At 64.1% G+C, this 57,671-nt stretch carries 47 protein-coding genes and 1 tRNA gene (2 of these 48 running past the window's edge); 24 read left to right on the top strand and 24 right to left on the bottom strand.

What is annotated here, in order from left to right; genetic code table 11:
- The 3 genes in view from OO12_RS26705 to OO12_RS04700 are tightly spaced (at most 25 nt apart) and all read right to left on the bottom strand, a layout consistent with a single transcriptional unit that may run on beyond the window.
- Window positions 1-680 carry the 5' portion of an alpha/beta fold hydrolase gene (locus OO12_RS26705; protein ID WP_052215542.1) on the bottom strand. It extends 154 nt beyond the left edge of the window, so the window shows 680 of its 834 coding nt (coding positions 1-680); the start codon lies at window positions 678-680; the stop codon falls past the left edge of the window.
- A 25-nt stretch (window positions 681-705) separates the two neighbouring features.
- Window positions 706-2,046 carry an MFS transporter gene (locus tag OO12_RS04705; protein ID WP_034157469.1) on the bottom strand — a complete coding sequence of 447 codons (1,341 nt, stop codon included), beginning with the start codon at window positions 2,044-2,046 and terminating at the stop codon, window positions 706-708.
- A gap of 20 nt (window positions 2,047-2,066) precedes the next feature.
- On the bottom strand, window positions 2,067-3,272 hold the full coding sequence (locus OO12_RS04700) for a class I SAM-dependent methyltransferase (RefSeq protein WP_052215541.1): 1,206 nt from the start codon (window positions 3,270-3,272) through the stop codon (window positions 2,067-2,069).
- Window positions 3,273-3,404: 132 nt separating this feature from the next.
- On the opposite strand from OO12_RS04700, the gene OO12_RS04695 reads away from it, so the two are divergent.
- From OO12_RS04695 to OO12_RS04660, 8 genes are all read left to right on the top strand, one after another.
- On the top strand, window positions 3,405-4,607 hold the full coding sequence (locus OO12_RS04695) for an FAD-dependent oxidoreductase (RefSeq protein ID WP_034157595.1): 1,203 nt from the start codon (window positions 3,405-3,407) through the stop codon (window positions 4,605-4,607).
- The gene (locus OO12_RS04690) at window positions 4,604-5,350 is read left to right on the top strand and encodes a maleate cis-trans isomerase family protein (protein ID WP_034157468.1); all 747 of its coding nucleotides are present in this window, start codon (window positions 4,604-4,606) and stop codon (window positions 5,348-5,350) included. Before OO12_RS04695 ends, OO12_RS04690 begins: the two co-directional genes overlap by 4 nt.
- Window positions 5,347-6,831 (top strand): aldehyde dehydrogenase, encoded by a 1,485-nt coding sequence (locus tag OO12_RS04685; RefSeq protein WP_034157467.1) that lies wholly within the window; start codon window positions 5,347-5,349, stop codon window positions 6,829-6,831. Before OO12_RS04690 ends, OO12_RS04685 begins: the two co-directional genes overlap by 4 nt.
- A 2-nt stretch (window positions 6,832-6,833) precedes the next feature.
- Complete coding sequence (locus OO12_RS04680; RefSeq protein WP_034157466.1) at window positions 6,834-7,319, top strand: nuclear transport factor 2 family protein; 486 nt, start codon at window positions 6,834-6,836, stop codon at window positions 7,317-7,319.
- Window positions 7,320-7,386: 67 nt separating this feature from the next.
- Window positions 7,387-8,796 carry a 3-isopropylmalate dehydratase large subunit gene (locus tag OO12_RS04675; RefSeq protein ID WP_034157465.1) on the top strand — a complete coding sequence of 470 codons (1,410 nt, stop codon included), beginning with the start codon at window positions 7,387-7,389 and terminating at the stop codon, window positions 8,794-8,796.
- On the top strand, window positions 8,796-9,416 hold the full coding sequence (gene leuD, locus OO12_RS04670; RefSeq protein ID WP_034157464.1) for a 3-isopropylmalate dehydratase small subunit: 621 nt from the start codon (window positions 8,796-8,798) through the stop codon (window positions 9,414-9,416). The genes OO12_RS04675 and leuD overlap by 1 nt, the downstream gene beginning before the upstream one ends.
- A complete protein-coding gene (locus tag OO12_RS04665; protein WP_034157463.1) occupies window positions 9,413-10,336 on the top strand; it encodes a hydroxymethylglutaryl-CoA lyase in 924 nt (307 codons plus the stop codon). Before leuD ends, OO12_RS04665 begins: the two co-directional genes overlap by 4 nt.
- The gene (locus OO12_RS04660; RefSeq protein ID WP_082006341.1) at window positions 10,333-11,445 is read left to right on the top strand and encodes a CaiB/BaiF CoA transferase family protein; all 1,113 of its coding nucleotides are present in this window, start codon (window positions 10,333-10,335) and stop codon (window positions 11,443-11,445) included. Before OO12_RS04665 ends, OO12_RS04660 begins: the two co-directional genes overlap by 4 nt.
- A 66-nt stretch (window positions 11,446-11,511) precedes the next feature.
- Here the strand turns inward: OO12_RS04660 and OO12_RS04655 are convergent, their stop codons facing one another.
- From OO12_RS04655 to OO12_RS04630, 6 genes are all read right to left on the bottom strand, one after another.
- Window positions 11,512-12,531, bottom strand: coding sequence for an amidohydrolase family protein (locus OO12_RS04655; RefSeq protein ID WP_160296742.1), 1,020 nt, complete (start codon window positions 12,529-12,531; stop codon window positions 11,512-11,514).
- A gap of 191 nt (window positions 12,532-12,722) precedes the next feature.
- A complete protein-coding gene (locus OO12_RS04650) occupies window positions 12,723-15,203 on the bottom strand; it encodes a TonB-dependent receptor domain-containing protein (protein ID WP_152616269.1) in 2,481 nt (826 codons plus the stop codon).
- Between the two features lie 97 nt (window positions 15,204-15,300).
- The gene (locus OO12_RS04645; RefSeq protein ID WP_160296741.1) at window positions 15,301-16,350 is read right to left on the bottom strand and encodes a FecR family protein; all 1,050 of its coding nucleotides are present in this window, start codon (window positions 16,348-16,350) and stop codon (window positions 15,301-15,303) included.
- Complete coding sequence (locus tag OO12_RS04640) at window positions 16,337-16,930, bottom strand: RNA polymerase sigma factor (RefSeq protein WP_082006340.1); 594 nt, start codon at window positions 16,928-16,930, stop codon at window positions 16,337-16,339. Before OO12_RS04640 ends, OO12_RS04645 begins: the two co-directional genes overlap by 14 nt.
- Window positions 16,931-17,004: 74 nt before the next feature.
- Complete coding sequence (locus OO12_RS04635; RefSeq protein ID WP_034157460.1) at window positions 17,005-18,615, bottom strand: serine hydrolase; 1,611 nt, start codon at window positions 18,613-18,615, stop codon at window positions 17,005-17,007.
- A 360-nt stretch (window positions 18,616-18,975) separates the two neighbouring features.
- A tRNA-Tyr gene (locus OO12_RS04630) sits at window positions 18,976-19,062 on the bottom strand.
- Window positions 19,063-19,197: 135 nt separating this feature from the next.
- Between OO12_RS04630 and OO12_RS04625 the strand changes: the two genes are divergently transcribed.
- The 3 genes from OO12_RS04625 to OO12_RS04615 are packed head-to-tail and all read left to right on the top strand — an operon-like array spanning window position 19,198 to window position 22,406.
- Window positions 19,198-20,823 (top strand): M20/M25/M40 family metallo-hydrolase, encoded by a 1,626-nt coding sequence (locus OO12_RS04625; RefSeq protein ID WP_034157459.1) that lies wholly within the window; start codon window positions 19,198-19,200, stop codon window positions 20,821-20,823.
- Between the two features lie 2 nt (window positions 20,824-20,825).
- Window positions 20,826-21,572: a 23S rRNA (guanosine(2251)-2'-O)-methyltransferase RlmB gene (gene rlmB, locus OO12_RS04620; RefSeq protein ID WP_034157458.1), complete on the top strand. Its 747-nt coding sequence runs from the start codon at window positions 20,826-20,828 to the stop codon at window positions 21,570-21,572.
- A gap of 21 nt (window positions 21,573-21,593) precedes the next feature.
- The gene (locus tag OO12_RS04615; RefSeq protein WP_034157457.1) at window positions 21,594-22,406 is read left to right on the top strand and encodes a hypothetical protein; all 813 of its coding nucleotides are present in this window, start codon (window positions 21,594-21,596) and stop codon (window positions 22,404-22,406) included.
- A 36-nt stretch (window positions 22,407-22,442) separates the two neighbouring features.
- On the opposite strand, the gene OO12_RS04610 is transcribed toward OO12_RS04615, so the two are convergent.
- A complete protein-coding gene (locus tag OO12_RS04610; RefSeq protein WP_034157456.1) occupies window positions 22,443-22,760 on the bottom strand; it encodes a 2Fe-2S iron-sulfur cluster-binding protein in 318 nt (105 codons plus the stop codon).
- A gap of 72 nt (window positions 22,761-22,832) precedes the next feature.
- Between OO12_RS04610 and OO12_RS04605 the strand changes: the two genes are divergently transcribed.
- On the top strand, window positions 22,833-23,456 hold the full coding sequence (locus OO12_RS04605) for a DNA-3-methyladenine glycosylase family protein (protein WP_034157455.1): 624 nt from the start codon (window positions 22,833-22,835) through the stop codon (window positions 23,454-23,456).
- Window positions 23,457-23,496: 40 nt separating this feature from the next.
- Here the strand turns inward: OO12_RS04605 and OO12_RS04600 are convergent, their stop codons facing one another.
- Entirely contained in the window at window positions 23,497-23,877 is a 381-nt protein-coding gene (locus tag OO12_RS04600; protein WP_152616280.1) for a DUF2147 domain-containing protein, read from the bottom strand.
- Window positions 23,878-23,992: 115 nt separating this feature from the next.
- Here OO12_RS04600 and OO12_RS04595 point away from each other — a divergent pair, with 115 nt between their 5' ends.
- Together OO12_RS04595 and OO12_RS04590 are read left to right on the top strand one after the other, a co-directional pair.
- Window positions 23,993-24,862, top strand: a complete 870-nt coding sequence (locus tag OO12_RS04595; protein WP_034157453.1) for an S-methyl-5'-thioadenosine phosphorylase — start codon at window positions 23,993-23,995, stop codon at window positions 24,860-24,862.
- Window positions 24,863-24,978: 116 nt separating this feature from the next.
- Window positions 24,979-26,286 (top strand): Nramp family divalent metal transporter, encoded by a 1,308-nt coding sequence (locus OO12_RS04590; RefSeq protein WP_034157452.1) that lies wholly within the window; start codon window positions 24,979-24,981, stop codon window positions 26,284-26,286.
- 29 nt (window positions 26,287-26,315) lie between these two features.
- Here OO12_RS04590 and OO12_RS04585 read toward each other — a convergent pair whose 3' ends face one another.
- The 3 genes from OO12_RS04585 to OO12_RS04575 are packed head-to-tail and all read right to left on the bottom strand — an operon-like array spanning window position 26,316 to window position 32,959.
- Window positions 26,316-27,785 (bottom strand): amidohydrolase, encoded by a 1,470-nt coding sequence (locus OO12_RS04585; protein ID WP_034157591.1) that lies wholly within the window; start codon window positions 27,783-27,785, stop codon window positions 26,316-26,318.
- Between the two features lie 24 nt (window positions 27,786-27,809).
- The gene (ggt, locus tag OO12_RS04580) at window positions 27,810-29,561 is read right to left on the bottom strand and encodes a gamma-glutamyltransferase (RefSeq protein ID WP_082006338.1); all 1,752 of its coding nucleotides are present in this window, start codon (window positions 29,559-29,561) and stop codon (window positions 27,810-27,812) included.
- The gene (locus tag OO12_RS04575; protein WP_034157451.1) at window positions 29,561-32,959 is read right to left on the bottom strand and encodes a TonB-dependent receptor; all 3,399 of its coding nucleotides are present in this window, start codon (window positions 32,957-32,959) and stop codon (window positions 29,561-29,563) included. The genes ggt and OO12_RS04575 overlap by 1 nt, the downstream gene beginning before the upstream one ends.
- Window positions 32,960-33,170: 211 nt before the next feature.
- Between OO12_RS04575 and OO12_RS04570 the strand changes: the two genes are divergently transcribed.
- Together OO12_RS04570 and OO12_RS04565 are read left to right on the top strand one after the other, a co-directional pair.
- Entirely contained in the window at window positions 33,171-33,662 is a 492-nt protein-coding gene (locus tag OO12_RS04570; RefSeq protein ID WP_052215539.1) for an RNA polymerase sigma factor, read from the top strand.
- Window positions 33,659-34,615 (top strand): FecR family protein, encoded by a 957-nt coding sequence (locus OO12_RS04565; RefSeq protein WP_052215538.1) that lies wholly within the window; start codon window positions 33,659-33,661, stop codon window positions 34,613-34,615. The genes OO12_RS04570 and OO12_RS04565 overlap by 4 nt, the downstream gene beginning before the upstream one ends.
- Window positions 34,616-34,934: 319 nt before the next feature.
- Here OO12_RS04565 and OO12_RS04560 read toward each other — a convergent pair whose 3' ends face one another.
- Genes OO12_RS04560 through OO12_RS04550 form a run of 3 tightly spaced genes read right to left on the bottom strand, consistent with a single transcriptional unit; the run spans window position 34,935 to window position 40,754 of the window.
- A complete protein-coding gene (locus tag OO12_RS04560; protein WP_034157450.1) occupies window positions 34,935-36,359 on the bottom strand; it encodes an efflux transporter outer membrane subunit in 1,425 nt (474 codons plus the stop codon).
- The gene (locus OO12_RS04555) at window positions 36,356-39,544 is read right to left on the bottom strand and encodes an efflux RND transporter permease subunit (RefSeq protein ID WP_034157449.1); all 3,189 of its coding nucleotides are present in this window, start codon (window positions 39,542-39,544) and stop codon (window positions 36,356-36,358) included. Before OO12_RS04555 ends, OO12_RS04560 begins: the two co-directional genes overlap by 4 nt.
- A 4-nt stretch (window positions 39,545-39,548) precedes the next feature.
- The gene (locus tag OO12_RS04550; RefSeq protein ID WP_082006337.1) at window positions 39,549-40,754 is read right to left on the bottom strand and encodes an efflux RND transporter periplasmic adaptor subunit; all 1,206 of its coding nucleotides are present in this window, start codon (window positions 40,752-40,754) and stop codon (window positions 39,549-39,551) included.
- Window positions 40,755-41,112: 358 nt separating this feature from the next.
- On the opposite strand from OO12_RS04550, the gene OO12_RS04545 reads away from it, so the two are divergent.
- Window positions 41,113-42,819 carry an ATP-binding cassette domain-containing protein gene (locus tag OO12_RS04545; protein ID WP_034157448.1) on the top strand — a complete coding sequence of 569 codons (1,707 nt, stop codon included), beginning with the start codon at window positions 41,113-41,115 and terminating at the stop codon, window positions 42,817-42,819.
- A gap of 8 nt (window positions 42,820-42,827) precedes the next feature.
- On the opposite strand, the gene OO12_RS04540 is transcribed toward OO12_RS04545, so the two are convergent.
- A complete protein-coding gene (locus tag OO12_RS04540; RefSeq protein WP_160296740.1) occupies window positions 42,828-44,558 on the bottom strand; it encodes an asparagine synthetase B family protein in 1,731 nt (576 codons plus the stop codon).
- A gap of 208 nt (window positions 44,559-44,766) precedes the next feature.
- Window positions 44,767-44,937 carry a hypothetical protein gene (locus OO12_RS28440; protein WP_160296739.1) on the bottom strand — a complete coding sequence of 57 codons (171 nt, stop codon included), beginning with the start codon at window positions 44,935-44,937 and terminating at the stop codon, window positions 44,767-44,769.
- Window positions 44,938-45,362: 425 nt separating this feature from the next.
- Between OO12_RS28440 and OO12_RS04535 the strand changes: the two genes are divergently transcribed.
- Genes OO12_RS04535 through OO12_RS04520 form a run of 4 tightly spaced genes read left to right on the top strand, consistent with a single transcriptional unit; the run spans window position 45,363 to window position 47,573 of the window.
- Window positions 45,363-45,905, top strand: coding sequence for a phage tail protein (locus tag OO12_RS04535; RefSeq protein ID WP_034157446.1), 543 nt, complete (start codon window positions 45,363-45,365; stop codon window positions 45,903-45,905).
- Between the two features lie 38 nt (window positions 45,906-45,943).
- Window positions 45,944-46,474 (top strand): phage tail protein, encoded by a 531-nt coding sequence (locus tag OO12_RS04530; RefSeq protein WP_034157445.1) that lies wholly within the window; start codon window positions 45,944-45,946, stop codon window positions 46,472-46,474.
- Between the two features lie 21 nt (window positions 46,475-46,495).
- Window positions 46,496-47,047 (top strand): phage tail protein, encoded by a 552-nt coding sequence (locus OO12_RS04525; protein ID WP_034157444.1) that lies wholly within the window; start codon window positions 46,496-46,498, stop codon window positions 47,045-47,047.
- 4 nt (window positions 47,048-47,051) lie between these two features.
- Window positions 47,052-47,573 carry a GNAT family N-acetyltransferase gene (locus OO12_RS04520; RefSeq protein WP_052215537.1) on the top strand — a complete coding sequence of 174 codons (522 nt, stop codon included), beginning with the start codon at window positions 47,052-47,054 and terminating at the stop codon, window positions 47,571-47,573.
- Here the strand turns inward: OO12_RS04520 and OO12_RS04515 are convergent.
- Both OO12_RS04515 and OO12_RS04510 read right to left on the bottom strand, forming a co-directional pair.
- Entirely contained in the window at window positions 47,552-47,854 is a 303-nt protein-coding gene (locus OO12_RS04515; RefSeq protein ID WP_034157443.1) for a DUF6916 family protein, read from the bottom strand. The two genes, OO12_RS04520 and OO12_RS04515, sit on opposite strands and share 22 nt — an antisense overlap.
- Window positions 47,851-49,083 (bottom strand): nucleotidyltransferase domain-containing protein, encoded by a 1,233-nt coding sequence (locus OO12_RS04510; protein ID WP_034157442.1) that lies wholly within the window; start codon window positions 49,081-49,083, stop codon window positions 47,851-47,853. The genes OO12_RS04515 and OO12_RS04510 overlap by 4 nt, the downstream gene beginning before the upstream one ends.
- A gap of 254 nt (window positions 49,084-49,337) precedes the next feature.
- Here OO12_RS04510 and OO12_RS04505 point away from each other — a divergent pair, with 254 nt between their 5' ends.
- Window positions 49,338-52,730, top strand: a complete 3,393-nt coding sequence (locus OO12_RS04505; RefSeq protein ID WP_034157441.1) for an acyl-[ACP]--phospholipid O-acyltransferase — start codon at window positions 49,338-49,340, stop codon at window positions 52,728-52,730.
- 360 nt (window positions 52,731-53,090) lie between these two features.
- On the top strand, window positions 53,091-54,200 hold the full coding sequence (locus tag OO12_RS04500; protein ID WP_034157440.1) for an alpha/beta fold hydrolase: 1,110 nt from the start codon (window positions 53,091-53,093) through the stop codon (window positions 54,198-54,200).
- Here OO12_RS04500 and OO12_RS04495 read toward each other — a convergent pair.
- Genes OO12_RS04495 through OO12_RS04485 form a run of 3 tightly spaced genes read right to left on the bottom strand, consistent with a single transcriptional unit; the run spans window position 54,142 to window position 56,840 of the window.
- Window positions 54,142-54,669, bottom strand: a complete 528-nt coding sequence (locus OO12_RS04495) for a YybH family protein (protein WP_235364683.1) — start codon at window positions 54,667-54,669, stop codon at window positions 54,142-54,144. The genes OO12_RS04500 and OO12_RS04495 overlap by 59 nt on opposite strands.
- Before the next feature lie 32 nt (window positions 54,670-54,701).
- On the bottom strand, window positions 54,702-55,358 hold the full coding sequence (locus OO12_RS04490) for a hypothetical protein (RefSeq protein ID WP_034157438.1): 657 nt from the start codon (window positions 55,356-55,358) through the stop codon (window positions 54,702-54,704).
- 36 nt (window positions 55,359-55,394) lie between these two features.
- Window positions 55,395-56,840 carry a M20/M25/M40 family metallo-hydrolase gene (locus OO12_RS04485; protein ID WP_034157437.1) on the bottom strand — a complete coding sequence of 482 codons (1,446 nt, stop codon included), beginning with the start codon at window positions 56,838-56,840 and terminating at the stop codon, window positions 55,395-55,397.
- Between the two features lie 157 nt (window positions 56,841-56,997).
- On the opposite strand from OO12_RS04485, the gene OO12_RS04480 reads away from it, so the two are divergent.
- A protein-coding gene (locus tag OO12_RS04480) for a class I SAM-dependent methyltransferase (protein ID WP_034157436.1) crosses the window boundary here: on the top strand, window positions 56,998-57,671 show its 5' portion. Its footprint extends 136 nt past the window's final position; only the first 674 of its 810 coding nucleotides appear in the window; it begins with the start codon at window positions 56,998-57,000; its stop codon lies beyond the right edge, outside the window.

The raw sequence follows: 57,671 nt of genomic DNA, 5'->3' as shown, positions 1-57,671 counted from the left end.
TAGACCGGATCGGTGCGTCCGGCGATGACTAAAGTCGGGCAAGCGATCCGACCGAGATCGGCCGTGAAATCATACCGTGCCGCGGCGTGATGGCCGTGCTCGCGCGTCGGGCCATTCGCGAAATAGGTCAGGACCGAGACATGGAGCGTCTCGTCACTCCAGTCGGGATCGGCGACACGCCGGACCAGTGACCAGCGATCGGTCAGATGGCTTCCGTCAGGTGCGACGCGTTGCGAGTCGTCGATCGCGGCCAGCCGCTGTGCGCGGCGCTCCGCTGTGTAAAGTGGGGCATTGTCCATCGCCAGCGCCAGCGCGCGATCGGGATATTCGGCGGCCATGCGCCCGGCGACCAGCGCACCGCCATGCTGGCCGATCAATATCGCGTGGTCGATGCCCAGCCCGTCGAGCAGCGGCGGCAATATCGCCGCGAAACCCTCGATAGTCGGATCCGCGAGCGGGTCGGACATGCCGTGTCCGGGTAAATCGGGTGCGATCGCCCGATAGCCCGCTGCCGCGAGCAGCGGCATGACGCGACGATATTGGATCGATGCCCAGGGCGCCTGGTGCACCAAGATGATTGCCGGCCCTTCGCCCTGCTCACGATAATGCAGCTGGCCCGCGCCGAACGCGACATAGCCGCGCCGTTCGCCAGGCAGAGCACCAGTCGAAGGAAGAGTCATTGGCCGAACCCGGCTCGGTCCCTGGTCATGCCGTCGCCGGAGCGGACAGCGCGTCGGGCACGGCCAGGCTTTCCTCCATCTCGACCAGTGCTTGCCGGTAATGTTTCATGCCGAGGACCACGAACAGGATCGAGGGAATGCCGATGCAGATCACGAACAGGCTCAGCACCATGCCGATCGACCGGGGATCGCCACTATAATCGGTCGCCCAACCGATGATCGGCGGGCCGAGCAACGGCCCGACCAGCGTGATCACGGTATTGAAGATCGCCACCGACTGACTGCGAATATCGCCGGGCGTGACCAGCGCCAGCGCCGAAGGACCACCGGCGGTCGCGATCGATTTACCGACAAAGGCGATGAACATCGCCGTCACCGCCAGGCTGGCGGTCGGCATCACCGGATAGAGCGCACTCATCGGTATGCCAATCGCCAGACCGAGCAACAGCACGCGCATCGCGGCGTCGGCATGCGTACGGAGGAGATGGCGCGTCATCCAGACCGCGATCGCCGTCCCGATCGGTCCGGCAGTGAAGTAGAACAGCCCGGTGACGGTGCCGATGGTCGGGATGTCCCAGCCCCAGACGCGCTGGAACAACGGGATATTCCAGAAGGTCAGCGTGCTCATCGCGAAATTGCAGGTCGCGCCGACGAACAATGCGCCAAAGCCGCGCCAACGCTGCAGGATATAGCGAAAGGCGCTGATCTGCGGCGCGGCGCCCTCCTTGGCAACGCGCTCGGTGCGGGCCGGTTCGCGTATCGTCAGCATCAAAGCCGCGAAGATGAATCCGGGAATACCGACCAGGAAGAACGCCATCTGCCACACCTCGAACGGTCCGACGCCGAGGAAATGGGTATGTCCCATCGATGTCAGCCAGCCGACCAGATTGCCGCCGACCAGAAAGGCCAGGCCAGCGCCGAGATAGGGACCGGCCATATAGATGCTGATGGCACGGCCACGGCGGCGGCGGTCGAAATAATCGCTGATCATCGAGATCGAGGCGGGGCTGACCACGGCTTCACCCAACCCCAGGCCGAGGCGAAGCAATAGCAGCACGGCAAAGCTCATCGCGAAACCGCTCGCGGTGGTCATCGCGCACCAGAAAACGATGCCGCCGATCAGAATCCATTTCCGGCTCGCCCGATCGGCATACCAGCCGAGCGGGATGCCCATCAGCACGTTGAACAGCGAAAAGGCCGGGCCGAGCAACAGCCCGACCTGGAAATCATTCAACTGCAGCGAATGCTTGATCGGTTCGATGACGAGCGTGAGAATATATCGGTCGAAATAGGACAGGATATAGACCAGCAGCAATAATATGACGACATACCATTGATACCCAATCGAGTGCTTCTGCTGCTCCACCGCAATTCCTCTGCTGATCGCTAAGCCTTGCGGCTGCCAAATACATACCAACCGCCACGGCCATGCATCGGCCGCCCCGGTTCATCCCAGGTGAATGCCGTGCCCCGATCGGGAAAGGCGCCGATGTCCGGCAGGATTTGCGCGAACGACATGGTGGGATCGAAGCCGGCCGCGACGCACAATGCGACGTGATCCTCCGCCCGCCAGGCGGTATAGGACGGCTCGTTATTGTTGAGCGTGTCCCAGTTCCAGAAATAATCTTCATACGCATCGACAAGATGCGATGCGGGCAGCTCCTGATGGACCATGATGCCGCCCGGCGCGAGCAGCCGGTGGCATTCCGCCAGCACGCGGCGCGCCACCTTGACCGGAATTTCGTGGAAGAAGAAGCTCGAGACGATCAGGTCGAAATGACCATCGGGGAAATCCAGCGCCTCGGCATTCTGCTGGCTGAAATGCAGCGGCACGCGCTCATGCTCGGCAAAGGCATGACCATAGCGCAGTAACGGCGCCGAGACGTCGACGCCATGCGCCTCCAGCCCGGGAAAGGCCTGGACATAAGGCAGCAGATTCTTGCCCGAGCTGGTGCCGATATCGAGCATCCGCTTCGGCACCGCCGTGGGATGTTCGGCCTTCAGCCAGCGTGAGATCACCCGGGCGACACCACCCCAGCTGCGATGACTCTGATTGGCGGTGAAGACTCGCGAACCCAGGCTGGCGACCGCGCCCTGCGCGACGTCGTCCGCCACGAATTCGGAATGGAAACAGCCCGGCATCAGATGGACATCGAGCGCATCGACATAACGCGGTGCGGGCAGCGCGGGGTCAAGCCGTAGAGAGCCGCCCGCCGGGCTGAATTCGGCCGCGTCGCGCGCAACCTCGATCATCGCCGGCAGCGCTCGCTCGACTTGCGGCTGCACCGACAGGAAGCACATTTCCTGCGCATTGTACCGCACGCTGCTGTAAAAGCGGTAAGACGTTTCCCCGGCCATCGCGCGATCGATCGCGCGCCAGTCCGCAAAATCGCTTCCCCTGGCCTCCGCGGCGGGACGGATACGGTCCTGGAAATCGCGTTCCAGCGCGCCCGCCAGGTCCTGGATAGCGTGGCGACGCAGCGCGCTGCAGAAGCGCTGGCGCCCGATTTCGTCATGCGTCGGCGCGGCAAGCGCCTCGATATCCGGAATCGTTTCCGGCACATTGCCGGGCACCCTGGTCTGGATCGTCACCGTCGATCTCCTCAAACGATCCGCCACGGTATCCCCGTCCGGATGGGCTCACAACGCAAAGAGCGAAAAAAGACGTTGCGTCGATCTCATTTGCCATACATCTAGGACAAATCATCGACGGGGAGCGGCTTGGTGTCAAGCACGGATCGAAACAGGGTCATTATTGCCGGGGCGGGGCCGGTCGGGCTGGTCGCGGCGTTGCTGCTCGGCCGCCGTAACATCCCGTTCCTGCTGCTGGAAGCCGAGGAGCAACTGGCCGAGGATCTGCGCGCCTCGACCTTCCACCCGCCGACGCTCGACCTGCTTGACGATCAGGGCATTGCCGCGCCGTTGATCGCGATGGGCCTGATCAGCCCGACCTGGCAAATCCGCATGCACGAAACCGGCGAGCGCGCGGTGTTCGATCTCGCCGCGATCGCCGCCGACACGCGCCATCCCTATCGCCTGCAATGCGAGCAATCGAAGCTGTGCCGCCTGTTGCTCGACCAGGTCCTGGCCGAAGCCAGGGGCGAAGTCCGGATGGGCGCGCGAGTCGAGGCGATCGCGCAGCATGCCGACAGCGTCACGGTGACCTTCCGCGAGAAAGGCGAATCGATAAGTGTCGCGGGCCGCTACCTGATCGGCGCGGACGGGTCGCGCAGCGTGGCCCGGCGCGGCCTGGGCTTTGTCTTCGAAGGCAAGACCTATCCGGAAACGACGATTCTCGGCACGACGCGCTTCCCGTTCGAGGAGCATCTGCCTGGCCTGTCAAACGTCAATTATGTGTGGAAGGCGAAAGGCACGTTCAGCCTGTTGCGGTTGCCCGACCTGTGGCGCTGCAGCCTTTACCCGGATGAGGGCGAGTCGATCGAGGACGGGCTCAGGCCGGAGAGCATCCAGCGCAAGCTGCAGGCGATCGTACCGCGCGACACCGATTACGAGGTGCTGGAGACCCGCGCCTATCGGATTCACATGCGCATCGTCGACAGCTATCGCGCCGGTCGCGTACTGCTCGCCGGCGATGCCGCGCATGTCAATTCACCCTCGGGCGGAATGGGCATGAACGGCGGCATCCATGACGCGTTCGAACTGGTCGATACGCTCGCCCAGGTCTGGCACGGCACTGACGACGCGATCCTGGATCGTTACACGCGCCGCCGCCGTCCGGTGGCCGAAGCGGAGATACTGGGGCAGTCCGACCGCAACCGTGCGCGCATGCAGGAGCGCGACATCGCCAGGCGGCGCGAGATGCTCGCCGATCTGCGCCGTATCGCAGACGACCCCGTCGCATGCCGTGAGCATTTGCTGAAAAGCTCGATGATCGCGGGCTTGCGCCAAGCGGCCACCATCGCATGACCAGCGCGCACGGCTATGGCCGCCATGGCATGATCGGAATCGGTACGCCGCAAGCCAATCCGACGGTCGAGGCGGAAATGGCCATTCTGTTGCCGCCCACCGTGACGCGCGTCACCACGCGCCTGACCAGCGACGCCGCCGCATCCGAGGACCGATTGCGCGCCTATATCGAGCGACTCGACGATGCGCTGACCCTGTTCGATACGCTTCGGCCGCATGTTTTCGGCTTTGCCTGCACGGCCGCCTCCTATCTGATCGAACCGGCGCGGGAGGCGGAAATCATTGCCGCCGCACAGGCGCGTTTCGGTTATCCCGTCATCACCGCCGCCGCCGCCATCGCCTGGAAATTGCGCGCGCTCGGCGCACGCCGCATCGCGCTGGTCTCGCCTTACCCGCCGGCGCTGGGCACGGCCGCCAGCGCGTACTGGACCCGGCAAGGGTTTGCGCCGGCCGGCATCGGATCGGTCGCCATCGCCGGTCATGACACGCGCGGCATCTATGCGCTCGACAGTGAAGACGCGCGCGCCGCGCTGCTCAGCCTGGGCGATCTTGCGGTCGATGCGATTCTCATCACCGGCTCGGGCATGCCGTCCCTGCCGCTACTCGCCGACCCGCCGCCGAATCTGCCCCCGATCATCTCGTCCAATCTCGCTTTGGCCGAGGCCCTGCTCGACCAGCTTGGCCTACCCCTCCCCGACTGGCGCGCACGCTGTCGTGCCGCAACCGAAGGATCTTCGTCATGACCTCAGCCATCAGCGCCATCATCGACGGCAAGATCATCCCGACCGCAGCAGGCGCGCCGATTCCGGTGATCGATCCCGCCAGCGAAGAGACGATCGTCGAAATCGCCGAGGCGGAACCGGCGCTGGTCGATCGCGCCGTCGCCTCGGCACGGCGCGCGTTCGAAACCGGACCATGGCGCCGCATGGATGTGGAAAGCCGCCAGGCCGTGCTGCGCGCATGCGCCGACGCGATCGATGGCGCGACCGATGAGCTGGCCGCGCTGGAATGCGCCAATACCGGCATCCCGATCGGGCAGGTGCGCGATCGCCAGGTGGCGCGATCGGCGTATAATTTCCGTTTCTTCGCTGATTATATCGGCCAGGCGACCGCTGAACTCTATGAGCAGGATCCAAATTATCTGACCTTCGTCCGCCGCGAGCCGGTCGGCGTCGCGGCCTTGATCTCGCCCTGGAACGCGCCGATCGCACTCGGTTCGATGAAGATCGCCTCGGCGATCGCTTTCGGCAATTCCTGCGTGATCAAGCCCGCCGAACAGGCGCCGCTGGGCGTCAATCTGCTCGTCGAGTTGCTGCAAAAGGCCGGCGTGCCGGCGGGCGTCGTCAATCTGCTCAACGGGCGCGGCGCGACCACCGGCGACCAGCTCGTCCGGCATGACGATGTCGATCTCGTCTCGTTCACCGGCGGCACCGCGACCGGGCGCGCGATCATGGCGGCGGCGGGCGCTGGCCTGAAGCCGGCAACGATGGAACTGGGTGGCAAGTCGGCCAACATCATCTTCGACACGGCGGACTTCGATCAGGCGCTCGACGCCGCCTTGCTCAGCATCTTCACCACTAATGGCCAGCAATGCCTGGCCGGATCGCGCATCCTGGTCCAGCGCGGCATAGCCGGACGCTTCGTCGAAGCGTTCATCGCGCGTACCAAGGCGCTGCGCATCGGCCACCCGCTCGAGGCCGGTACGGAGATCGGCCCCCTCGCCTCGCGCCGTCATCTCGATCATGTGCTCGGCTTCGTGCCGGTCACCGAACGCCCGGGCGTGCACATCCTGACGGGTGGCCGCCGCGCGCCCGGTTTCGAGCGCGGCAATTATATCGAACCAACCGTGGTCGCGGTCGACAGCATCGACGACCGCATCTGCCAGGAAGAGATTTTCGGCCCCTTCGCCGCGGTGACCGTCTTCGACACCGCCGAGGAAGCCTATGCGCTCGCCAACGGCACGCGCTTCGGCCTGGTCAGCTATGTCTGGTCGCAGGATATCGCGACGGTCATGGAAGCGCAGGACCGGCTGTCGAGCGGCATCGTCTGGTGCAACACGCCGATGATGCGGGAATTGCGCGCGCCCTTTGGCGGCTATCGCGATTCAGGCGTCGGGGCCGAAGGCGGCCGCGCCGGAGAGGCATTCTACACCCGCCAAAAGGCCGTCAGCATCCCGCGTCGCCCCCTGACGCTGCGCAAGCTCGGCATGCAGCAGGGAGCGTGACCATGTCGATCGATCAGGCCATCACCGACTATCTCGACGCCTATTTCGAGGCATGGAATCGCTATGACGTGCCCGCGATGACGGCCCTATGGGACGAAGACGAGGCAGTGCCGATCTATCTCGCCGAAGAATGCGATCCGCATATCGGCTGGGATGCGGTGCTCGGGTATTGGAATGTCGACCGCTCGAAATCCGAACGGCTGGTGACCTGGCGGAACCTGACGGTAAAAGAAGCCGCGCCAGGGCTTGCCATCGCGTTGTTCGACGCGAACTGGAGCACCTATATTCCCGGCTCGCGCCTTTACCCGAAGCCGTTCGGCGGCCCGGTCAGGATCACTACCGCGATGCGTCGCAAGCCGGAGGGCTGGCGCATGTTCCATTATGTCGAAGCGCCGCTTGCTTCGATCGTCCAATTGCGCCGCGCGCACGAGGATGCGGTCGACGCCGCGCTGCACGCTCGCCTTGCGGCGAAAAACATCGTCTATTGATCGACCCGCCGGGGCCGAAGAGATTGAATTTCCCGTATATGACGCGTAGGACATTAGACATAGAGTTATGACAAATCCGCGCACTCTCTTGACCAAATTGTGGGACGCGCATGTCGTGGCGTCATTGAGTGCGGGTGAAGATCTGATCGCGATCGACCGGATCTTCCTGCATGAGCGGACCGGATCGATCGCGCTGCGGTCGCTGGCGGCCTCGGGCCGCCATGTACTCGATCCCGGCCGGGTCTTCGCGGTCACCGACCATATCGTCGATACGTTGCCGGGGCGCACGGGATCGCGCGTGCCGGGCGGCGATGTCTTTCTCGACGCAACCCGCGAGGAAACGCGCAAGGCTGGCATCCGGCTGTTCGATGTTCAGGACCCCGATCAGGGGATCGTCCATGTCATCTCGCCCGAGCTCGCCATCGTCCTGCCCGGCGTCACTTTGGTCTGTCCGGACAGCCATAGTTGCAGCCAGGGCGCGCTGGGCGCGCTCGCCTGGGGCATCGGTTCGACCGAGGCGGAGCATGCCATGGCGACGGGCACGCTACGCATGTCGAAGCCCAAGGCGATGCGCGTGACGTTCGACGGCCGGCTCGCACCGGGCGTGACGGCGAAGGACATGGCCCTTGCCCTGATCGCCACCCATGGCGCGGGCGGCGGCAAGGGCCATGCGATCGAATTCGCGGGAGAAGCGGTACGCGCGCTCGATATCGAGGGCCGTCTGACCCTGTGCAACATGGCCACCGAATTCTCCGCGGTGACCGGGTTCGTCGCGCCCGACGAAGCGGTGTTCGCCTATCTCGACGGCCGCCGTTTCGCGCCCCGCGGTGCCGCGTGGGAAGCAGCGCTGGCGACCTGGCGCACGCTCGCGACCGAGCCGGGCGCGCGCTTCGATCGTGAGATCGCGATCGACGCAAGCTCGATCGAACCAATGGTCAGCTGGGGCACCAGTCCGCAAAGCTCGGTCCCGATCTCCGCCGTCGTTCCACCGGCACGTATCGGCGACGCTGAAAGCCATGCGCGCGCACTCGATTATATGGCGCTCGACGCCGGTCAGCCGTTACGCGGCATTCCGATCGACGCGGCCTTTATCGGCAGCTGCACCAATAGTCGCTTGTCCGACTTGCGGCGCGCGGCCGCGATTCTCGACGGCCGCCGGGTGGCGCCGGGCGTGACGGCGATCGTCGTGCCGGGATCATCGGCAGTTCGGCGCGCGGCAGAGGCCGAGGGGCTCGATCGTATCTTCACCGCCGCCGGGTTCGAATGGCGCATGAGCGGCTGTTCGCTGTGTTTCTATGCCGGCGGCGACGGTTTTGCGCCGGGATCGCGGGTGATCTCATCGACCAATCGCAATTTCGAGGGGCGACAAGGTCCAGGTATTCGGACGCATATCGCCAGTCCGGAGATGGTCGCGGCAAGCGCAATCGCTGGCGCCATTGCCGATCCCCGCGTGATCGCCAGGGTGGAGGCGCTCTGATGGCAGGTTTCGCGCCCGTTCGGCACATCGTCGGTGTCGCCGCGCCGCTGTTGCGCGCCAATGTCGATACCGACGCCATCATCCCGTCGCGGGAGATCAAGGGCGTCGCCAAGACCGGCCTTGCCGAGGGCCTGTTTGCCGACTGGCGCTATCTGGCGGCGGGCAGCCGCATGCCCGATCCTTCGTTCATCCTCAACGACCCCCGCTTCGCTCACGCCCCGATCCTGCTGGCGGGAGCGAATTTCGGCTGCGGGTCGAGCCGCGAACACGCCGTATGGGCGCTGGGCGAATATGGTGTCCGCGCCATCGTCGCACCAAGCTTTGCCCCGATCTTCCGGGGAAATTGCGTGTCCAATGGCATCATCCCCGTGGTGCTCGATGCCGCGACCATCCTGGCCATCGCCGATGCGGGTGCGCCGGCCGCAATCGACTTGCCGACGCAGACTCTGGTTTCAGGCACGATTACCGTCTCGTTCGACATCGATCCCGAAACCAAGGTTATTCTGACTGAAGGGCTCGACGCGATCGATCGCACCTTGCGGCAGGGCGATGCGATCGCCGCCTTCCACGCCGCCGATCGCATCGCGCGACCCTGGGTCTATCTGGAAAGCATATCATGAACCCTATCCTGATCAGTGAGGTCGGCCCGCGCGACGGCTTGCAATCGATCGACCGGGTCATGCCGCTCGACGCGAAGAAAGCCTGGATCGCGGCCGAAGCCGCCGCCGGGGTGCGCGAAATCGAAGTGGGCAGTTTCGTGCCCGCGTCGCTGTTGCCGCAAATGGCCGACACCGCCGAACTGGTCGCGTTCGCCCGCACGATTCCCGGCCTGGCCGTGGCGGTGCTGGTGCCCAATCTGAAGGGCGCCGAACGCGCCATTGCGGCCGGCGCGCACAAGCTTTCCCTCCCCTTTTCGATGTCCGAGACGCACAGCCTGAAGAATGTCCGCAAGGATCATGCGGCAATGGTCGCGGAAATCGCCGCGATCGCCGCGCGCGTGGCGCAGGAAGAAGTGCCGCCGCATTTCGAGGTCGGCCTGTCCACCGCGTTCGGCTGCACGATCGAGGGCTTCGTACCGGAGGATACGGTGGTGCGCCTTGCCGTCGCCGCGATCGAGGCGGGGGCGGTCGAAGTGGGGCTATCGGACACGACCGGCTATGCCGACCCCGCACAGGTGCGGCGGCTGGTGCGCAAGGTGAAGGCTGCGGTCGGCGCGGATCGGCTCAACAGCCTCCATTTGCACAATACCCGCGGCCTCGGCCTCGCCAACGCGCTCGCCGGGCTGGATGAAGGCATCACCACGCTCGACGCGTCGCTCGGCGGCCTGGGCGGCTGTCCGTTCGCGCCGGGGGCATCGGGCAATATCGTAACGGAGGATCTGGCGTTCATGCTTGAAGCAATGGGGTACAGGACGGGGATCGACCTCGTTGCGCTGATGCAAGTGCGTGGCATCGTCGAAGCGGCCTTGCCCGGCGAACCGCTGTACGGCTTCACACCCGATGCCGGCCTGCCGCTCGGCCTGGGAATGCGCACGGCATGACCGCGCCGACACCGCTGGCCGGCCTGACGGTCGTCGAATTCACGCATATGGTGATGGGCCCCGCAGCCGGCGCGATCCTCGCCGCGCTCGGCGCCGAAGTGATCCGGGTGGAACCGCCGGGCGGGGACCCCACGCGGCGGCTGATCGGGTCGGGTGCGGGCTATTTCCCGATGTACAATCGCCACAAATCCAGCCTGTGCCTCGATTTGAAATCGTCCGAGGGATTGGCGAAAGCGAAGCAACTCGTCGCCAATGCCGATATCGTGGTGGAAAATTTCCGCCCCGGCGCGCTTGACCGGCTTGGCCTGGATTATGACACGCTGGCCGCCGACAACCCGCGTCTGGTCTATTGCTCGCTCAAGGGTTTCCTGCCCGGCCCCTATGAGAACCGCACGGCCCTTGACGAGGTCGCGCAGATGATGGGCGGCCTCGCTTACATGACCGGCCCGCCCGGCCAGCCGCTGCGCGCGGGATCGAGTGTGATCGACGTGACCGGCGGCATGTTCGGCGTGATCGCGATCCTGGCGGCGATCGAGGAACGGCATCGCACTGGCCGTGGTCAGAAAGTGCTGGCGTCGCTGTTCGAAACCACCGTTTACCTGGTCGGCCAGCATATGGCGCAAAAGGCCGTGACCGGCACCGCCGCCGCGCCGATGCCGTCGCGCGTTTCGGCCTGGGCGATCTATGATGTATTCGAGACCAAGGATCACCCCGTCTTTATCGGCGTAGTCAGTGACACGCAGTGGGAGAAATTCTGCGCCCTGTTCGACCTTGCCGATTTGTGGGTCGACCCGGCCTTGCGCGCGAACAATGACCGCGTACGGGCCCGCTACCGCATCCTGCCGCGCATCCGCGCCCTCACCACGACGTTCACGCGCGACGAGATACTGACGCGGCTGGAAGGATCGGGCCTGCCCTTCGCGGCGATCGCGCGGCCGGAGGATATGTTCGACGACCCCCATCTGCGCGCCTCGAACGGCCTGGAAGCGGTGACATTGCCCGACGGGACCACAACCCTGCTGCCGACCCTGCCGATCGAGATGTCGGGCCAGCGACCGGGCGGCGAGCATATCTTTGCATCAGGTGCGCCCGAACCGACCGGCACGTGAGCGGACCTTTTGGGCGCGGGGCTTGCGCCCGCAAAGATTAAGCTCTCGGACGGATCGCCCCGAGGATCAATCGGCGTTCTTTTTCCGCGCCCAGGCGGGCAGCAGATAGGGCGCGCGGTTTCGGCAAAGCTGCTGCCATTCGCGGGCATTCACGGGCAGTTGTACCCTTTCTATGGCGAAATATTCGGCGGGCGGGTGCAGCCCCGGCCAGTCGCTTCCCAACACAAACCGATTGAATCCGATCTTGCGCATCAACGCGACATAGCGGCGCGTATATTTTGCCCGCTCTTCGGCGTTCTCGACAAGCTGATACTGGACGACGGCCGAGAGATCGAAGACGAGATTTCGGGTTCCCGGCGCCTTGCGCGCGATGGCATCCCCATAAGCCGCCAGCGATTCCAGCGTTGCAGCGTCGACCCCGCCATAGCCGCCGCCGTGTGCGAGCTGGATCGGCAGGTCGCCGGCCTGGGAAAGCACTGTATCGATAAAGCGGTGTATATTCTGCGGCGTAAACCCGTCGTCGGTCCGGCTGTGCACGATCAGCGGCATCTTCGCGGCTCTGGCCGCGCGGAAGAAGGCTGCGAGCTTCTCCATCTGTTCGGTCGAAGCAAAGTTGAACCGGCTGTTGCCGAAATGAAGCTTGACGCCCGCCGCGCCGGGTTGGCGAGACCAATAGGCAAGCTCTTCTGCGGCGTTGGCAGCGAATGGATTGATCCCGACGAAAGCGATCAGCCGTCCGTGCGACGCCAGCGCTGCATCGACATTATATTGATTTTCCTCATGCATGCGCCGCGCGGATTCTGCAGGATCGATCGGGAGTATCGGCGAAGCGAACATGTAACCGGTCGACAGCAGAACACCCTGTTTGATGCCCGCGCGGTCGAGTTCGTGCACGGCATCTTCGCCCGTGCGCACCTTAAACAGGTCCTCCGACATGCCCTGGAAGCTTTCGGGCGTTTTTTTCATCGCCTTGCGCATCAGGTCGGAAACGGCGGCGCTCTGGATGTGGATATGGTGGTCGACGAGCGGCGCCACCGGCTCTGATCCGGACTTGCGGGCATCGGCGGGGCTGCCGACCGCGAACAACGCGGCCCCCGCAACTACAAGCGCGAGCCGTCGTCCTTGCGTCACCGAGCGGAGGGCCCGCGCGCCAAATCGATCGATCTTTCTGAATAGCATCATGATTAGATATCCTTTGAGGGAGCGCCGCCGCCGCCGTCCGGCGGATCCGCAAGCAGATGTCCAAAGCGATGACGGCGATCGGCGCCCGGCTCCAATCAAATCCGGTAATTGACGGTCACACCAAATGTGCGCGGGCGGACAATGAACTGCTCGAGCGGATCGGCGGAACCGCTCGTCACGCCCCTTGAGTCTCCGATATTATCGACGAACAGCGTGATGCCATATCGGTCGTCGCTTACGCCGGCGCGCAGGTTGAACAGGTGATAGCCTCCTAGCTCGGCACCGGAGAGGACTCCTCCCGCGACCAATGCTCCCGGCGCGCGCGAAACATAGCGATGGGAGAGCAGGAACGACCATGTCGAAGCAGCGTCCCGATGCTCGTAACCAAGTACGTTGGACAACTGCCATTTTGATGCGCCGGGCAGCGTGCTGCCGCGCGGCACGACGGGCCCAGGCGCTGAGGGATCGGGATCGAAGGAATCGGAAAGTTTGGCATTCAAATAGGTGAGGCTGGACGTTAGCGAGACCCCATCGATCGGGCGCAGGGTCGCACTGGCCTCGACACCATAGCTTCGTGCGCTTCCTGCATTGTCCGCATAGTTGAGCTGGCCCGAGGTGAGCCGGAGCTGGATGTCACTCCAGTCGATATAAAATGCCGTCACGTCGAGGAGAAGCTTGCGGTCGAACAGATCCATCCTCGCACCGAGCTCGTAATTCCAGAGCGAGTCGCTCCTATATTGGGCGGGCACGTTAGTGCCGGGGAGTCCGGGGATGATGTTCGGCCCGCCGAAACGAAAGCCCTTCGACGCGAGGGCATAGATCATCAGATCGCTGCCCGGCGTCCAGGTGATCGACCCCTTCGGATTGAACCCCGAAGATTTCTGGCCTCCGCCCAGACCCGATGCCGGGTTCCCGCCCAGAGTGGCGGCGAGGCCCGTCAGGGTCGAGTGCAATTTGAGTTGCTGGTCGAACAGGCGACCACCCAGCGTAACCTTCAGGCGATCGTCCAGATGATAGGTCGCCTCGCCGAATAAGGCCTTCTCATCCGCCTTGCCTATTACCTCGCCGCCGATGAACAGATCGCCCGGGGCGATCACCGCGCCCGAACCCGGGCCAAATAGATCGTCGACGACCGCCTGCAGGCCGGTGGCAGTGACCCGCTGGTTCAGTGCCGTTTTCGTGCTGTCATACATTGCGCCTACGACATAGTCGAAGGCGCCCCCCGGGGCCGAAGCAATCCGGATTTCATAGGTCTGCCCCCGGTTCCGCCCGCGCGCTTCCGACGTGACCGGCGCGAGTCCGAACAAATCTGCCGAGAATGTCGACGTATAATCATCCTGCTGGAACGACTTTTTCCGATGATAGGTTGCCGTCGCGGTGAGGGTCGCGAAATCGAGATCTTGATCAAGTCGCAGATTATGGATCAGCGTGCTGAAGGTAGCGCGATCGTCAAAGAGGGTCGACTTGCGGAGCGTGCCCGCGGTCAGCGGCTGCTGGAAACCGACATCTTCGGTTTCCTGTTTCTGCTCGAGATACATATAATTGATCGTCGTGCGCGGCCCCGGCTTCCAACTGACCAGCAGCCGGCCGCCCTTCGTCACCGTCGTGTTCGAATCGGATTTTCCCGTTCCGATATTGTCGATGTAGCCCGCATCCCGCCGGTAGACGAACACCCCGCGCACGCCGAGCACGTCGTCGATGATCGGCGCGTTGATCATTGCCTTGCCGGCACCGCCTGTCCCGCCGTGCTGAGTGCCGGACAGCGTTCCCTGTACCCGCGCACTGGTGCGCCCCAGATCGGGCCGGCTGGCCTGATAATTGACGGCGCCGCCCAGCGATGCTGATCCGAACAGGGTGCCCTGGGGCCCGCGTAGAACCGACACGTTTGCGACGTCGAATGTGTCGATGTCGGGCGTGCCGATCGAAATCGAAGGATCGGTCAATGGCACGTCATTGATGAAGATACCGGTCGTCGCCTGCCCTTGATCCTTGCCGGTCGTGGACGCGATGCCGCGGATCGCGATCGCCCCGTCGCCCGGCCTGGCGGCGTTAAAAATCACCCCGGGCATGCGTTGAAGATAGTCGCCCAGACCCTGCGCGCCCAGCTTTTCAAGCTGCTCTCCTGTCTGGACGGAAATGGAGCCCGAGATTTTTCGCGCCACCTCGGGCCGCTTTGTCGCGGTCACGACGATATCTGTATCATCGGCTGCGACGGGCATGAGAGCCTCGCCGCCGGAAGGCCCCGCGGACGTCTGGGGGCGTTCGATCACGAACGCGCCCTGCGCGGTCCGGCGCGCAACCAGACCAGTTCCCGCGAGCAGCCGGTCAAGGGCCTCTTGCGTGGTGAAACTTCCATCAAGCGCCGGCACCCGGCGGGAATCGACGATCGACGGGCTGAAGACGATTTCCGTCCGCGTCTTGCGCCCGACCTGCCGAATAGCCTCGGCCAGAGGTTGCGGCGGCAGCTTGAGCCGGACGGCCTCTTGCGCCGCCGCCGGCATGGCTGCCAAGCAGATCGGCGCCAGCGCCAATGCTCCCATCAGCCCGAGCCCGGTCCGCGCCCTGAATATCGTCATCATTTCCCTCCCCAACGCCTTGGCTGCCGAGGTGCTCGGTCGGCACCTCTGGCTTGCATCACGCGGCGGCGGCGAAAACCCGTATGGGCAAACGCAATTATTTTGATGGGTCGGCTTGCGCGGGCGCGGTGCGGCGTTTCAGAAGGATATTATCGGGGCGGCTTTGCGCCTCGATCGGCACCAGTTCCCCTAATATCGCAACGAAACGATCGGGATCGCCGGTCCGAAACACGCCGCTGATCCGCTGCGCAGCCAATTCCTTGTCCTGCAGCACGATCGTCCGGTCGGAATAGCGATTAATCTCGCTGACCGCTTGCGCCAGCGGTTCGTCGGCGAACTCCACAAACCCTTCGCGCCACTGCAGTTTGGCATTCACGTCGATGCTCGCGATCGGCTGTGCGATACCGCGCGCCACCACCAGGGCCTGGCCCGGCTGGAGTATCGAGCGTGACTGCCCGTTCGCCCGCTGATCTACCGCCACCTTTCCCTTGATCAGGATGACCTCCACCCGATCCGTGTCCAGACGGACCTCGAAGATGGTGCCGAGCGCGGTGACCTGTCGATCGGACGCCGCCACGACAAAGGGCCGGGCGGCATCATGCGCAACCTCGAAAAGCGCCTGGCCGCGCACGAGGCGGATCATCCGGCGCCGCGGCGCCAGCGTGACCAGGATTTCGGAAGCGGTATTGAGCGTGACCGTGCTTCCGTCACCAAGCGTCACCGTCCGCATCTGGCCTTTGCTTGTCGCATAGCGCACCGCCTGTGCGGCAGCGGCTGGGGCCGACGCGGAATCGTCCGGCACGATCGAGCGCATGATTGGCGTGCCGAATATCACCCCGGCGACCAATGACGCCGCAAGAAGACCGCTCGCCGCGACCTTCCACTGTCCTGGACGGCGAGGCGGTGCGAGGGCGGTAGCCCTGAGCGAGGCCAAGCCTTCGTTCTCTTCGAGCCCATCGTATAATTTCCAGGCTGCCGTCATGCGCGCCAGTTCTTCAGCATTGGCCGGCGATGCCCGTAGCCAGCGCTCGAACTCCACGGCCTCGCCATCCGAAAGCTCGCGGCCGTCGCGGCGAACGAACCAATAGGATGCCGCCTCTGAGCACGACATCCCGAGCGTCGGATCCCTCTGCTCAGCGCTGGTCATCGTCATTCATCCGGCTGGAGACATGCAACATCGCGCGCTGCATGTGCTTCTCGGTCGTACTCAGCGAAATCCCCAGATGCCGGGCGATCTCGCCATAGCGCATGTTTTCGAGGCGCCGGAGAATGAATATGGTGCGCGTCCTTTCCGGAAGTTCGTGCAAAATGGTCGATACACGCGCCAACTGCTCCTTGCTTGCCGTCACATCTTCGGACGAAAAATCTGCATCCCCATGTACATCGGGCAGAAATTGCTGATGCTGCCGTTCGCATCGCGCCTGCTTGCGCCGATGACTGTCGATCAGGACATTGTTGGCTGTCGTGAACACATAAGCATCGACCTCTTCGTCATTGCGAACCGGGCCGCGGCGCATCAGCCGCTCAAAGACGTCTTGAACTAGATCGTCGACATCGGGCCGGCTGCCGACCCGGCGTGAGAAATAGCGCTGCAGGGCCACACGAAACCGTCCGTGCAGCCGCAACATCCGAGTCTGTTCGTGAAGCACATCGCGCTTCCCGTCGGAACATTCCACCGCCTCCTCCTCGCACGCGAGGATGCCAGCGGTTTGTCGGCGTTCAAGCATTTATCGTCGCCCTGTCCAGCCGGACCGGCGGATTCGGAGGCTTGTGCAGCCGCGCATCCCGGCGCCATGGAGTGTCACCGGCCGGCCACAGCCACGGGCTCATCACTCCCTCCCGGATTCGGCGCCGGCCGCCTCACAGGAGTGAAATGGAGATCCTGATAGTCGTAGCTGAAGTCGGCGAGCGGCGACACCGGCTTCATCGTTATGCCTTCGATCGCGCCATCGGCATCCAGGCCGAATGTCACATAGGCCGGCTCAATCTTCGCATCGTCGAAACGCGTGATGAAGCTGTCATATTGCCAATGTTCGAGCCGGCCGCTCATGCGCGGAGTCGATTTGAAATCAATCGAGAGCCCTGCCTTGCCGTGTGTCACCTCGATATTCCCGTACCAGGGATCGTTGAACGTGCCGACGTACCGCGCGAGCGAAAGAGAGGGCCCGACCTTCACCGGACGCGCCGCAGCGACCTGATAACCGGCAAGCTCCCGATCGACAGTCTCCTTCTTGAACCTCGCAAATTTGCCCGGCCAGTCGTTGGACGAATATCCCAGATAATGATCGATCAGTTCATACATCAGACCGCGGAGAAGCTGGTCGTCCTCGCTGTTGATCTCGATCGCGAACCCGACATCCTGTTCGGGCAGCAGCACGACGACGGCCTGGAAACCGAAATCGGCACCTCCGTGCGTGATCACTCTGGCGCCGCGATAATCCTGCACGCCCCAGCCCAGCGCGTAGGTGTCGAACAGTGGCCGTGTGAGCTTCAGATAATCGGGGCGCGGCGGCGAGGCGCGCAGCACGACCGGTGTCCACATCTCACGCGCCTGCGCTTCGCTGTAGAGCGTGCCACCATTCTCGGTGCGCCCGTGAGAAAGCTGGATAGCAATCCATTTCGCCATGTCGCGTGCGCTCACTGCCAGGCCGCCGGCGGGCGCGGCGCTGCTCGCGGTCCCCTCGCGTTCGTCGAGCACCTCCTGAACGCCGACCCCGCGCAGCCCACCGCTCGTGCGTGCATGCGGCATAGCGCGATCCGCCGTCGCGAAACGCTTCGTATCTTCGCTCGTCGAATCGAGCATGCCGGCGGGCTTGAAGATCTGGTCCGCCACATAGGCCTCCCACGTCTTGCCGGTCACCGCCTCGATCAACTGGCCGGCGACCATGTAGAGCACATTGTCATAGGCGAAGCCGCTGCGAAAACTCGTCGCCGGCTTGATATGGCGAAGCCGCGCGACGGCTTCGGCGCGCGACAGATTGCTGCGCGGCACGAACAGCAGATCCCCTGCCCCAAGTCCCAGACCGCTGCGATGGACGAGAAGGTCCCGGATCGTGATCTCGCGCGTCACCCATGGATCCCACATCTGGAAGCCCGGCAGGTGATCGGTGACCTTGTCGTCCCAGCCGATCCGGCCCTGATCGACGAGCGTAGCAAGTGCGGCAACGGTCACGGCCTTGCCCGTGGAGCCGGTCGGAAAGATCGTTTTCGGCGTCACCGGATCATCGGACCCAAGCCGTTTCACGCCATAGCCCTTGACCAGCACAGGCTTTCCTTTTTCGACGATCGCGATTGCCATTCCAGGAACGCCCGCGCTCTTGCGGACCGCCTCGACACGCGCGTCGAAATCGGCGGGCAGCTCGGCCGCCGCCGGTGACGCGACGATCAGCAACAGGAAAATCAGCTTCTTCATGCAAATTCCGCCAGGAAGGATTGGGTGCTGCACGATCAGCGGAAACAGCGCGAAAAATGGCGCCGCCCGGACGGGATCGGCTGCCGGTCGAATACCTGTCCCATCATCGCCCCGTCTCCACCATCGGCTTGACCGGCCGTATCCGGCGCCGTTGAAACGCAACACGCAGCGTTTGCGAAAAACCGTATCCGCTCTGGCAGATTTATTGCGCGCGACACCCGATCCGGCAAAGGGGCGCCCCTTTCCTCGGCCTGGAGTGCTGACCGGATGGCTCGCGGAAGAGCGCGGACGCGACTCACCCGAGAAGCCCTGAAAATCTATGTTTTCAGGGCCATCCGCGGATGCGTGAGATTGTAGAGTTGGTGGACAGGGCTGGATTCGAACCAGCGTACGGGAAACCCGGGCAGATTTACAGTCTGCTGCCTTTAACCACTCGGCCACCTGTCCATTGGGCCGCCCAAAAGCGAGGCGGTCCAATGCCGCCCGATTGCGCCCCTGTCAACGCTTGCGCGCAACCGGAGCACCGAATAGCGTGACGCAATATTGTTGCTTGATCGCGGCAAAGCCTATCAAGGGGTCTCCATGCGCTCTTATCTCTCCACGGCGGCGGTCGTTCTCGCCATTGCTGCGCCTGTTTTCGCACAGAATGCGGCTGGGCAGACCGTCGACAAGACTCAGGTCAACAAGATCATCGACGAAGGCACGACGCGCAGCCAGGTGATGCTGACCGCCGCCTATCTTTCCGACGAGATCGGCCCGCGCCTGACCAATTCGCCGTCGATGCGCGTCGCCGAGGACTGGACGCAGAAGAAATTCGCCGAATGGGGCCTGAAGAACGTCCATAAGGAAGGGTTCGACTTCGGCCGCGGCTGGACGATCGAGCGGTCGAGCGTGCGCATGGTCACGCCGCGCCCGATTCAACTTACCGCGATCCCGATCGCCTGGACCCCCGGCACCAACGGCACGATCAGCGCGCCGGTGTTCGTCGCGCCAATGAAGCGTGAGCGCGATTTCGATAAATGGCGCGGGCAGTTGAAGGGCAAGATCGTGATGATCACCCTGCCCAACACCGGCAACGAGCCGGACACCGCACCGTTCAAGCGCTACACGACCGAGGAACTGGGCAAGCTCGATCAATATGAGCAGCCGAAATTTGATCCCGAGGCGGCCGACCGCCGCCTGAAGCGACTCGACTACACCAAGAAGCTCGGCGCGTTCCTCCAGGCGGAAGGCGCGCTTGCCTATGCCACCATGTCGTATCGCGACGGCAAGCTGGTGCACGGCGAAGGCTATCTGTTCGGCGTCGGCGAAACCATGCCGCTGCCCGGCGTCGAGATTGCCGCGGAGGATTATCGCCGTCTCGCGCGCCTTGCCAAGATCGGCCGCGCGCCAACGCTGGAGATCAACAGCGAGGTGCGCTTCGACGACAGCGACACCAAGGCCTATAACGTCTTCGCCGAAATCCCCGGCACTGACCCCAAGGCCGGTTATGTCATGGCCGGCGCGCATCTCGACAGCTGGGTCGCGGGCGACGGCGCCGGCGACAATGGTGCGGGCACCGCAATGATCATGGAATCGGCGCGCATCCTGGCGGCGAGCGGTATCCGCCCGAAGCGCACGATCCGCTTCGCCCTGTGGGTCGGCGAGGAGCAGGGGCTGCTCGGAAGCCTGGCCTATGTCGAACAGCATCTCGCGACGCGCGGTTCGGCGAGCGACCCGGTGCTGACCGGTCTCAAGCGCTTCTATGGCTGGACGAGCCGCTGGCCGATCACGCCGCGCCCCGGTTATGGCGACCTTGCCGCCTATTTCAATCTCGACAATGGCTCGGGGAAAATTCGCGGTATCTATGCCGAGAATAACCCGGCGGTGGTCTCGACCTTCAAGGACTGGCTGGCGCCCTTCTCTTCGATGGGCGCGACCAGCGTCGTGATTCCCAAGACCGGCGGCACGGACCATGTCTTCATGCAGGCGATCGGTGCCCCGGGGTTCCAGTTCATTCAGGACCCGCTCGATTACGGCAGCCGCACGCATCATTCGAGCGTTGATACATTCGATCACCTGAAGGCGGACGATCTGCGCCAGGGATCGATCATCCTTGCCTCGTTCCTCGCCAATGCGGCGAATGCGGACAAGGCGCTGCCCCGGCCGCCGCTCCCGACTCGGCCGGTGGTGACCGATCCCTTTGCTTATAACGATGACGAGGATTGATGATGGCACGCAAAGGACATCGCCCTTCGCACGCGCCGGCCGGTCGCCCCCGCTTCTGGGGCCGCCACGCGGTCACCGCCGCGCTCGCCAACCCCGAACGCGTGGTGCGGAAAATATGGGCAACGCGCGAGGCGCTGGCCTCGCTCGACATCCCCCCGGTGATCCCGATCACCTTTGCCGATGTCGCTGATCTCGCGCGGCTCGTGCCGGGCGATGCGCCGCATCAGGGGCTGGTCGCGGAAGTCGATCCGCTTGAGGATGTATGGCTTGGCGACTTGCTCGATCAGGGGGCTGGCGATCGCCGACCGCTGGTCATTCTCGACCAGGTGACCGACCCGCACAATGTCGGCGCGATCCTGCGCTCGGCGGCGGCGTTCGATGCGCTCGGCATCATTACTCCCGACCGCCATTCACCGCCGGAATCGGGCACCATTGCGCGCTCGGCATCGGGTGCGCTGGAGATCGTGCCCTGGGTACGCGTGGTCAATCTCGCCCGTGCGCTCGAAGAAGTGGCGGAAGCCGGGTTCTGGCGCGTCGGCCTGACCGGCGAAGCAACGCAGACACTGGCCCAGGCAATGGGCGAAACCCGCGTCGCACTGGTGCTCGGCGCCGAAGGCGAAGGCATGCGGCAGAACACTGCGGCGCATTGCGACGAGCTTGCGCGCTTGCCGATCTCGCCTAAGGTGGAGAGCCTGAACGTGTCGAACGCTGCGGCGATCGCACTCTATGCGGTGACGACACGAGGTTAGGTCAGCGTCACGGGGGTTGCCATGGTCGGACGTCTGCTGCGCATCGTGATCGGCGCCCTTCTGCCGCTGGCGCTGGCCAGCTGCGTGCTGGCACCGGGCAAATTCGTCTCGAAGATGACGATCAACGCCGATCGCAGCTTCACCTTCTCCTATGTCGGTGAAGTGATCGCGATCGATATCGGCGATGAATTCGGCAAGGGCATGGGCGGCGCCTTTTCAAATGACGCGCCGTCCAGCGAGTCGTCAGAACCGGGTTCCGACGATGGCGACAAGGTCGAGCCGAAACCCGCACTGTGGAAGATCGTAGCGCAGGACAGCCAAACGACGGACGAGAAAACCGACGACCGGGCCGACGAGAAGGCCAAGGCAGCCGCGAAAAAAGCTGCGGCCGAGACCAGGAACAAGGCGATCGCCGAGGCGCTGTCGAAAGAAGCGGGCTATCGCAAGGTCACCTATCGCGGCGACGGCAAGTTCGACATCGACTATCAGATCTCCGGCACGCTGACCCACAGCTTCGTCTATCCCTATAATGTCGATGCCGAGGCGGTCTTCCCGTTCATCATCGTCGAAGTGCGCGCGAACAACACCGTGCGCCTAAAGGCGCCGGCCTTCGCCAATGAAAGCTCGGGCAAGAATATGGGCATGGACGTGCCCGGCGCCGACCAGGCGTCGAGCAAGCTCGATGGCGTCTTCACGCTCGACACCAACGCGGAAATCGTCAGCCAGAATAATGAGGATGGCCCGACCACCATCGGCGCGCGCAAGACAATGGTGTGGAAAGCCACACCCTTGTCCAAGACCGCCCCGATGGCGGTGCTGCGCTTCGCGAAATAATCCCCCTTCCCGCCCGGCAGGAAAGGGAGAAGAGGATCAATCCTCCGCCGCGACGGTCACCCGCAATCCATCCAGCGCGTCGGTGAAGTCGATCTGGCATGACAGCCGCGAAGTCTCGGTGCGGTCGCTCGACGAATCGAGCAGGTCGTTCTCGTCCTCGCTCATCGGCGGAAGTTTGGCAGCAAAATCCGGATCGACATGAACATGGCAGGTAGCGCAGGAGCAGCAGCCTCCACACAGCGCAAGGATCTCGTCGATGCCGGCATCCCGGATGACTTCCATGACCGAAAGCCCCGCCTCGCCATCGATTTCGCGTTCTTCCCCTTCGCGCGTCACGACGATAAGCTTTGGCATGCAACTTCCCTCCTATGCGGATATTGGCATCCGCCATGCCGCGCCACGCAGCCTCGATCAAGGCAAGATGATATGGGCCTGAGCGCAGATCAGCTTCGTACGGCACTCGACGCGCTTGCCGCGAGCGAGCCGGCTTTCGCCGCGGCACTGGGGCGCGTCGGCTATCCCCCGCCGCGCATCCGCGAGCGCGGCTATGCCACGCTGCTGCGCACGATCATCGGCCAGCAAGTCAGCACCAAGGCCGCGCAAAGCGTGTGGAACAAGCTTGAAGGTCTGGTCGGCAGCCTCGACGATCCCGGCAACATCACGCGCGCCAGCGACGAGCAATTGCGCGAAGCGGGCCTGTCACGCCAAAAGGCAAGCTATGCCCGCAGCCTTGCCGATGAAGTGACGAGCGGACGGCTCGATTTCGCCAACCTTCCGGTCGATGACGAGGAAGCGGTTGCCGCGCTGGTCCGAATCAAGGGCATTGGCCGCTGGTCGGCGGAAGTCTATCTGCTCTTCGCCGAAGGGCGTGGCGATATATGGCCGGCTGGCGACCTGGCCGTGCAAATCGAAGTCGGACGAATATTAGGCCATGAGACGCGCCCGAGCGAAAAGCAGATTCGTGATCTTGCCGAGGCATGGCGCCCCTATCGCGGCGCGGCGGCGATCTTCGCCTGGCATCAATATGGCATCGGCACGCAGGTGATTTGATCGGATTGACACGCGTATCCCAGGAACCGGCGGCGCGCGCTCAACTCGCCGGATGCCAGGTCTGCGTCTTGCAGATGATGAAAAAGCATCCCTTCACCCGCAGCGTTCCATCCGCGTTGCGGCTGATCACCGATGAATAAGTATTGCCATATTGCGGATCGTACAGCCGGCCGCGCCACTCATGATCGTCTTCCTTCATGTTGAGGAAGATCGGCAGGCCGACCAGCGGGCGAGTGCGCAGCTTCGCATCGGAATTGCGTTCGTCCATCGTCTTGCCGACATCGGATTTGGGTAGCAGCTTGACGATTCGGCCGCACATCGCGGCGCCGCATGGTTCGATCTGCACCACCGCCTTCTGATTTTGCGTGACCCAGCGGCCGAGCACTGGTTCGGCGGCGCGCGCCGCGACAGGGAAAAGCATCAGGGCAGAAAGAAATACGGGGAAGAATGCGGCGAAACGCATGTTAAGACTCCAGGGAACGGCAGATCGAGCACCGCGACGCGTTTGCGTCAGGGGCGGTACCAAGGAACGGCGAATGAATGATGACTGGACGATCGGAATCATCGGCGGATCGGGCCTTTACGCGATCGATGCGCTCGAAAATGCCGAGTGGCGACGTGTCGAGACTCCCTGGGGCGACCCATCGGATGAGCTGCTGTTCGGATCGATCGGCGGAATCAAGCTGGTGTTCCTGCCCCGTCATGGAAGGGGCCACCGGATCGCACCGTCCGATCTGAACGCCCGCGCCAATATCGACGCGCTCAAGCGTGCCGGCTGCACCGACATTCTCGCCATTTCCTCGATCGGGTCGCTGCGCGAGGAATTGCCGCCGGGCAATTTCGTGGTGGTCGATCAGTTCATCGACCGCACTGTCGCGCGCGCCTCGAGCTTTTTCGGCACCGGCATGGTCGCGCATGTCTCGATGGCCGAACCGGTCTGCCCGCGCCTGTCCGCCTTTGCCGCCGAAGCCGTGAACGCGGCGGGCGGCACGGTCGCCAAGGGGGCGACCTATCTCGCCATGGAGGGGCCGCAATTCTCCAGCCGTGCGGAAAGCCTGTTGTACCGGCAATGGGGCGCCGACGTGATCGGCATGACGGCAATGCCCGAAGCCAGGCTCGCGCGGGAGGCTGAGCTGCCCTACGCGTTGATTGGGATGGTCACCGATTATGACTGCTGGCGGGAGGAGGAACATCATGTGGAGGTCAGCGAAGTAATCGCACAGATGGGCGCAAATGGGGCCATCGCGCGGCAGGCTGTGGCGGCATTCGCCGCGGCACTGCCGGAGAAGCGGACGCCCTCCCCGCTCGATACCGTGCTTGATGCGGCGCTGATCACCGCGCCCGAGGTGCGTGATCCCGCGTTGCTGGCAAAGCTCGATGCGGTGATGGGGCGGGTTTTACGATAGGCTTTCACGCCTCCGACAGGAGGAGAAGCGCCGTGATCCCTGTTGACGCCCAGTCCTGCATCGGGGAGTGAAAGAGCATGTCGCCACCTCCCCCTGCGTCCGGAACCGTCCACGGCATGGCTGGCGAAGTCCGTACGCCATCGCTGTCGGAAAGCTATCGTACGGTCGCGGTGCCGCTCGGCGCGGGACGTTTCTGGCGCAAGCTCGGCGCCTTTGCCGGCCCGGGTTATCTCGTCGCGGTCGGCTATATGGACCCAGGCAACTGGGCGACCGATCTCGCCGGCGGGTCAGCATTCGGCTATACCCTGCTCTCGGTCATCCTGCTGTCGAACCTGATGGCGATGGTGCTGCAGTCATTGTCGGCCAAGCTCGGCATCGTCGCCGGACTCGATCTCGCCCAGGCATGCCGCGCGCATTATGGTCGGACGGTCAATTTCGCGCTTTGGGTGCTGTGCGAACTCGCAATCATCGCCTGCGACCTGGCCGAAGTGCTTGGCACCGCGATCGCGCTGCAATTGCTGTTCGGCCTACCGCTGATCGCCGGCGTATGCCTGACCGCGTTCGACGTGCTGGTCATCCTGACTCTGCAGCGCTTCGGTTTCCGCAAGCTCGAAGCGTTCATCATCACGTTGCTGATCGTAATCGCGGGCTGCTTCGCGTACGAACTGGCCATTGCCCAGCCAAGCATCGCCGCCATCGCCAAGGGGCTGATCCCGACCACTGAGGTGATCACCAATCCGGCAATGCTGTATATCGCGATCGGCATTCTCGGCGCGACGGTGATGCCGCACAATCTCTACCTCCATAGCTCGATCGTGCAGACGCGGCAGTTCGGCCAGGACGAAGCGGGCAAGCGCGATGCGGTGCGCCATGCGACACTCGACAGTACCATCGCGCTCGGCCTTGCCCTGTTCATCAACGCTTCGATCCTGATCCTCGCGGCGGCGGCGTTTCACACCACCGGCCAGACCGACGTCGCCGATATCGACCAGGCCTATAAACTGCTCTCGCCGACGCTCGGCGCGGGCGCGGCCAGCGTGGTGTTCGCGGTCGCGCTGCTGGCCTCAGGGCAGAACTCGACCGTGACGGGAACGCTTGCCGGGCAGATCGTGATGGAGGGCTTCCTCAACCTGAAGCTCAAAATCTGGGTCCGGCGCATGGTCACGCGGATGCTGGCGATCATCCCAGCAGTGATCGTCGTAGGGATTGCGGGCAATTCAGGCGCGACACAGTTGCTGGTGCTCAGCCAGGTGGTGCTCAGCCTGCAGCTGCCGTTCGCCATCGTGCCCCTGGTGCGCTTCACCAACAGCCGGGAAACGATGGGCGGGTTCGCCAACCCGTTGTGGCTGAAGCTCACCGCCTGGGGAATCGCAGCGGTGGTGATCGGATTGAACACCACCCTGCTTGTCGGCTTCTTCTTCTAAAACACCCTTTTCGGGTCAGGGCCGTCCGATTATTCCGACCCGCCCGGTGCCCCATTGGCGCCTTTACGATAGTCGAGCGCAGGCTTTCGATCGCCGAGCATCGCTTCGTAGCGGAAATTCGGGCCACGTGCCTTGACCAGTTCCGCCTTCGCTTCGGCCAGAGTCTGCGGGCTGGTGAACAGGTCGGCGGCGGTCAGGGCGATCGTCTTGGCGGCGACGACGCCACCCTTGGCGCCAATGCTCATGCCGGATGCTGCAACCGCCTGCCAGCTATGCGCCGGCGTGCCGGGTACCCAGGTCGCGGTGCCCAGGCCGATCGTCGGCACCGTCCAGCTGATGTCCGCCACATCGGTCGATCCGCCCATATCGCCAGCCCAGATCGGGTCGATCCCGCCAACGGAGTCCAGCGACTTCTGAGTCGGCAATGTCTTCTGGATCGTGGTGGCCCATTGCAGCTCTTCCGGCGTCCAGGTCTCACCGCCCACCTTGGTCAGATTGCGCTGCATGACCGTCGCCAGCGTGTTGCTAGCCAGCATCGAATAGACGCCGCCGGTCGCCTCGAACTCGACCGTCGTGCCGGTCGCCAGCGCGGCACCTTCGGCCGCCTTCTGCACGCGCGCCATCACCGATTTGACGATCGCGGGATCGGTGTTGCGGACGTAATAATAGCTTTCGGCGAAATCGGGCACGACGTTGGGCGCCTGACCGCCATTGGTGACGATGTAATGGATGCGCGTCGACATCGGGATATGTTCGCGCAGGTAATTGACCGCGACGTTCATCACCTCGACCCCGTCAAGCGCCGACCGGCCCTTATCGGGCGCGGCCGAGGCATGCGCGGCAAGGCCATGGAAGCGGAACTTGCCTGAGATGTTCGCCTGGCTCTTGCCAACGGCGACGCCGTTCTGGTCGCCGGGATGCCAGTGCAGCACCGCATCGACATCATCGAACAATCCGGCGCGCACCATATAGACCTTGCCGGAACCGCCCTCCTCTGCGGGCGTGCCATAGACCCGGAGTTCGCCCTGGATCTTGTTGGCGATCATCCAGTCCTTGATCGCCAGCGCCGCGGTGGCCGAGGCGGCGCCGAAGATATTGTGACCGCAGCCATGACCGGCCAGCTTGCCGGCGATCGGCGCGCGCGCCGGCGTCGCATCCTGCGCAAGACCGGGCAACGCATCGAATTCGGCCAAGATGGCGATCACCGGACCGGCACCGTTCTTGAAGCTGGCGACGAATGCGGTTGGCATGCCCGCAACGCCCGGCGTGACGGTGAAGCCGGCTTTCTTGAGATCGGCTTGCAGCAGCCCCGAACTCCTGGTCTCCTGGAAACCGACTTCGGCATAATCCCAAATCTTCCTGGCGGTCGCGGCCAGCGCCGGGGCGCGGCCATCGACATTGGCGAGGATCGCACCGCGCTGTGCCTCTGATAGCGTCTGGGCGTGCACGCCGGTCGAAAGTGCGAGCGCCGTGGTGGCGAAGAGCAGGCTGCGAATCATCGTCATTCCCCTTTTGCTTGAACGCTAGCGAACCCCGGCCGCCATTGCATCCGGGCGGCGCGTATCGGCCGCACCAAGAAAGCGGTCGCCGGCCACCATGATCGATTGCACGCTGCCCATCGTGTTCGACATCCGGACCTTGTGCCCCTTTGCCTCGAGCAGCGCGATCAGGTCGGGCGAGAAGCCCTGTTCGAGTTCCAGCGGCGCATCGGCATCACCCTGGTTGATACGCGGACGCTCGGCCGCTTCGGCGATGTTGAGGTCGAAATCCATCACATTGGACAGCATCTGCACCATCGTCGCGATGATGTAACCGCCGCCCGGCGTACCGGTGACCAGCCAGGGCTTGTCATCCTGGAAGACGATGATCGGGGTGATCGTCGATCCGACCCGCTTGCCCGCGACCGGAAGGGTCGCGCGGCGCTGACCGTCGGAGCCACGACCCCAGGCGAGATTGCCGAGCGAGTTGTTGAGCAGCACGCCAGTGCCCGGCGCCACGACATGCGCACCATAAGAGGCCGATAGCGTATAGGTGTTGCTGACCGCGCCGCCGGCCGCATCGACGATCGAGAAGTGCGTCGTGTCCTTGCTCTCGAACGGATAGGGATTGCCCTCCGGCATATCGGCGCGCCCAAGCGAGCGGTCGGTGCGGATCAGCTTTGCACGCTCGACCGCATAGGCTTTGCTCGCCAACCCCGAGGTCGGGGTCCGCCAGTCGGGACCGCCCCCGACCAGGCGGCGGTCGGATGATACGATCTTCAGCGTCTCGGCAAGCAGATGGAGATTGGCGATGCTACCCCATTTGCCTTCCCGCACCGGGAAGGCCTCGAGGATGTTCATCGCTTCGGCGACGCTGACCCCGGAAGCGGTCGGCGGCATATAGGCGATCTTGCGGCCACGATAGCTCGACCAGATCGGGACCGAGACGATCGGCCGATAGTCGGCGAGGTCCTGCGCGTCGATCACCCCGCCACCGGCCTTGATCCCCGCAGCGAGCGTCGTCGCCAGCGGGCCTGTGTAGAAGCCATCACGCCCCTTGGTAGCGATCGTCTTCAGCGTTTTCGCAAGATCGGGCTGGCGCCATAATTCACCCGGCGCATAAGCGCTGCCATCGGGCTTGAAATAGACCGCAAGTGCGGCGGGATCGTCCGCCATGGCCTTTTTCTGGTCGGCATTGGCTTGCGCCTCATCATCGCTCAGCACGACGCCCTTGGTCGCCATCGCGATCGCCGGCGCGATCAGCGTGCCCCAGGGCAAGCTGCCGAAACGCTGATGCGCTTCCCACAATCCGGCGACGGTGCCGGGAATGGCGACGCCCTTCATCGAATAGCCCTTGGCCGGGTCGAACTTGCCCTTGGAGTCGAGCAGCAGGTCGGGCGTCGTGTTGCGTGAGGCCTGACCATAATAGTCGATCGCCAGGTCGGCGGCCGGTTTTCCGCCCCTGGCCGGCATATGCACGAGCATATAGCCGCCGCCACCGACATTGCCCGCGCGCGGCAGCACCACCGCGAGCGCGAAACCGACCGCGACCGCCGCATCGACCGCATTGCCGCCCTTGCGCAGGATGTCGGCGCCGACCCGCGCGGCGATCGCGTTCTGACTCACCACCATGCCACCCCGGCCGATCACCGGTTTGTGGATCTGGTCATAGGCAACGATATCACCACCGGTGGTGGCGCGCGCCGCCGGCGGGTCCTCCTGCGCCGACACTGCGACCGGCGCGCCAGCCAGCGAAAGCAACGCGGCGAACGTGGCGGCGCGACCGATGCGATACATCAGAACGACGCCCGCACGCTGGCGTACCAGTACCGTCCATAGGGATTGTACATCGAACCGAGATAGCCGTTGGAGGAGAGCGGCGGCGTTTCGTTGGTCAGGTTCCTGACGCCGACGCGGAGACGGTAATTGCCCTCGCGATCATTGCCGACCGAGACCTGCGCATAGGCGTTGAAGGTCATCTGGTCCTCGATCAGCCATGGAACACCGGCGGAGTCGGTCAGTGCCGTTTCATCGACGTCGCTGGTATATTGCGTATAGCCGCCGAGTTCGAACTGCTTGTAGCTCCATGTCGCCGTGCCAGTGACCTTCCAGCGCGGCTTGCCGTTCTGACGGATCAGATTGCCGCCGCCGGTAATCGTGGTGCCGGCATTGATCGTCCCCGCCGCACGCGCATCGAGCAGGGTCTGGATATTGGGCGAAGGACTGAGGAAAAATTTGCTGAGATGCGCGGCATTGGCGGTGAAGTTGAACCGGCCGAGGCCGAAATCGGGCAGCCGCCAGGTCAGGCCGAGATCGAAGCCCGCTGCTTCCTGCGGCAGCAGATTGACGTACTGATCCTTGACGAACAGGACCCGGCCCGCCGGTGCGAGCCCTGACCCGGCGAACAGCGCGACATCGTCGGCGGTCGGCGTGGCGCGGATGACATTGGGATCCGAGCTGCCCTTCACGCGCAACAGGTAATCGTTGATCAGCGCATTGCCCTCCCCGAACAGGCCGACAATGCCCTTCTGGTTCACATGCCAATAATCGGCCGTGAAGGTGATCTTGCCGATCGCGCTGTCGAGAAAATAGGGCTGCAGCACGATACCCGCCGACCAGGTGCTCGAGGTTTCGGGCTTCAGATCGGGATTGCCCGAACGCTGCGCCGAGGTCGCGAAGCGCTGCGAGGTGGCGCAGCGCGCATCAGTGAAACTCGTGATCGTTCCGCTCTTCAGCAACGCCTCGCAGCGGAGCCAGTCGGTACGCGTGTTCGACCGCGTGACCACTGTCGCGTTGATCTGTTCAAGGTTCGGCGCCTTGAAACCCTGGGCATAGGAGCCGCGCAGGCGCAGGCCACGGAACACGTCCCAGGCGCCGGCGATCTTGGGCTTCGCCACGCTGCCGACATCGTCATAATGCTCGAACCGGCCGGCGATCTGCAGTTCGAGCTTGCGGACCAGCGGGATGTTCATCTCCGGGCTGACCACCGGCACCGCGAGTTCGACATAAGCGGCCGCCACGGTACGGCGACCACGGGTGTCGGGCGACGGGCTGGTGCCGATCAGGTCGGAGCCGTTGACGGCCCCGCTCACCGCATCCTTGAACGTGATCGTGCCGTCGAGACGGGGGTCGCGATCGTCACGCTGGGTTTCGCGGCGAATTTCACCGCCGATCGCCAGGCCGACATCGCCGCCGGGCAGGCGGAACAGCGAAGCATTGGATCCCTTGAGGTCGATCATCGCCAGCGTCGAGGTGCTGACGCGCTGGGTCTTGACCCGGATCGCGTCGATCGCTGCGCGGCTGCTCGGGGTCGCGTCGGCGCCGCTCGGGTCGAGCAGATTGCCGCCATTGAACGGATTATAGGCGTCGGGCGTCGACAGGGCGAGCTGGCGCTGCAGCGCCGTCTGGCTGATGCCGTCGGATGTGTCGCGAACACGCGCCTGCGAATAGAGCGCGGCGCTTTCCCATTGGAAGCCGAGGAAATTCCAGCGCAGCCCGCCAAGCAAGCGATATTGCGTGTTCTTCACATCGACGATGTTTGGCCCGACATCGGCGAAATTATAGCTGCTGAGGATGACCGGCAGCCCAGCCGCCGGCGCATTGATGCCGGGCAAGCGGTTGGGATTGGCCTGGCCGTTGGCGAAGGTCACCGGGCCGAACGGATTCCAGTAATTCGATGCCGGGATCACCAGCGGCCCCGAACTGAGTGTGCCGGTCGAGGCCTGCACGCTCCGCGTCGTCGCGGTGTAGTAACCAGCCTCGCCGAAAAATTCGAGACCGTCGGTCAGGTCATAATGCCCGGTCAGGAAGACGTTCGCGCGCTTCAACGAGGGAATCACGCTGGTGTTGAAGGCATGCGGCGCGTCGAACCCGAGGTTGCGATCACCCGCGGCGCTATTGGTGCCGTCGTCGATGCAGATACCGCCGGGCAGCCCGGCGGTCGTACCGGTGGCGCAGCCGGCATTGGTCAGCGGCTGAATATGAAACTGACCCGATGCGTTGGTCAGACTGGTGGCGCCCTGCCTGACGACGACATTGCCCAGTATCTGGAACGAGCCCCAGGGCGTGATCGTGCTGCGTCCGTCGGTCGCGGTGGAAAAACGGGTATCGGCGAACAGCGGGTTGAGGTTGGCCGAAGCGGTATAATCCTGGTCGCGCGCGCCAAGCGCGGTGCGGCGATCATAGCTTGCGAACAAGGTGATATTGCCGCGATCGTCGAGATTCTTGCCCGCGAGCAGGTTGAGGTTGCTCTCGGCGAGATTGGTGCCCTCGGCCCATCCGGTCTGCCCCTCGATCTGGACACCGGAAAAATTGGTCTTGAGCACAGTATTGACCACACCGGCCACCGCGTCCGAACCGTAGATCGCCGCCGCGCCGTCGCGCAGCACTTCGAGCCGTTCGAGCCCGAACACCGGGATCGCGTTGGTGTTATAGGTCTGCACCGGCACGAGATTGTCATCGGCGCGGCTGGTCGGATGGGCGACGACACGGCGGCCGTTGAGCAGGGTCAGCGTGTTGCCGACGCCAAGGTTGCGCAGATTGACCGAACCGACATCGCCACGCGCCGAGTTGGAGCTGTTGGGCAGATAGCTCGAGTTGAAGCTGACATCGCCCATTTGCGGAATCGAACGGAACAGCTCGTCACCCGACACCGCACCGGTTGCGCGAATTTCCTGCTCGCCGACCACCGTCACCGGCAATGCCTCGGTGACTTTGCTGCCCTTGATCTGGGTACCGACGACGACGATGTCGCCCTGTTCCTGCTGATCATTGCCGTTCACGGCATTTTCGGCCTGCACGGTACTGGCCGCTTCCCCGTCGGCCTGACCGTCGGTGGTTTGCGGCACGGACTGGGTCAGCCCGGCCGGCCGGACTTTCCCACCCCTGGCGAGCGGGATCACCCGAACGCTGCGCGTGCCGGTGAAGCGATACGTATAGCCGGTTTTTGCCAGCAACGTGTCGAGCAACTGACGGGTCGTGTAGCTGCCGGACACGCGCGAGACCCGGATTCCGGCAATGCCGGGATCGGTGAAAACGAGTTGCACGCCAGTCTGGCGCGCGACCTGGAACAATGCCGTGTCGAGCGACCCGGCTGGCAAATCGATGGTGTGGCGCGTGTCCGCTGCGGCCTGTGCGGTGGCAGGCATGGCGATAACGACCGCAGCGGTAGCGAATAACAGATGGCGTGTGTTCATCGGCGGGGCCCCCCTTAGCTCTTTGCCCGGCCCTCCCCAGAGCCGATAATCGAATGACGCCAAAATGGACCAATGCGAACCTCGGCCGAAAATTTTTTTGTCGATGGCCCCAATCGGGTTCGCCTTTGCCCCCGCGCCGCGTCATGGCAGGAGGTACATGGCACCAAGGGGGCAAGGATAGTTGCGCGGGGCAGCGAATAACGAAGCAGGCATGACGACGGGTGAGGGCTTCGACGCCTATCGCGCGGCGCTTCGCGCGTTCGTGGCCCGCCGCGTCGCCAATCCCACCGAGGTCGAGGATCTGGTTCAGGAAGCCTGTGCGCGCCTGATCGCTCGGGCGCAGACCCAGACGCTCGATGAGCCGCAAGCCTATCTTTTCCGCATTGCCGCCAACCTGATCGCCGACCGGCATCGCCGTACCATCTCGACCGCGCCGCTGCTCGACGAGCATGACGTGCCGGTTCGTCCGGCCCAGGAAGATGGGCGGCGTGTCGCCGATCTGCAAGCGGCGCTGGAAGCGGCGCTCGACGAACTCGGACCACGGTGCCGCGCGGTATTCGTGATGCGCCGGTTCGACGAGCGCAGCACCAGTGAGATCGCACGCGAGTTCGGGATCAGTTCGCGGATGGTGCAGAAGCACCTGACTCATGCCGTCGCGCATCTCTATGCCCGGCTCGGGCACCTGATGGAGCGCGGCCTGTGAGCGACCGCGATCTGAATCACCGCGCGGAAGCGGTCTTCGATGCGCTCCTGTCCGGTCGTGGCGAGGATCTGCATCCCGCCGACCGACAGGAAGCCGCAGCATTCTGGGATTGGCTGGGCGACTTCGAACGCCCGGTCGATGCACCGCCGGCGCCCTCGATATGGCAGGCATGGCCGGCACGGGTCGCAGCCCTGGCGGCGGTAATGCTCGCGATCATCGGCGGCGTCACCTGGTTCGTCTACCCGGCGGCAGAGCGCGACTTCGCGCAGCATTATGCGACCGGCCATGCCGAACGCCGGTTGATCCGGCTGGCCGACGGCTCGACCGTCACGCTCGCCGCCGACAGCCGTGTCGCCATCAACTACACACCGGGCGAACGCCGGCTGCGGCTGGCGAGTGGCGAAGCCTTGTTCAAGGTCGCCCACAACACCGCGCGGCCCTTCATCGTCGAGACACCGCATGGCGAAGTGAAAGCGGTCGGTACGGCCTTCGACGTCGCGGTCGCGGCACGCGAGGCTCAGGTCACCGTGGTCGAAGGCGTGATCCGCATCGCCTTGCGCGACACGGCGCAGGGTCCGCGCGCGACCGAACCAATCGAGAAGCTCGCGCGCAAGGGCGAGCGGCTCTCGTTCGGGATCACCGCGCGCGACGGCGGCAGCGTTGGTTTCATCCGCCAGGCGACCGATCTCGACGCGGACAGCGCCACTGCCTGGACACGCGGCCAGCTGGTCTTTCGCGGTGAACCGCTGCGCGACGTCATCGCTAAGATCAATCTCTATGCGCGCGATCGCGTGGTGCTGACCGATATGAAGGCGGGATCGATGCCGGTTTTCGGAGTGGTCGATCAGGGTGATACCGCCGCGATCCGCGATCTGATCGCCGATCCCGACGCGATCGCCATCGAGCCGCTCACAAGCCCGGTGGCGTCCGCACCAAAAACGGCGGAACGCTGACGCGTCATCGCGTCGAACGATCCGCCCAACGGCAATTCAACCGGATTGCGGAATGTCGCATGGTGATGGTCGGACGAGACGTCGGTCGGGCGTGCTTGTCCCGCTCTTTCACATGGCCGCGAAGCACCAGGCAATATCGCCCCTGTTCCACCCCTGTTTTCATAACAGGGGCTGGGTCAGTCATGCTGCTGAAAACAAACGCGTAATCCGCCGGCTGAATCCAACATAACAGGGGCGGAAAAATACACTGCCGAAAACAGGGGATAACAGGGGCGACATACTGACGGCGGCGTTCGGCCAATTCGGTCGAGGCCGGAAATCAGGGCTCGCGCCGCGAGACCTCCGGCGCGTTTTCCCAGCCGCCGCCCAGCGCCTTGAACAGGCTGATCTGTGCATCCGCCACCGCTGAGTCCGACTGGGCACGAGCCGCGCGGGCACTGGCCCGGTCGCGCTCGGCGTCGATCAGCAACAGGAAACTGTCGGCGCCATAATCGAAGCGCAGCTTGGACAGCTTCGCCGCCTCGCCGCTGGCCTGTTCGGCACGGATCCGCGCAGCATTGGTGTCGAGCGCACCGGCATAGCGTGCGAGCGCCTGCTCGACTTCCTTCAACGCGGTCAGCACCGTGCCGTCGAAGCGCGCAAGCGATCCGTCCGATGTCGCCCTCGCCTGACGCAGGCGGGCGCGCGCGATCGTCTGGTTGGGGAAGTTCCACGAGATGAGCGGCCCGACCGAGTAGGACAAGCCCGACCCCTTGAACACATTGCCCGGTTTGGTACCGCCCAGTCCCACGCTGCCGAGCAGCCGGATCGAGGGATAGAGATCGGCGGTCGCAACCCCGACCCGCGCCGTATCGGCGGCGAGTGTCCGTTCGGCCGCACGGACATCGGGGCGGCGCGCGAGCAGCGCATTGCCGTCGCCCACCGGCAGGATCACCCGGACGCGCGGTGGCGTGGTGCAGCGATCGGCATCGGCATCGATCTCGGCCGGTGGACGGCCGGTCAGCGTCGCCAGCGCATAAAGCGATGCACGGCGTTCCGCCTCGAATCCCGGAATCTGCGCCTGGGTCTGGGCAAGCAGCACATCGGCGCGCTCGACATCGCGGCGCGTACCGCGCCCGGCGTCGAACAGGCGCCTGGTGAGATCGAGCGTCTGTTGCTGGAGCTGGACCGTCTCCTGCGCCACGGCGCGTTGCGCGGCATTGCCGCATGCAGTGGCATAGGCGCGCGCGGTTTCCGCCGCGATCGACACGCGCGCCGCATCGAGTTGCGCCACCGCCGCGTCACGGTCGCCGCGCGCCGCTTCGATCGCGCGGGTCACGCCACCGAACAGATCGATCTCGTACGACGCGTCGAAGCCGACCGAATAATAATCGGTCTCGAACGCGCGCCCGGTCGGACTTTGCCCCGCCGCTGTGCGGTTGCGCTTGGCGGATGCGCTGACATCGGTCGATGGCAGCCGTGCGCCCTGCTGCTCCGACAAGGCGGCGCGGGCGCGCGCCAGATTGGCGGCCGCGGCGCGAACGTCGGTGTTATGGGCCAGCGCATCGGTAATCAGCCGATCAAGGGCCGGGTCGTCATAGAGCTTCCACCAGCCATCGGGCAGCGTGGTCGCCGCGACCGCACCCGTCCGCGCGGTTTCGCTGAAGCCGCCCGCCGCCCTGGCTGACGTAGCAGGACGCTGGTAGTCGGGGCCCACCGTACAGGCGGAAAGCGCCAGTGCCGGAATCAGGGCGAGCTTCTTCATGCCGCGCCTCCTTCCGGCAGCGGTTCAGGCTCCACTTCGGTCTTCGGTTTGCGGCGCACCTTGCTGCTCACCCAGTCGCCGAACTTGCGGCTGATGACATAGAAGCTTGGCGTGAAGAGCAGGCCGAAGCTGGTCACGCCGATCATGCCGAAGAACACCGCGACACCCAGCGCCTGACGCATCTCGGCGCCCGGCCCGGTGCCGATCACCAGCGGCAGCACGCCGAGGATGAAGGCGATCGAAGTCATCACGATCGGACGCAGGCGTTGCTCCGCGGCATGTTCGGCCGCCTTGTGCATCTCCATCCCCGCTTCCTCGTTCTGGCGCGCGAATTCGACGATCAGGATCGCGTTCTTCGCCGCAAGCCCGATCAGCACGACCAGCCCGATCTGAGTCAGGATATTATTGTCGCCGCCGAAAATGTTCACCCCGACGATCGCCGCGAGCAGGCACATCGGCACGATCAGGATCACCGCGAGCGGCAGCACCAGGCTTTCGTAATTCGCCGCGAGCAGCAGGAACACGAACAGCACGGCGAGCCCGAACACCAACGCGCCGGTATTGCCTGCCTGTTGCTGTTCATAGGCCAGCTCGGTCCATTCGAACGACATGCCCTTGGGCAAGGTCTGCGATGCCAGCGTCGCCATGGTGGTGAGCGACTGACCGGAGGAGAAGCCGGGCACGGTATCGCCCTGCAATTCCGCCGACGGATAAAGGTTGTAGCGCACCACGCGGTACGGCCCGCTGTCGTTCTTCAACGTCAGCACCGCGTCGAGCGGCACCATATTGCCCGCGGCCGAGCGAGCCTTGAGATGCCCGACATCGGAGATCTGATCACGATATGGCGCGTCGGCCTGCGCTGTCACGCGGAAGGTGCGACCGATGAAGTTGAAGTCGTTGATATAGGTCGAGCCGAGATAGGTGCCGAGCGTACGGAACACGCTGTCCACTGGCACGCCAAGCTGTTCGGCGCGTTCCCGGTCGATATCGGCATAGAGCCGCGGCGTGCGCGTGTTGAAGGTCGTGAAGGCGCTGGTGATGCCCTGGGCCTGGTTGGCCTTCATCATCATTGCAAACGCCGCACCTTCCAGCGCCTTGTAGCCCTGGTTGTTGCGATCCTCGATCAGCATCTTCCAGCCGCCGCCGGTGCCGATCCCGCGCACCGGCGGCGGCGGGATGACCAGGATGTTGCCGCCGGTGAGCGGACCGAACGCCTTGCGCAGCTCACCCGCGATCAGGTTCGCGTTCTTGCGGTCGGCATGCGGCTTGAGCGGGACGAACATCGCGCCGGCATTGGGCGCGGTCGAGAAGGTCGCGCCGTCCAGACCGGCAAACTCGACCGTCGCTTCGGTCGCCGGATTGGCGCGGGCGATCGCGCCGGCCTTGTTCATGATCTCGGTCGTGCGCTGCAGCGACGATCCCGGCGGCAATTGGATCACCGCGATCAGATAGCCCTGATCCTGCGCCGGGATGAAGCCGGTCGGCGTCGCGGTGAAGCGCCATCCCGCCAGCCCGATCAGGCAGGCATAGACGATGCCGACCAGCACCAGCGAGCGCACCGCGCGGGCGGTGAACTTGCCGAACTTCTCGCCCAGCTTGTTGAATCCGCGATTGAAGCCACGCGAGAAGCGCGCCGGATAGCCGAGCCAGCCTTGCCGCGGCTCGCTCTCATGCTTGGGCTTCAGGATCATCGCGGCGAGCGCCGGTGACAGCGTCAGCGATACAAAGGCGGAAATCACCGCCGCCGAGACGATGGTCAGCGCGAACTGCTGATAGAATTGCCCCGAGATGCCAGGGATGAAGCTGGTCGGGATGAACACGCCGCAGAGCACCAGCGAGATGGCGATCAGCGCGCCCGACACTTCGTCCATCGTCTCGTGCGCGGCTTCGCGCGGCGAGAGCCCCTTCTCCTCCATCAGCCGTTCGATATTCTCGACCACCACGATCGCGTCATCGACGACGATGCCGACCGCCAGCACCATGCCGAACAGCGAGAGATTGTTGAGCGAGAAGCCGAACACCGCGAGCATCGCCAGTGACCCGACCAGCGCGACCGGCACCGCGATCAGCGGGATGATCGTCGCGCGCCAGCTTTGCAGGAACAGCAGCACGACCAGCGCGACGAGGATGATCGCTTCGATCAGCGTGTGATAGACCGCCTCGATCGACGCTTCGATATACTCGGTCGGGTTGTACGGGATCGAATAGGCCATCCCCGCCGGGAAGGATTTGGATGCTTCGGCGATTTCCTTCTTGACCGCGTCCGCCGTGGTCAACGCGTTCGATCCCGGCAATTGGGTAATGCCCAATGCAGTGGTCGGCTTGCCGCTCAACTGCGCGTTGATGCCGTAATCCTGCGCACCGAGTTCGAGCCGCGCGACATCGCGCAGCCGCGTCAACCGGCCCTGATCGTCGCGCTTGACGATGATTTCGCCGAACTGGTCGGTGGTGGTCAGCCGTCCTTCGGTCTGGATGCCGAGCTGGAACGCGGTGCCACCCTGATTGAACGGCGGCTGGCCGACCGAGCCGACCGCGACCTGCGCGTTCTGCGCGCGGATCGAGGCGATGATCTCGTCGACGGTCAGGTTGCGCGACGAGGCGCGATCGGGGTCGATCCAGACGCGCATATTATAGTCGCGCCCGCCGAACGAGCGCACACCACCGATACCCTGGATACGCGACAGCCGGTCGATCAGCTGGGTGGTGGCATAGTTGGAGATATATTGCTGCGACAGCGATCCATCGGGCGAGGTCAGTGCGATGACCATCAGGATGTCGGGCGAATTCTTGCGCACCGTCACGCCGATCTGGCGCACTTCCTCAGGCAGGCGCGGCTCGGCGGTCGAGACGCGGTTCTGCACCAGCACCTGCGCCTGATCGACATTGACGCCCTGCTTGAACGTCACGGTGATCGCGATCGCACCATCGCCGGTCGAGGAGGAGGACATATAGATCATGTCCTCCACGCCGTTGATCGATTCCTCGAGCGGCGCCGCCACCGTTTCGGCCAGGGTCTCGGCCGTCGCGCCGGGATAACTGGCACTGACCACCACGGTCGGCGGCGCGATCTCGGGATATTGCGCAACCGGCAGGCCGGGATAGGCGACGATCCCGAACACCACGATCAGGATCGACATGACCGCCGCGAAGATCGGCCGTTCGATGAAGAAATGGGGAAATTTCACAGGATCAGCGCGCCGTGGCTTCGGACGGCGGCGGCGCCGTATCCGGTTGCGAGGTCGGCGACGTGTTGGCCGCGCGTGGCTGCATCTTGATCAGATGCGCCTTGACCGACGCTCCGGGTTGCAGCGTGGTCAGCCCCTCGACCACCACCTGGTCGGTGGCGGCCAGCCCCTTCTTGATCACGCGGAGCCCTTCGACTTGCGGCCCTGTTTCTACCGGGCGCGGCGTCGCCTTGCCGTCCTTGCCGACGACATAGACCAGCTTGCGCGTCTGATCGGTGGTGATCGCTTCGTCGGGAACCAGCATCGCCTTGTACGTGCCCGATCCGAGCAGGCGCGCACGACCGAACATGCCGGGTGTCAGGAAGCCGTCGGGATTGGGGATGATCGCATGAGCGCGGATCGTGCCGGAGTTCTGATCGATCGCATTGTCGAGGAAATCCATATGCCCGCGCCAGCGATACCCGCTCTCGTCGGCGAGCTGGACATGGACCGGATTGGGCGTGTTGCGCGACGACCCGCGCTCGCCGGTGCGATCCTGGCGGAGATATTTGAGGTAGAAGCTCTCCGCACCTTCGAACGAGAACCAGATCGGGTTGGTCGAAACCACCCGCGTCAGGATCGTCTGCCCCTCCGTCGCGAAATTGCCGCTCGAGACGCGACGGTCGGACACGCGGCCCGAAATCGGCGAACGCACCGTGGTGAACCCCAGATTGAGTTGCGCATTGCTGACCGACGCCTGCGCCGCGGCAAGGTCAGCGCCCGAGGTTCGAACCGCCGCCTGTTTGGTTTCGAACTCTTCCTTCGAGATCGCTTGCACGTCGAGCAGCTTCTGCGCCCGCGCCAGTTCCGAACGCGCATTGGCAAGCGATGCCGCGGCCTTGGCCGACGCGGCCTGCGCCTGGCCGAGCGCGGCGCGATACGGACGCGGATCGATGGTGAAGAGCGGCTGGCCCTGGCCGACACCCTGGCCATCGGTAAACAGCACGCGATCGATCGTGCCCGAGACACGCGGACGCAATTCAACGTCCTGGATTGCCTCGAACCGGCCGACATATTCGTCCCAATCGACCACGTCGCGCTGCAGCGGGACCGCGACGGTCACTTGCGCCACTGGCGGGCCGGGGGGCGGCTTTGCGCCGGAACATGCGGAAACCAGCAACAGTGCAAGGCCGCTTGCCATGCCGTGCAACCAGTTCTGGTTATCGATCATCGCTGCTCGCTCCCCCTGCCCTATCGCTCAGGTCCGCCGATCTCCCCGGGATGACGGCCGGCGTCTGCGCGCCCTTGCTCGGTCTCATTCCGGCATCGATGGTGCGGCCCCTGCGAATGCTTTGCAAGTGGCGGATAGAACCAAAACGATAAGTAGCGGAAACAAACCAGAATTATTTGTTGCAGCGCAGCAATGTCCGGATGTGGGCGCAACGATTGGCGCGGCGCAACGACGGCCCTATACCAGCGGCATAGCAGAGGGGCTGGGGCGGAATGAGCGATATGCCGGGGGACATTGCCGACAGGCTGCGGATGAGGGCGTTGGCGCGCCAACATCGATTGAGCGCGTTGCTGGCGGCGTGAGATCCGGGCCATGGAGATCGGCTGCTTCTTTCGCGGCGGCATTCGGCGGCTATGCGCGCTGGCGGGTCTGGCTGGCGGCAGGACTGGTCGGGTCGGGCGCGCTGCTTGACGGGGTCAGCGTACTGCTGCTGATCCCGATCCTCAGCGTCGTCGTCTCGCCAGGGAGCGGCGATCCGTGGCGTATATGGATCGGCGAGACGTTGACCGCGCTCGGCGCCACCACGCCGGTCGCACAACTCGCCGTACTACTGGCCGCATTCGTGTGCGTCGCTCTGATCCGCGCCGGAACGCTTTATGTGCGCGACGTGACGCTCGGCAAGTTGCAGACCGGCTTTGTCGAACAACAGCGCAACCAGGTGCTGCGCACGCTCGCCACCGCGCCATGGAGCCGGATCGTGACCCTGCGCCATGCCCGCATCACCAATCTGCTCGGCACCGAGATGCAGCGGATCGGTTCCAGCGCGCAGTTCATGATCCAGGGCGTGGTCGCGGTCGTCCTGCTGCTTGTCCAGGGCGCGCTCGCCTTCACCCTCGCGCCGGGTTTTGCGGCCGGCGCGATCGTCCTGCTGGTGATTGGCGGCGGCGTGGTCCTGATGTCGCATGGCCGCTCGCGCGACCTGGGCAGCGATGTGGTGCGCCAGAGCCAGGCTTTGATGGGCAGCGCGAGTGGTTTTCTCGGGGGACTGAAAGCAGCGGCGGCGCAAAACGGCCAGGGTCGCTTCGTCACCGAATTCGAGACGATCCAGACCCAGTTACGCCAGCGCCAGCTGACCTTTCAGCAACGCCAGGCGCGCAGTCGCGCCGGTTTCGGGATCGGCTCATCGTTGGCGGGTGCCGCCGTGGTGCTGGCCGGGGTTGCTCTGCACATCCAGCCGGCGGTGCTGATCGCGCTGGTGTTGATCTTCGCGCGCATGAGCGGGCCCGCGCAGCAGATCCAGGCGGCGGCGCAGAACTTCTTCTTCGGACTGCCCAGCTTCGAGGCGATCCGCCAGCTGGAGATCGACCTCGGCCGCGACGAGGCCCCCTCACCCCCACCAATTGCTCCGCCCGCCGGCGGCATGGAATTGCGCAATGTCGCCTTCCTCCATCCCGGCGGCGGCGGCGTGAAGCAGGCGAGCCTGACGATCGCGCCGGGCAGCTTTGTCGGTATCAGCGGTCCGTCGGGCGCGGGCAAGACGACGCTGATCGACATGATGATCGGGCTGCTCGTGCCGCAATCGGGGGAAATGCTGGTCGGCGGAGCGACGCTCGACACCGCACGCCGTGCCGGCTGGCGCGACAGTGTCGCTTATGTCCCGCAGGATGGTTTCCTGTTCCATGACAGCGTGCGGCGCAATCTCAGCTGGGGCGACCCCGCGATCAGCGACGAGGCGATGGCCCGCGCGCTTGATCTGGCGGGCGCGCAGGGCTTGGTCGCGCGGCTCGAACAGGGACTGGATACGGTGATCGGCGAACGCGGGACGATGCTGTCGGGTGGCGAGCGGCAACGCCTCGCTTTGGCTCGCGCTCTGTTGCGTATCCCGCGCCTGCTGGTCCTCGACGAAGCCGCCAATGCGATCGATGCCGAGGGCGAGGCAGCCTTGCTCGCCCGACTCGCCGCGCTCGATCCACGGCCGACGATCCTGATGATCTCGCACCGTGCCGAGAGCATGGCGTTTTGCGACCGGGTGGTGCGGGTCGAATTGGGTCAAGTCACCGCATAAGCGACCTGTCAGTCGTTGCCGCCTTCGTGCCAGCGCAGAAAGCTGCCCATCTGAATGCCGCGCAGGAGCATGGGGCCATGTTCGACGCTGCTTTTCATTGCCGTCGCGGCATCCTCGGGAAATGTGTCGAGCAGGCTTTTCAACCGGGGAACGTCGATGACGCGAGACGCAAGCGGCGAGCGTTCGATTCGCTCGATCGAGACTGCCATCGCATCGCGACGCCGTTTCGCGATATGATGCCATTCGGGACATTGCCGCCCCTGGCGGTGTTCGATCAGCACGTCACGAGGCACACGATCGGCGAGAACACGGCGCGCCAGCCAGCGTGTCTCGCCCTTATGAAAGAATTGCGCATTCGGCACGCCGAGCGAGAATTCGGCAAGCCGCCGGTCGGACATCGGGTCGCGCTGATCGAAGGAAAAGCTGTGGCGATTTCCTGCCATCACATCGCGCGGGTACTGCGCCTGGATAAACTTCATCCGCCAGGCGCGGATGTCCCCTGTCAACTCGAACGGCAGCTCCTGGTCGAGCGCGCGGGCGTGCCGCTCGAAATCGAGGCTCTCGAGAAAGTCAGCGGCTACGGCGCAGTGGCGAAGCATCGCGGCTTCACCCCCGTCATGCAGCCTCCAACGCCAGAGCCGCAGCGACCGGGGCTCAAGCACGGGTATTACATCCTTGCGCAGGATTTCGGAGAACGAGCGTCGCTGGGCGCGTCGCGTATCCATCACCACGCGCGCGGCGGCGATCAGCCGGCCGTGCCGCACATGGTCAGCATAGGGGGGCCTCCCAGTCCATGACAGGGTCATGTTCCCCATCCCACCATCAAGCAGGACGCGTGCACCGGCCTGCTCCACGGCGTCCAGCAATGGCCGAAACCAGGTCGGATTGAAAGCACCGGTGCGCGGCATGCAGAGGATGGGCGATTCCAGCTCTGGCTCACGATCGCGCGGTAACTGGATATCATCATCGATCGTCATCCAGTCGATATTGGCATGCCCGCCAGCCAGTTGCCGCGCCAATCCCGCCTCGTCGAGCGCATCATAAGGATGCGCCGCACCGGGGATGCGCGTAAACGCGCTGATCCGTCGATCGCCCAGCAATCGCGCCGCAGTGCCGACCACCGCGGTCGAATCGAATCCACCGGACAACATCGCGGCCACACCGCCATCGGATGGAAGCCGGCTCGCAACTGCGCGATCCAGCAGTTCACGCGCGGCGTCGACATAATCTTCATCGTGGGTATAACGCACAGGCGCGATCGATCGCGGTGTCCAATAGCGATCGACCTGCACCACCCCCCGTTCGATAACCACCGTGCCGCCAGGCGGCACCCGGTGGATTTGACGATAGAGTGTGCGTTCGACGTCTCCCTGTGTCTGGGTAATGAAATTGCCAATCGCGAGTTCGTCGAGATCGCGCGGCACCTGGGGCAACGCGAGCATCTTGCGCAGGGTGGTTGCGAATACGACCATGTCGCGGTCGACGAAATAGTACAGCATGCGCATGCCGATCGCATCGCGCGCCAATGTCAGCCGGCCTGATCGCTCATCCCAAAGCGCAAAGGCGAAGTCGCCAAATAGCCGAGCCGCAGCATTGTCGCCCCACCGCTCACAGGCAGCGGCGAGTATCGCAAGATCGTCAGGCCTGCACGCGGGCGCCATCCCGAGCGCTCGCATCGTATCATCTCGTTCGTCGAGCCTGACATCGGCGACAAGCACCGCACCCGAAGACTGTTCCACCATCTGGGGCGGGAGAGGCGATAAACATCGCAGAGCCCCGCGCTCGGCAATTGCGCTAGCGCCGCCGCGCCAGAGTGTTGCCCTTGCCTGGCCGGCAAGTCCCTGGCCCAGCCTGTCGCAGGTCGCCCGATCGATCGGGCCGCTGTCGAGCCGGACGACACCAGCAAATTCACCCATTCACGAAAACAACGCTCCAATCGACACAGCGCTAACTTACCGCGTTGGAAGAGAGATAATTGTCGCCGGAGGGGCCGGGGTTAAAACCGGTTTCTTCCTTGACCTCGGCGGGCGCGATCACGGCCGGCGTCTGCCAGGATTTACGCATATCCGGTTCGCCCACGTCCAAGCCGGTGCCGCTCAATCGTTCAGACTGTTCCATTGCCGTCCCCTTAACTCAGTTGGACGCGTACCTACGCGAAGCATGAGCAAATCGGCAATGCTAAAACTGATGGTAAAGGAACAACAAATCGACCTTCTGCCCCGATCGCGAACAGTTTCTACCTGAACTGGAGCGATGATTCCAAAATCCTTCCGCCTCTACGTCGATAAACAAAATCCATATTGGATCAAAAACATGTCATTTGCCGCGGTGCAGCAATGCAAATCACGCTTGACTGGCCGTCAATCGATGCGCGTATATGGTAACGACCACCGGCTTTTTCGGATCCAATCGGGCCCATGTCCGCATTGGTGCCGAAGGCGTCGACGTTCCTGTTCTTTTTATTGATTTAGTAGCGCAGCGCTCGGCCCATTCTGAATCACTGATTCAGATTATGGCGAAGCTTACTTTCTAAAGGAGGGTATATGTCGGATTATTTCTTGGGGGAAATCCGTATGTTCCCATGGGACTGGGCGCCGAAGACCTGGGCTCTATGCAATGGCGCCATCTTAGGCATCGCACAGAACCAGGCATTGTTCTCGTTGCTCGGCACAACCTATGGCGGCAACGGTATTCAGACCTTCGCTCTGCCTGATCTGCGCGGACGCGTAGTCCTCGGCATGGGTCAGCTTCCCGGCGGGTCCTATTATCCCGAAGGAGCACCAGGCGGAGTCGAGAATGTCACGCTCGTCACCAGCCAGCTTCCGGCGCATAATCATTTGCTCAAAGCATCGAGCACCAATGCGAATGTCAACGCAGCCGCGAACAACTATCTCGCCAATGCGCAGACATCCGTGACGGGCGGCACGAACGAGATGATCTATGCGTCGACCACCACCAATTCGGTGGCGCTCGCCGGTACCAGCATTTCGAACGTCGGCGGCGGCCAGCAGCATAGTAACATACAGCCTTATCTGACGGTCAATTATTGTATCTCGACGTCGGGCATCTACCCTTCGCGTAACTGACCCTGTCGGACAAAGCCCCCTCCTGGAGGATGTAAAAAATGACTCCTTATCTTGGCGAAATCCGCTTGTTCGGCGGCACTTTTGCACCCGCCAACTGGCATCTCTGCAATGGTGCGCTGCTCTCGATCTCAAACTATAGCGCGCTCTACACGCTGATCGGCACGACTTATGGCGGTGACGGCCAGGCAACCTTCGCCGTACCCGATCTGCGCGGCCGTTTCCCGATCAACCAAGGGACAGGCCTGGGCCTGTCTTCCTACGTCATTGGCCAGCTGTCCGGCAGCGAGTCGGTGACGCTTCTCGAATCACAGATTCCGTCGCATTCGCACAGCCTGATCGCTCAAGCGACGCCAGCCACGATATCCCAGCCATCGAACGCGTTGCTGGCGCAGCCGGAACAAGGCGAACTGCTCTACCTCGACCCGACCGGGATCGCGCCCAACGACGTCACGCTGGCGCTCGATACGGTGCAGCCCGCAGGCAATACCCTGCCGCACGACAATATCATGCCCACTCTGGCGGCGACGTACATCATCGCGCTGGCCGGCATTTTTCCCAGCCGCAACTGACGGCGAACAGGGAGCTTTATCATGGACGGTTTTCTCGGCGAAATTCGCGCTTTCGGTTTCACTTTCGTCCCGCGCGGCTGGTTGCAATGCAACGGCAACATATTGCCGATCCAGCAATATGCTGCACTGTTCTCGCTTCTCGGCACCAACTATGGCGGCAACGGTACGACCACCTTCGCGCTGCCCAACTATTCCGGGCGCGGCCCGGTCAGCCAGGGACAAGGCCCAGGCCTGTCCAACTATGTCGTCGGGGAATCGATCGGCAGCGAGGGGATCTCGCTGACCCAGATGGAAATGCCGGCACATAGCCACATCGTTCACAACAAGGTGTTCCCCAGTGCGATCACGGGCCTGAGCAACGTGCCGACCAACGCCACCAGCCTCAGCCGCCTTTCCTCGCCGGCCGGCACGCCTTCCGCTCCGTATCTCAAACCGCCGCTGACCACGCCGGTGATCATGCACCCGCTCTCGGTTGGCATCACTGGGGGCTCCAGCCCGCATGAAAACCGGCAGCCTTATCTGCCGCTGCTGGTCTGCGTCTGCATCTCTGGGGCCTTCCCGTCACGGAACTGATGCGTTGACACTGCCAGCCTTCACGTTGCGCCCGGAGACGGCGGAGGACGAACCGTTCCTCCGCCGTCTCTATGTCGCGATCCGCTGGGCCGAGGTCGAAGCGATGGGGATTCCGGACGAAGCCCGGCGCCCCTTTCTCGAGCAGCAATTCTCGATGCAGCGAAGCCATTACCAGACGCATTATCACGACGCCGAATTCAGCGTGATCGAAGCGGGCAGCGCCCCTGTTGGCCGGCTCTATCTATTTCGCGGCACGCGCGATCATCGCATCGTCGACATCTCGTTACTGCCCGAGACATCAGGCAAGGGCATCGGCGGCGCCTTACTCGACCGCATCATGACCGAGGCGGCCGCGCTCGGGCGTGGCGTGTCGATCCATGTCGAGGGCTTCAACCCCGCACGTCGACTCTATGACCGCAAGGGTTTTCGCGAAATCGAACGGCGCGGCCCCTATTGGCTGATGGAATGGTTCCCCGACCGCGTAACGTCGCCGGAACACGAGGCTCAGTTGAATACCGCCTCATAGTGGAAGCAGCCGCCACCGCTGTCGCGTCCGCACGGGGTGAGCATGATCTCCGTCACGCCGAGCACCGGATGTTCCAGCACGAGGATCTGCTGATCGAACAGCGTACTGGTGCTGGCGCCCTTGAACAACAAGGTGAAGGGTGCGCGCACATCGTTCTGCATACCACTCGGCAAATCGCCGACCTCGACCAAAGTCAGCACATCCGCATGCTCACGGACCTGCACCGCAAACTCACTGCCGATATGCGGCGTGAACATCGCACTGGTCAGCAATTCGGTCATTGAGCCCCCTCTTCCTTCCCGCCGCGCCCCACCACGCCAACGCGTCGCCCGATCCATAGCGGCACGCGCAGCAGAGGATAGAGAAGATGCAGCCGCGACGGCAAGGGTATCGCCAGCACGTCGTCCAGCGCGGTCATATGCGTGACGATGTTGACACCCAGATCGCGCCAACCGCGTGACAACAGAAAGCGCGCGCGGATCAGCTTCGCCTGGCCGAAGCGCCGATCGCCGATTTCCCGCTCCGCGCCCGGCCCCACCATGATGTCGAGTGCGACAGCGACCAGCTTGCGCACGCGGCGGCTGGCGCCGAGTTCTTCGGCAAGCGCCAGCGGCACGGTCAGGTCGAGCAGCATCTGAGCCAGCAACAACGCTTGCGCAGCGCACTCACCGACCCCACGCGCGACCGCGGCGCGATAGAGCCGGTCGATTTCGTCCGGCGCCCCCTGCCCCACCAGCGCTGCGACATCGGCAAGCCATTTCAGCCGGATCCAGCCATGCGCCGCGCCGTGCACGCACAGATAGGCGAACAGATCGTCAGGACCGAGCGTGCGAACGCCGGGCCCCTCCTTGCCGAGCGTGACCGTCTGCGTCGCCGCACTCGCGCTCAAGCCGGCGAGCATGCGCGGATTGTCGGTCAGGCCCCAATGGAGTTCGAGCTGCACGCGGCGCTCGCGATGGATCAGCGCGATGTCGCGGCTGTGACGCATGACATCGCGGAGCTGACGCTCGCTCAACGCGCGGGCGGGCAGCCAGAGCTGATAGCCATCGGCACGCACCAGCGCGAGCGCGGTGGCAAGGTCCTCGGGACGGACCAGCAGATCGATATCCTTGGCGTGCTTCAGGGCGAGCGAGTCATAAGCCAGTTGCGCAAGCGGCGCCCCCTTGACCAGCAGCGATGGAATGCCGGCCACTTCAAGCATCACCTGAAGCCGTACCGACTCCACCGCCAGAATCCGATTCTGCTCAGCCATTTGCGCGACACGCGTCATCAAGGACCGCGCAATCGTCCCCGGCACGGTCACGCCCGCCGACGACAGCGCCGCATAAGCAAGGCCCACGACGCGGTGACGCGCGACCAGTTTCGCGAACAACCGCCAGTCGATTCCGATAGCGGCGGCCGTCACGACAGCGTCGCGCGCCGGGGTCGCCGGCCAGCGACAACAGGCTGCGACCAGCCGCATTTCGGGCGAGAGTGCCGGTGCGTCCCGTATCGTTGTCGTGCCGCTCATGCCCCGCCCTATCGCGCTGGCGAGTGCGACACAAACCCCGCGAATTGCCAACCGGGCACTTAGTTGCAACACTCCCCGCAGGCAGGAGGAACGGTGGGTGGTCCATGGTCCCGACGGCTGCGCGCATCGCTTCCCGGGAACAAAATTGATCAGTGTTTATTTAAACAATTGAACAGCGATCAATTATGCAGTATGACGACCGCCGTTAATGTCGGCTTCGCAATTGGCCGATAGGACGACCGAGAGGAGACAGCATGTCAGCCCCCGATATTTCACTTCTCGGCAAGCGCCGCTTCGCGCCCTTGTTCGTCGTCCAGTTCCTGGGTGCGTTCAACGACAATCTGCTGAAATTCGCGCTGCTGTTCCTGGCCAATTTCGCGCTTTACAAGGCCGATCCGGGCAAGGCGGAAATGCTGGCGACGATCGCGACCGGCTTGTTCATCCTGCCCTATTTCCTGTTCTCCTCGATCGCCGGGCAGATCGCCGATACAAATGACAAAGCCGTTCTGGTGCGCCTGGTGAAGGCGGCAGAAGTCGGCATCATGATCATGGCCATTGGCGGCTTCTGGTTTGAATCGGTGCCGGTCCTGCTCGGCTGCCTGTTCCTGATGGGCGTGCATTCGACGATCTTCGGGCCCGTCAAATATTCGATCCTGCCGCAGCATCTCACCGAGCGTGAGATCATGGGCGGCACCGGCCTGATCGAGGCCGGGACGTTCCTCGCGATCCTCAGCGGCCAGCTGCTCGGCGGGATCATCCCGCCCTGGGAGGCCGGGCTGGCCGCGACGGGCGTCGCATTCCTTGGCCTGTTCGCGAGCCTGTACGTTCCCCCCGCGCCCTCGCTGCAGCCGCGTCAACCGATCGACTGGAACATCGCGCGCGGCACCTGGCATATCCTGAAGGCCGCACATGGCGGGCGTGGCGTGTGGCTGGCGATCCTCGGGATCAGCTGGTTCTTCGCGATCGGCGCGATCATCCTGTCGGAGCTGGCGCCACTGGTCACCGGCACATTGGGCGGCGGGCCCGCCGTGGTGACAATGCTGCTCCTGGTCTTTTCGATCGGCGTCGCGCTGGGCTCGCTCGCGGTCAACCGGATGCTCGCGGGCGAAGTGTCGGCGCGCTATGTTCCGATCTCGGCGCTGGCCCTGTCCGGCTTTCTCGTCATGATGTGGATCGCCACCCGCAGCTTCACTGTCGGCGATGCTGGGCCGTCGGTCGGTGCGTTCCTGACCAACCCGGGAAGCTGGCCGATCCTCATCTCAGTCGCGGGCATCGCCGTCTCGGGCGGCGTGTTCATCGTGCCGCTCTATGCAATCTTGCAGACGCGCAGCGCGCCGGAACAACGGTCGCAGATCATCGCCGCCAACAATATCGTCAATGCGGTCATCACCGTGCTGCTGGTCGCAATCGTGCTTGCGCTGCTCGCCGCGGGGACCAGCGTGCCGGGCGTGATCGGCGCGATGGGTTTCGCGACGCTCGCGATCGCATTGATTTCCTGCTGGTTGCTGCCCGAGACGATATTCAAGGGGCTGGTGCGCTGGACGCTTACCTTGCTGTACCGCGTCGAAGTGACCGGCAAGGAGAATATGCCGCGCCCGGGCGAGCCCGCGGTGGTGGTGGTCAACCATGTCTCCTTCCTCGACGGATTGCTGCTTGCCGCGTTCCTGCCGGGCAAGCCGACTTTCGCGATCCATTCGCGCATCGCCAAGGCCTGGTGGGTCAAACCGTTCCTCGGCATGTTCAACGCCTTCCCGGTCGATCCGACCAACCCGATGGCGGCCAAGGCGATGGTCAAGGCAGTCAAGCAGGGCCGCACGCTGGTGATCTTCCCCGAGGGCCGCATCACCGTCACCGGCGCGCTGATGAAGGTGTTCGACGGCCCCGGCATGGTCGCCGACAAGGCCGACGCGCCGATCGTGCCGGTGCGCATCGACGGCGCGCAATTCACGCCCTTCTCCTATCTCGACGGGAAGGTACGGCGACGCACCTTCCCGAAGATCAGCCTGACCATATTGCCGCCGCGCCGTTTCGCGCTGAGCGGCGGCAGCGCCCGCGAGCGCCGCGCGGCGGCGGGACGGTTGCTGTACGATGTGATGAGCGAGATGATCTTCGCCACGTCGGACACCGACCGCACCCTGTTCCAGGCGCTGCTTGACGCGAAGGATATTCATGGCGGCAAGGCCCAGGTGGTCGAGGATGTGAAGCGTTCGCCCCTCGCCTATTCGCGCCTGATCACCGGATCGCTCGCGCTGGGCCGTCCGCTCGCCGAAGGCACGCGCCAGGGCGAGGCGATCGGCGTATTGCTGCCCAATGTCGCAGGCGTGGTCGCCACCTTCTTCGCGCTGCAGGCAAAGGGCCGCGTGCCGGCGATGCTCAACTATACCGCCGGACTGACCAATCTGAAGGCGGCCTGCACCGCAGCGGAAATCCGCACCATCGTCACGGCGCACGCCTTTATCGAACAGGCCAAGCTCGATGCGGTCATCGCGGGCCTGGTCGAGGCCGGCATCGCGATCCGCTATCTCGAGGATATCGCGGCGACGATCGGGCCAATGGAGAAACTGCGCGCATTGCTCATCACGCGCTTTGCCGGTCGGATTCACCGTCGCCTCGGCGTGTCGAGCGACGCGCCGGCGGTGATCCTGTTCACCAGCGGCTCGGAAGGACTGCCAAAGGGCGTGGTGCTGACGCATCGTAACCTGCTGGCCAATTGCCTCCAGCTCTCGGCCCGGATCGACTTCAACGAAAGCGACGTGGTGCTGAACGCACTGCCGGTGTTCCACAGCTTTGGCCTGACCGGTGGCACCTTGCTGCCGATCCTGTCAGGGGTGAAGACCGTGCTGTATCCCAGTCCGCTGCATTATCGCATCGTTCCCGCGCTGGCCTATGACGCCAATGCGACGATCCTGTTCGGCACCGATACCTTCCTCAGCGGCTATGCGCGGATGGCGCATGGTTATGACTTCTATTCGCTGCGCTACATCTTCGCCGGCGCCGAGCGCGTGCGCGACGAAACGCGCAAGACCTATGCCGAGAAGTTCGGCCTGCGCATCCTGGAAGGCTATGGCGCGACCGAGGCAGCGCCGGTGATCGCGGTCAACACGCCAATGCATTTCCGCGCCGGCACGGTCGGACGGCTGCTGCCCGGCATGACGAGCAAGCTCGATGCGGTTCCCGGCATCGCTGAGGGCGGGCGGCTGTCGATCCGCGGGCCGAATGTCATGGCGGGCTATCTCAAGGCCGACCAGCCGGGCGTGCTGCAACCGCCCAAGGATGGCTGGCACGACACGGGCGATATCGTCACGATCGACGATGCCGGCTTCATCACCATTCGCGGCCGCGCCAAGCGCTTCGCCAAGATCGGCGGTGAAATGGTCTCGCTGCCCGCGGTGGAGGGCTATGCCACCGCGTTGTGGCCCGAGGCGGAACATGCCGCCGTCACGCGGCCCGATGCCCGCAAGGGTGAGCAACTGGTGCTGTTCACCACGCGTCAGGATGCCAGCGCAGGCGCATTGCAGGCCTGGGCCCGGTCGAATGGCGTGACCGAGCTGATGGTTCCGAAGGACGTGCGCATCGTGGAGGCGCTGCCGGTGCTGGGCACGGGCAAGATCGATTATGTCACGATGAACCTGATGGCGGAGGCGTAGCCGGCGGTCCGCTCGTCGCGCGAAAGGACGACCGGACCATGCTGTTACATGCTGTTATTCGCCGTGAAATTTTTTCATGCTATTAAGTTGGATTTTCGGCGAGATTTATTCCAGCAATCTCAATGTGATAAATACCTCCGATGCTGTTATTCAATAACAGCATCGGAACAGCATATAACAGCATGCCGACGACGGCTGTTTCGGACGAAACAGCATGGCGTTCCAAGGGTATTTTCATGATGAGAAAGAGCCGGCAGGGGTCGGTGCCTCTATGGACATGATGCTGGCATCATTAGTCGTCGGATTGAATCACAACCGGCATCGCTTGGCAGCACGCGCCATAAGGAGCAGAACCGGGGAATGATCGCATCGCTCCTTCTGCTCGCCGCGCAGGCCGCCACGCCCGCACCTCAACCCACCCCGCCACCGGCCAGCGCCCCCGCGCCGGCGAGAAAATGGCCGGCCACCGAGGGTGATTTCAGCATCAGGGATTTCCGCTTCACATCGGGCGAGACGCTGCCCGATCTGACGCTGCATTATACCACGCTCGGCAAGCCGCATCGCGATGCGCGGGGGCAGATCGATAATGCGGTGATGGTGCTGCACGGCACTGGCGGCACCGGGCAGCAATTCCTGTCGCCGCAATTCGCCGACCAGCTATACGGCCCCGGGCAGCCGCTCGACATCACGCGTTACTGGATCATCCTGCCCGACAATATCGGGCATGGGAAATCGTCCAAGCCGTCCGACGGGCTGCATATGCGCTTCCCGCGGTACGACTATGACGACATGGTTGCGGCGCAATATCGCCTGCTGACCGATGGGCTCGGCATCCGTCGCATGCGGCTGATCATGGGCACGTCGATGGGCTGCATGCACAGCCTGGTATGGGGCGAGACGCATCCCGATTTCGCCCGCGCGCTGATGCCGCTGGCGTGCGAACCGGTCGAGCTGGCCGGGCTCAACCGCATGTGGCGGCAATTGCTGATCGACGGGATCAAGGCCGATCCGGCCTGGGCCGGGGGCGACTACACCGCGCAACCGGTACAGGGCCTGCGCACCGCCGCGACCCTGCTGTTCGTCGCCGGCGCCGCGCCGGTCAATTTCCAGAAGCTCTACCCCGACCGAGACAAGGCGGCGGCCTATGCGCGGGAGCGCGTCGCGAAATCGATCGCGCAGATCGATGCCAACGACCTGATCTATCAGGTCGATGCTTCACGCAGCTACAACCCCTGGCCAAAGCTGAAGGCGATCACCGCGCCGCTGACCTGGGTCAATTCGGCGGATGATTTCATCAACCCGCGCAACCTCGATTATCCGGTACGCGCGGTGGCGTTGATGAAGGACGCAACATTCCGCCTGATCCCGGAGACCGACGATACGCATGGGCATGGCACCCATACATGGGCGGTCAATTGGCGGGACGATCTGACGGCGCTGCTGGCGCGGACGGAGGCGCCGGCAAAATAGGCGCAGGCGGCACGTCATAGGCAGAGACATGGTTGAGGGTGATCAGCCACTGGCCACCGATCTTACGGAACAGCCGCGTATTCACGCCCTCCGCCGCATGAACCGGGCGTTCGAGATGATAACGCCCGACCAGCATCGCCGCATCCGGCGCAAGCAGTTCGACCTTCATGTCGTAGAAATGCAGCGCGCCGCGCGTCGCGGGCGAGGCGCCATAATCGCGGACATAATGGTCAAGCGTCCCCTGCCACCCGTCCTGGAACTTGCCGCCCGAAACAAACACCACATCGGGATTCCGGAACCCGGCCATATAGCCGCGGAAATCACCGCGGTTCCACGCCGCCTCCATTCGCGCGACCACCGCGAGGATCGCGGCGCGATCCTCCGCCGGACCGGCGGCGCAGGGAGTGGCAAGGATCAGCGCAAGCGCGGCGAGGACGAATTTGAGGATCGGCATAACGGGAATAGGCACGGCGCCAAGCCGTAGATCAAGCGCCGCCTTGATCAGCGCTTGCGCACCTCATCCATCACTGTTTCCGGGTCGGGTGCGTCCTCCATATAGAGCGGCTTGCTCACCCGCGTGGAGCGCCGTTCGGCGATCTTGTCATAGGCCGCGTCGCCGCCGCCCTTGTTGAGATGCATCTCGCGCGTGATGACCGCACCGGTCAGCAGGTTCCAGCTCATCTCGAACCCGTCATGGGCATAGGTGCGGCTGTAGAGCGTGGCATCCAGCCCGATCAGCCGCATGCGTCGCCCCTGTCCCGCGCCCGGATCCATGCGGAAGCGATAGATCGCGGACACCGCCGTCGTACCCCCGGTCAGTTCTTCGACCTTCAGCACGCCCCTGGCGATCGACAGCGATGCCGGGCCAAGCGCCACGGGCTCGAGCTTGAGTTCGCCGATCGGCCGAAAGGGCGGCTTCGCGCCGGTCGGCTGCGCGATCAGCACCGTCACGCCGCGCGCATCGGGGCTGCTCACGGCATAGGCGGTGTCGATCAGGCCATCGCCGTTCAGGTCACCGTCGGCGCGGCCCTCGATCTCCTGGCCGAGTTCAAGCGAGGCGTTGAGTTGCGCGTCGGTGAGTCGCGACGCCGGCGCGCGTTGCGCATCGGCGGCGCCCGACCACATCAGGGCAATGGCGATGGCCGCTATCCGCATCATCCTTCTCCCCCATCAGCGTCGGACAGCCGCCAACGCTCAATTCATATTGGCATAGACCTTCACCAGATCAGTCAGATAGTCGCGCCCGGTGAACAGCGAGCGAACCTCTATCCGCTCGTTCAGGCCGTGCGCGCCATTGCCGTCCGGATCACCCCAGATGCCCGGCACGCCATAGGTCGGAATACCGACCGCCTCCAGGAAGATGCCGTCGGTCGCGCCGGTCGACATCACCGGAACCAGGGGCACGCCGGGGAAATATTTCTTCACCAGCGTCTCGGCCGGCCCCATGATGCGCGGGTCGAGCGCTGGCGGCACCGCGGTCGGACGCACCGGCGGCACCGGCGTGATCGTCACTTTCGCATCGCCGATCGCGGCGGCCAGTGCGGCCTGGGTCTGCTCCAGCGTCTGGCCGGGGAACATGCGGCAATTGACGTTCGCGCCGGCGCGCTGCGGCAGCGCGTTATTGGCATGGCCGCCGTCGAGCAATGTCGCGACGCATGTCGTGCGCAGCATCGAATGATAGGTGCGGTCGGTCGAGACGATCGCTTCCGCGTCCTTGTCCGCCGGATTGGCGGCGATCGCGACCATCGCCGCACCGATCCTGTCCTTCCGCCCCGCTCCGGCCTGAGCGAAGAACGCTTTAGTCGTATCGGTCATCATCACCGGGAATTCATGGTCGCGCACCTTGGCCAGCGCGTCGCTCAATTCGTAGATCGCGTTATCGCGGATCGGAATCGAGCTGTGGCCGCCAGCATTGGTCGTCTCCAGGCGGAAATTCTGCACCGCCTTCTCACCGACCTGCATCGTCTGGACGATGATCTTGCCCTTGCCGTCGGTGTCCCCGCCCCCGCCTTCGTTGAGGGCGAATTCGGCGGCGATCAGATCACGCTTGTTCTGCGCCAGCCATTGCGCGCCGTTAAAGGCGTAAGTGGTTTCCTCGCCACAGGTCAGCGCCATCTTGATCATGCGCTTGGGGTGGTAGCCGTCCTTCTTGAATCGGATCATCAAATCCGCCCAGACCGCCGCCATCGATTTGTCGTCGGCCGAGCCGCGGGCGTAATAATGGCCGCCCTCCTCGATCAGCTTGAAGGGATCACGGGTCCAATCCTCGCGCTTCGCCTCGACCACGTCGAGATGTGCGAGCAGCAGCATGGGTTTCAGCATCTTCGACGTGCCGGGCAGGATGGCGACGATGCCGCCCTCCTTCGGATGCTCGGGCACGGAGAATTGCGTGATGTCGGCATCGGTGAACCCTGCCGCCTTCAATCGCGTGGCGACTTGTGCCGCGGCCTGAGTGCAGCTGCCGACCGACAAGGTCGTGTTGGTCTCGACCATCTCCTTGTAGAGATCGAGAAAAGCCTGCTGGTCGGGCTTCAGCGCGAGCGGCGCGGCGGATGTCGGCACCTGGGCCTGGGCGATCCCCGGCGCGGCGCCACCAATGCATAATGCCGCGATCTGTACCGCCGCCAACCAGCTTTTCATGTGCCGCCCCCTTGAGTCTGTCGTGCGCGAGATGATCATAGTTCACCGCGGATGGGAAGGTGCGGACACGGAAAATTACACGGTCCAGCGATTGTCCCCGACGCCGATGTGCGCGACAAGATGCGTATCAACACATGTCCCGCCAGAAGGAATTCCGATGCGCACTCTGCCCGTTTTCGCCGCCGTCCTGATGATCGGCGCCGGCGCCCTGACCGCCGGCATCGGCCTGGCGCAGGACGCCACGCCGGGTCACGAGATCATGGCCGTGGTCGGGGCATCGACGCGCCCGCCCGAGAATGTGGCGCGCGACCAGTATCGCCATCCGGCGGAGACCCTGGCCTTTTTCGGGGTGAAGCCGACCGATACGGTGGTGGAGATCTGGCCGGGCGGCGGATGGTATACCGAGATCCTTGCCCCCTATCTCGCGAAGAAAGGCACGCTCTACGTCGCTGCCGCCAGCGAAAAGGGCCAGGCCGCGGTCAAGGCGAAGCAGGCGGAAAATCCCGGCCTCTATCGCACGGTCAAATATGCGATCTTCCCCGAAGGCGCAGGCCCCAAGGTACCGGCCGGGACGGCGGATGCCGTGCTGACCTTCCGCAACGTGCATAACTGGCGCTTCGGCGAAACCGACAAGACCCAGGCAGCGTTCGACCAGATGTTCGCGATGCTCAAGCCGGGCGGTATTCTCGGCGTGGAAGAACACCGGCTGCCCGAAGGCCAGACCGGGGTCGAGGAAGGCAAGAGCGGCTATATGAAGCAGTCATCAGTGGTCGCCTACGCGACCAAAGCCGGCTTCACTCTTGCCGCCGAAAGTGGGGTAAATGCCAATGC

This window comes from Sphingomonas sp. ERG5 (genome assembly GCF_000803065.1).
GTDB lineage: Bacteria > Pseudomonadota > Alphaproteobacteria > Sphingomonadales > Sphingomonadaceae > Sphingomonas.
The sequence above is the reverse complement of the archived record's forward strand: the minus strand, read 5'-3'. Positions and strand labels throughout refer to the sequence as shown.

Bases quoted from the DNA above. Each gene is read 5' to 3' on its own strand.
- OO12_RS04690 (WP_034157468.1), top strand. From the start codon at position 4,604: ATGACCAGCGCGCACGGCTATGGCCGCCATGGCATGATCGGAATCGGT.
- OO12_RS04685 (WP_034157467.1), top strand. From the start codon at position 5,347: ATGACCTCAGCCATCAGCGCCATCATCGACGGCAAGATCATCCCGACC.
- OO12_RS04680 (WP_034157466.1), top strand. From the start codon at position 6,834: ATGTCGATCGATCAGGCCATCACCGACTATCTCGACGCCTATTTCGAG.
- OO12_RS04675 (WP_034157465.1), top strand. From the start codon at position 7,387: ATGACAAATCCGCGCACTCTCTTGACCAAATTGTGGGACGCGCATGTC.
- leuD (WP_034157464.1), top strand. From the start codon at position 8,796: ATGGCAGGTTTCGCGCCCGTTCGGCACATCGTCGGTGTCGCCGCGCCG.
- OO12_RS04665 (WP_034157463.1), top strand. From the start codon at position 9,413: ATGAACCCTATCCTGATCAGTGAGGTCGGCCCGCGCGACGGCTTGCAA.
- OO12_RS04660 (WP_082006341.1), top strand. From the start codon at position 10,333: ATGACCGCGCCGACACCGCTGGCCGGCCTGACGGTCGTCGAATTCACG.
- OO12_RS04650 (WP_152616269.1), bottom strand. From the start codon at position 15,203: ATGACGATATTCAGGGCGCGGACCGGGCTCGGGCTGATGGGAGCATTG.
- OO12_RS04645 (WP_160296741.1), bottom strand. From the start codon at position 16,350: ATGACCAGCGCTGAGCAGAGGGATCCGACGCTCGGGATGTCGTGCTCA.
- OO12_RS04640 (WP_082006340.1), bottom strand. From the start codon at position 16,930: ATGCTTGAACGCCGACAAACCGCTGGCATCCTCGCGTGCGAGGAGGAG.
- OO12_RS04635 (WP_034157460.1), bottom strand. From the start codon at position 18,615: ATGAAGAAGCTGATTTTCCTGTTGCTGATCGTCGCGTCACCGGCGGCG.
- OO12_RS04625 (WP_034157459.1), top strand. From the start codon at position 19,198: ATGCGCTCTTATCTCTCCACGGCGGCGGTCGTTCTCGCCATTGCTGCG.
- rlmB (WP_034157458.1), top strand. From the start codon at position 20,826: ATGGCACGCAAAGGACATCGCCCTTCGCACGCGCCGGCCGGTCGCCCC.
- OO12_RS04615 (WP_034157457.1), top strand. From the start codon at position 21,594: ATGGTCGGACGTCTGCTGCGCATCGTGATCGGCGCCCTTCTGCCGCTG.
- OO12_RS04610 (WP_034157456.1), bottom strand. From the start codon at position 22,760: ATGCCAAAGCTTATCGTCGTGACGCGCGAAGGGGAAGAACGCGAAATC.
- OO12_RS04605 (WP_034157455.1), top strand. From the start codon at position 22,833: ATGGGCCTGAGCGCAGATCAGCTTCGTACGGCACTCGACGCGCTTGCC.
- OO12_RS04600 (WP_152616280.1), bottom strand. From the start codon at position 23,877: ATGCTTTTCCCTGTCGCGGCGCGCGCCGCCGAACCAGTGCTCGGCCGC.
- OO12_RS04595 (WP_034157453.1), top strand. From the start codon at position 23,993: ATGAATGATGACTGGACGATCGGAATCATCGGCGGATCGGGCCTTTAC.
- OO12_RS04590 (WP_034157452.1), top strand. From the start codon at position 24,979: ATGGCTGGCGAAGTCCGTACGCCATCGCTGTCGGAAAGCTATCGTACG.
- OO12_RS04585 (WP_034157591.1), bottom strand. From the start codon at position 27,785: ATGATTCGCAGCCTGCTCTTCGCCACCACGGCGCTCGCACTTTCGACC.
- ggt (WP_082006338.1), bottom strand. From the start codon at position 29,561: ATGTATCGCATCGGTCGCGCCGCCACGTTCGCCGCGTTGCTTTCGCTG.
- OO12_RS04575 (WP_034157451.1), bottom strand. From the start codon at position 32,959: ATGAACACACGCCATCTGTTATTCGCTACCGCTGCGGTCGTTATCGCC.
- OO12_RS04570 (WP_052215539.1), top strand. From the start codon at position 33,171: ATGACGACGGGTGAGGGCTTCGACGCCTATCGCGCGGCGCTTCGCGCG.
- OO12_RS04560 (WP_034157450.1), bottom strand. From the start codon at position 36,359: ATGAAGAAGCTCGCCCTGATTCCGGCACTGGCGCTTTCCGCCTGTACG.
- OO12_RS04550 (WP_082006337.1), bottom strand. From the start codon at position 40,754: ATGATCGATAACCAGAACTGGTTGCACGGCATGGCAAGCGGCCTTGCA.
- OO12_RS28440 (WP_160296739.1), bottom strand. From the start codon at position 44,937: ATGGAACAGTCTGAACGATTGAGCGGCACCGGCTTGGACGTGGGCGAA.
- OO12_RS04535 (WP_034157446.1), top strand. From the start codon at position 45,363: ATGTCGGATTATTTCTTGGGGGAAATCCGTATGTTCCCATGGGACTGG.
- OO12_RS04530 (WP_034157445.1), top strand. From the start codon at position 45,944: ATGACTCCTTATCTTGGCGAAATCCGCTTGTTCGGCGGCACTTTTGCA.
- OO12_RS04525 (WP_034157444.1), top strand. From the start codon at position 46,496: ATGGACGGTTTTCTCGGCGAAATTCGCGCTTTCGGTTTCACTTTCGTC.
- OO12_RS04515 (WP_034157443.1), bottom strand. From the start codon at position 47,854: ATGACCGAATTGCTGACCAGTGCGATGTTCACGCCGCATATCGGCAGT.
- OO12_RS04510 (WP_034157442.1), bottom strand. From the start codon at position 49,083: ATGAGCGGCACGACAACGATACGGGACGCACCGGCACTCTCGCCCGAA.
- OO12_RS04505 (WP_034157441.1), top strand. From the start codon at position 49,338: ATGTCAGCCCCCGATATTTCACTTCTCGGCAAGCGCCGCTTCGCGCCC.
- OO12_RS04500 (WP_034157440.1), top strand. From the start codon at position 53,091: ATGATCGCATCGCTCCTTCTGCTCGCCGCGCAGGCCGCCACGCCCGCA.
- OO12_RS04490 (WP_034157438.1), bottom strand. From the start codon at position 55,358: ATGATGCGGATAGCGGCCATCGCCATTGCCCTGATGTGGTCGGGCGCC.
- OO12_RS04485 (WP_034157437.1), bottom strand. From the start codon at position 56,840: ATGAAAAGCTGGTTGGCGGCGGTACAGATCGCGGCATTATGCATTGGT.